This window comes from Myroides odoratus, from assembly GCF_965118575.1.
GTDB classification, from domain to species: domain Bacteria; phylum Bacteroidota; class Bacteroidia; order Flavobacteriales; family Flavobacteriaceae; genus Flavobacterium; species Flavobacterium odoratum_B.
Map to the genome: position 1 here is coordinate 1 of NZ_CBCPHW010000027.1, position 46,664 is coordinate 46,664.

The window sequence follows — 46,664 nt, forward strand, 5'->3', positions numbered from 1 at the left end:
GTCTTCGGGCGAAGTAGTAGCGGTAAAGATCAATGTTTCCCCCTTCAAGACGCGAAGCGCTTGAGGACCGCCTTGCATCACAGAACCACAATGGAGCTCACTTTGATTGCTCAGTGTTAAACCTGTTACATTGGAAACATAGGTGGGGACTTCAAAATGATGCAACGCCTCTAAATCCAACAGGGGACTAAAAGGGGTGAGATCGACAAAGGCCTCAAGGGCTTGTTCTACCTCATGCTGATCGAGGGTGATAAGCTGTCCATGGGTGAATATTTGAAGGGTTCCTCCTAGGGTGCAACCCAGTTGAGCTTGATGGGTTAAGATGTCTCGTCCATCGATCAAGGGAAAATGATCGTTTTGAGGTACTTCCCAAAATCCACGGGGGAGATACGTACAGGTTTTATCATTGCCTTTTTTATAACTGCACACCACAAAGGGGGCAGGACCAACCTTAAATTGATTGTCCTCGATCGTCGCAATGAGCTTGTCTTGCGTATTGGCATAAAACTTTCGGTGGCTTGTAAGGGCTAATTCAGGAAAAACAGAGGGATTTCCCGTACAGCTACATGTGGCTCCTTGACAAACAACATAGGCTGAGCTTGACAATGGATCAGAGGCGGCAGCAGTTTGTTCTCCGCTTGTTTGTTTTTGGTCTGTTTGTTTTTGGTCTGTTTTATCTTCGGATTGTAACGATGATGAACGAAGAATATGTTCTACTTTCTTGTTTTTTTCCGTAGCATGCATTTTTGTTGTTCTATTTATAAAGCTTATTTACTTAATGAGTTCATGTTCGGCTTACTGTTAGTTGTGATGCGCAATAATTTTTTTTTGCATCCCTATAAGTTTCCTTCCACTGTAGTTGAGTGATTTCATGCGATTCATTTAACTCAGCCTGAAATTGTTCCTGATGGATGAGTTTAGAATCATCTGCTAACTGCCCTATTTTTTGAAGCTTAAGAAGGGTATCGGAAGACTTTTTACCTCTTCCTTTCAAAAAAAAATGCGGTTTAGTTTGTTGTTCTATTTTATAGGTATAGTGTACTTCTGTATCTCTATATCCATTTATTTTGAACAGCTTTTTTAGGAGGGGATGGTATTGATATTCACCACTAATTATCCGCAACCATACATGAAAAAAAAGATCTTCTTGCAATTGGTTAATCAATTTTTGTTCCTGCTTAACTAAGGTGTCTAATTGCAGTATTATCCTAGTAATACTAAGACCTTCATACGTAGATTGAAGTTGGGGTTTTAAAATTGTATGCCAATACGTTTGTATTTCTTTTAGGTTTAAGATGTGTTGAATTTTACCTTCGTTTGTAAGAGCTAATTTTAAATTAGACCACAGAGAATTACTTTGGATAAGTGCTTCTATATAGGGATAGTTGAGCGGATAAGAATGCCGTTCTAGATTTCGTTTAATGGTAAATACAGCTAGGCCCTTTGATTTTTTTGCGGCTTTTATAATTTCAATTCTATAGCTTATTTGTTGGGATTTATTTTCTTTAGTAGTTTCGATACCAAGACTAAAGGGGGTGTTTTTTTTGAAGGAGAAAATAAAAAAAGGTTGGATTTCCATGGTCAAAATAATTTTACTTTTTTGTTACTCAGCACTTCAATTTCTTTATTGGAGGCTAATTGTAAATTATCTATAGTAGTTTCAATGCGTGCGGTTTCACTACTTACGAGATACTTTTTCGAATACCAAAGTGTATCGCATACAATCTGAGCATGCGTATTACGAGCAGAGAGGCGATAATCATGGCCTGCTGTTAGATCTATGTTTTTATTTGCATGTAAAACAAGATGTTCTTCTGCTATAGCTGTAAGGTTTTCACTTGCATGAAATTGAATGTTTTTTGCGATGAGCAACAGATTTTCGGGTGCAGATAGGGTAGTTGATTTAGTTGTTGTATCGAGTAATATGTGGTTACCTACGGTATCGTATATTTCAATGGATTTTTCTTCTGTAAATTGAATGGTATGCCCACTACGGGTGATAATACTCTTGATATGATTGTCTTGACCTCCCCCTTTTGCTGTTTCTCCGTGGAATAGGCTTCCTAATACAAATGGACGATCGGGTTGATTACCTATGAAATTCACTAAAACCTGATCTCCTTCTTCGGGGATGAACACCAATCCTCGGTTCGCATCTACTTGGGCGCTGCTGCCCGCATTGTTTGTCATTACCCGAATAAATGCGGTGTTTTGATTTGTATTTTGCCAATCAAATCTCACTTGTACCCGTCCTTTTGAATGCGGGTCTTTGTTGTTGACTACCGTGGCAATTTGTTGCTCTACAACGGGCTGTTCATAGTCTATACGAGAGAGAGAGCCGAGTTGAGCATCTACTGCTTCAAACCGCCCTTCATATTTACCTAAAGCATCTAAGGTGTGGTGAATGTCTGTTATTACCAAGGTCGTAAAATGAAGAGGTGTTTTTTTATCGGGCTGAAGCATATGTAGAGCGACTAGACATCCGGGATATAGAAAAGGAACTGTAGTTATACCGGTTGTGACAAAAACATGGAGTCCCTCATTGCTAATCACGCTGTGTTGTACGTTTTGAATATCTTGATTAGTTGCCGCCTTTAGGGGGGCTTGTTGTAAAGATGGAGATGTAAATATTTTTTGAGATCGAGCATAAGCTGCTTGAGCTAAGGTTCCTTTTATTTCTGAAGGAGTCTCTTCGGTGGCACTTAATCGCTCATTGCGAAAACTATTGTAACCGTATAACTGACGATTGACATGACGGGCATGCAGGTGAATCTCTACATGATCAACATCCCGTCCATAAACTAATTGTATCGCTTTTTCTGGGTTTGGTATTTTTCCAAAATGAAGAACCTCGCCATCATAAAAAAATGGTTCTCCATACGCTTCAGCCATACGCGCTAAATAATTATAAGCAGTTTCGTTATACTGACAGCTGTACGATATCGCGGAGGTTTTAGAAAGTTGAATCCGCGATTTGTATTTGCTGTTTTGATAATAGCCTTCATCTAGAATTTGAGAAACGATAGCCTGCAAAGAAATAGCGTTATTACCTCCGAAACTTTGAATATGAGGAGCTTGATCTAGAAGAATGGTCGGACTATACCCTTTAAGAACTAAATAACCGCTATTGCCATGGGATTGCTCAAAACTAACCTGAGTAATAATACCTGAAAAAATGCGCTCAGGCTTAGCGATACTATTTTTATAACGAATGGAAACAAGTAAGCGTTTGCCTAATAAATGCTGAGCCTCTTCCATTTGATAGGTTTCCTCTGTTTGTAAACTATCGTGACTAAAAGAGGCTGTAAACGCATGATGAGTCTTGGAGCTTTGGTTTAATTCGAAGTGTTTATAATTGATTAATTCTTTGCCTTCTGCTATAAAGGTTACTTGTACTAAATGATTCACTCCGTGAATGAGGTGATGGATTAGCGCCGTAGCATTGCTGTGTATACCATCCGTTGAGATAGAATTAGTCATACTTAAAGATTCAGATTTAGCTAAAAAAATATTTTTTATACTTGCCTTTTTTCTAATTCAATTACTAAGAGAAATAAAAGCAGAATAAATACAATAAGACCTAAATAGGTTATTTCTTGTATTGCAATTTAACCTCTTTTTATGTGGTAAAATGGAGTTATTACGTATGATAATTCAGTATTTATATCAATAAATTTTAAATTATGTAATAAAAAAAAGAATATAGGTGATTTTAGGGTATTTAGGGACTATTACTTTGACCTTAATGTTTAAGGTTTTTAAGTACTTAATTCTTTAAATAAAAAGGAGTAAAGAGATACGATTATCTCCGAGTAAAAATAGATGAGAGATAAGGAAAATGTGATTTGCTCTTTTTCTAAAATCTGAAAGGAGGGAGAGGGAAGTAGTTAAAAAATAAAAGGATATCCTTTTTGAGGATATCCTTTTGTATTTGAACGATAGAATTGTATTATATAACTACTTATTTTTCAATCTCTTCTGAAGTAAATGTCAATTTTACTGTAGGGAATTTACTTTGTGTCATTTGCACTGAAAATTCACTATCTGCTAAGAAAACCAGTTGTCCTGATTTATCAAAGGCTAAAAACTTCTGTTTAATGCGTTTGAATTCCTTGAATTCTTCATTTTTAGGATCTTCAGGTCTTACCCAACAGGCCTTGTATGCCGCGAAATTCTCATAGGTACATTTTGCACCGTATTCATGCTCTAAACGATATTGAATTACCTCGTATTGCAAAGCGCCAACAGTTCCGATAACTTTTCTACCATTCATTTCTAAGGTGAATAATTGTGCAACCCCTTCATCCATTAACTGATCGATACCTTTTTCTAATTGCTTAGATTTCATTGGATCTGCATTGTTAATATATCTAAAGTGCTCTGGTGAGAAATTTGGAATTCCTTTAAAGCTCATTATTTCTCCTTCAGTAAGGGTGTCACCAATTTTAAAGTTTCCTGTATCGTGTAAGCCTACAATATCTCCTGCATAGGATATATCAACAATTTCTTTTCGCTCTGCAAAGAAGGCATTGGGACTAGAAAATTTTAATTTTTTGTTTTGTCTTACATGTAAATACGGGGTATTTCGCTCAAAAGTTCCTGAAACAATCTTGATAAAGGCCAAACGGTCTCTGTGTTTAGGATCCATATTAGCATGGATTTTAAATACAAAACCACTAAATTCTTTTTCTTTTGGCTCAACAATTCTTGTGTCTGATTCTTTTGGTCTTGGTGAAGGGGCGATTTGGATAAAACAATCCAATAATTCGCGAACACCAAAATTATTTAAAGCAGAACCAAAGAATACGGGTTGTAATTCTCCATTGATATAAGCTTCTCTGTCAAAATTAGGGTAGATTTCACGAATGATTTCTAACTCTTCTCTTAACTTTGCAGCGGCTTTATCTCCAATTAACTGATTTAATTCTTCCGACTCTAAGTCAGAAATATTGATGACATCATCGATGTTTCTTTTACTGTCATTGGTAAATAAGTTCACGTTATCTTCCCAAATATTGTAGATTCCTTTAAAATCATACCCCATTCCAATCGGATAGCTTAAAGGCGTAACTTTTAGTTGAAGTTTTTGTTCTACTTCATCCATTAAATCAAAAGCATCTCTACCTTCACGATCCAATTTGTTGATAAAAACAATCATTGGAATGTTGCGCATACGACATACTTCAACCAATTTTTCCGTTTGTTCCTCAACTCCTTTAGCTACGTCAATAACCACAATAACACTATCAACTGCGGTTAAGGTTCGGAAAGTATCTTCAGCAAAATCTTTATGCCCAGGTGTATCTAAGATGTTGATTTTTTTGTCCTTATAATTAAAAGCTAATACAGATGTAGCAACTGAGATTCCTCTTTGGCGCTCAATCTCCATAAAATCGGAGGTAGCTCCTTTTTTTATCTTATTATTTTTTACTGCACCTGCTTCTTGAATCGCTCCTCCAAAAAGTAGCAATTTCTCTGTTAAGGTTGTCTTACCAGCATCGGGGTGAGCAATGACACCAAATGTTCTCCTGCGGTCTATTTCTGTTAAAAAACTCATCTCTAAAAAAATTAGGTTGCAAAAATACTCATTATTTGCTGAAAATAATAATAATGAATAACAATCCTTGGGCAACTCATTTATTTACTAACCCCAAAAGGGCTATAAATAAAAACTAGAAATAAGGGATGAAGAACGTTATAGTACTTATTTTGGCCGAAAAAACTAAATAGAATGTTAATCCTTAAGGTAAATAAATGAGGTATTAGTAATATTGTTAATTAAGTTTTTTAACTCGCTTGTTTAAGTCTATTTTTATTAGTTTTTTTAAAAATAATCCCTTTTGCGGTTGAGAAGTGTTATTTTTGTTAGCAAAGTGAAAAAAGGTAGAAGTAATGAAGTATAGAGGAATTCAATATATAAAACACAGTGTGGTTTTACTGGCCATACTTTTGGGCTATACTAGTTGCGATAAGCAAAAAAAACTAGATGGAGATAAGTATATCGCTAGGGTAGATGATACCTATTTAGAACGATCTTCTTTACAAAATCTCGTTCCTCCTCAAAGTACCGCAAAAGACAGCTTAGCTATGGTTGAACTATTTATCAATAAATGGGCAACGAAACAATTGCTAATGGATGCTGCTGAGTTTAATCTGTCCGATGAGAAGAAAAAGGAAATTGATGAATTAGTTGCCAATTTCAAAACAGAACTCTTGATTAAAGGGTATTTGGAAAAATTAGTTCAACAATCGGTTGATACGGTTGTTAGAACCAGTGACCTCAAAGAATACTACGATAAAATTAAAACCGGTTTTAGAGTAGATGATATGTTAGTCAAACTTTCCTATGTTAATATATTAAATACAAATACCCATTTTAATAAGATAAAGAATGGATTTAATGGCGGGAAAGCGATCAAGTATGAATTGCTAGATCAATTGTCCTTACAAATGAAATCCTATGTATTAAACGACTCTCTTTGGGTTAATGTATCTCAAATCTATGAGAAATTACCCTTTGTTAATGCAGAAAATAGAGACCAATATTTAAAAAATAATACCTATTTCGAGGTTAAGGATGAAAATAGTACGTACTTTGTGCGCATCAATCGGGTATTGCTAAAAGGTGATACTGTACCTTATTCTTATTTAGAACCCTCTTTGCGATTAATGGTTTTAAATAACCGAAAAATGGAATTATTAAAACAGATTGAAGAAGATATTTTAAAAGATGCAAAAAAAGATAAAAATTATGAAATTTATCAGTAAGAAGGTGATGTTTGCACTAGGGCTATCATGTATTATGATAGGAGGTTTGCAAGCACAAAATCCAGCGGGAAAAAGAAAGATTGATGGTGTTGTTGGCGTAGTTGGAGATTATGTAATCTTAGAATCAGAGATTGATAAAACGTTATTAGAGCTAAAGGCTCAACGTGTTCCTATTGAAAATTTATCAAAGTGCGATTTATTTGAACGTTTGTTAGAAGATAAGTTATATGCCCATCAAGCAGTTCAAGATAGTATTGAGGTTAGTGATACTGAAGTAACGGGATATATGAATGACCAAATTAATAGAATGGTCGAGGAAGTAGGAGGAATTGACCGTATTTTAGGTTTTTACAATAAAAAAACAGAAGAAGAATTTAGAGATTACTTTTTTGATATTGTAAAACAAAATAAACTGACTCAAGCGATGCAAAGACACATTGTAGAGAAGGTAACAATTACCCCTGAGGAGGTAAGACAATTTTTTAAATCTATTCCTGAAGATGAAAGACCAACCGTAGGGGATGAGGTAGAAATTGCAGAAATTGTGGTAAAACCAGAAATATCTAAAGAACAAAAACAAAAAGTAATTGATCGACTCAATGAAATGCGTAATGATGTTTTAAATAATGGGGCTAGTTTTTTCAGTAAAGCAGTACTTTTTACGGATGACAAAGGATCTGCGGCTAATGGAGGTTTTTATTCTATTACAAAGAAAGATCCCTTTGCTAAAGAGTTTAAAGAAATCGCTTTTAGTTTAGCAGAAGGAGAAATATCAGCGCCATTTGAAACGGAATTTGGATTTCATATTATCTATTTAGAGAAAATTAGAGGACAACATTTAGATGTTCGCCATATCTTATTAACACCAAAACCAACTGAGCAAGCGCTAGCAGAAGCAAAGAAAAAGCTAGAGGGAATTCGCGAAAAAATTATCAATCGCGAAATTACTTTTGCTGAGGCAGCAGCAGCTTCATCGGATGATAAAGACACCAAACAAAATGGTGGTGTTTTAAGAGATCCTGCAACAATGGATCCTCGTTTTGATTTAAATAAAATGGAAGATAGAGAATTGTACTTTTTAGTTAATTCACTTACGGAACATGAAATCTCTGGAGTTTCCTTAAAAACAGATTATAGAGAACAAAAAAGTTATCGTATTGTAACGATTAACAAAAAAATACCAGCACATAAAATTGACTTTGTAGACGATTATACGAAGGTTAAGAACATGGCTTTGAACAAAAAACAGGAAGAAGAGTTACAAAAATGGATTGTAAAGAAGATAAAAGACGCCTATATTAACATTCAAGGGGAATATAGAGACTGCAAATTCCATAATAATTGGCTTAAAAACTAAGAAAATAATAATCTAAAGGATTGAAAACGACATTTTAGCAATAGACTAGAATGTCGTTTTTTTATTAAATAAGATTGAATGTTTGGAATATTTTAATATTATAGATAAAAAAATAATTAATTTCAGATTTATTGATAATAAATACTAAAAGTATAGTAGTTTACTCAGTAAAGTAGAATGTTTATAAATAATAATTTTTGGATTTGAGGGAAATATTAAAAATTTTTGAAAATTAATTAGATTGATTAAATTTGCGAGGACAAAAAATAAAATACAAGTCAAATCCTCTTTTTGAACAACGGGTATTCGATTTAAAATTGTTTTTTTTTAGCCAACTAGTAGGTGTCTTTTTATTTTATGAGAACGGTGCACCAAGTAGTAAAAAAGAAAGAAACAATTTCAAAGAGATTCCTATCGGACTAGAAGAAGTTGAAGAAGAAAAATAACTAATACAAAATAATCGGTTATAGGGAAGGGGGGGCCTTTGCTTTTCAACTACCTGTAAATAATAGATATGAATTATGAGCTTTTATAAGGATTACATCAACGAGATTGAAGAAAGAAAAAATCAAGGACTTAACCCTAAGCCAATTGATGGTGCTGAGCTATTAAGTGAAATTATAGCACAGATAAAAGATACAGAGAATGAGCATCGCGCTGAATCTCTTAAACTTTTTATTTATAATGTTTTACCTGGTACAACAAGTGCTGCTGGGGTTAAAGCGAAATTTTTTAAAGAGATTATCTTAGGTGAAGTAGTGGTTAAGGAAATTACACCAACCTTTGCTTTGGAATTGTTATCACACATGAAGGGTGGACCTTCTATCGAAGTGCTATTAGATTTAGCTTTAGGTAATGATGTAGCAATTGCTCAAGAAGCGGCAAAAGTACTTAAAACACAAGTGTATTTGTATGATGCAGATACTGATCGTTTAAAAGAGGCCTTTGTAAGTGGAAATGCTATTGCAAAAGAGGTCTTAGAAAGTTATGCTAAAGCGGAGTTCTTTACTAAACTTCCTGAAATTGATGAAACAATTGATGTAGTTACTTTTATTGCAGGTGAAGGAGATATTTCTACGGACTTATTATCGCCAGGTAATCAAGCACACTCGCGTGCAGATCGTGAACTTCATGGCTTGTGTATGATTAGCCCAGAAGCTCAACAGCAAATCAAAGCCTTACAAGAGTTACATCCAGGTAAAAAAGTAATGTTAATTGCTGAAAAAGGGACAATGGGAGTTGGATCTTCTAGAATGTCAGGGGTAAATAACGTGGCACTTTGGACAGGTAAGCAAGCAAGTCCTTATGTTCCATTTGTGAATATTGCGCCAATCGTTGCAGGTACAAATGGAATCTCTCCAATTTTCTTAACAACTGTAGATGTCACGGGGGGTATTGGAATTGACCTTAAGAACTGGGTAAAAAAGACAGATGCAAACGGAGAAGTAGTTCGCAATGAAAAAGGAGAACCTATCTTAGAAGAGGTTTATTCTGTAGCTACTGGTACGGTATTGACAATTAATACAAAAACGAAAAAATTATACAAGGGTGAGCAAGAGTTAATCGATATTTCGAAAGCCCTTACGCCTCAAAAAAGAGAATTTATCAAAGCAGGTGGATCTTATGCTATCGTATTTGGTAAAAAAATCCAAACTTTTGCTGCTAACTTATTGGGGATTGAAACTCCAGAAGTATTTGCACCTTCAAAAGAAATATCGATTGACGGTCAAGGATTGACTGCAGTTGAAAAAATCTTCAATAGAAATGCGGTAGGTGTAACTAAGGGGAAAGTATTACACGCAGGTTCTGATGTTCGTGTAGAAGTTAATATCGTTGGATCTCAGGATACAACAGGATTAATGACTGCTCAAGAATTAGAAGCAATGGCGGCAACTGTTATTTCTCCTATCGTGGATGGAGCATACCAATCTGGATGTCATACAGCATCAGTTTGGGATAAAAAAGCGCAAGCAAATATTCCTAAATTAATGAAGTTTATGAATGACTTTGGTTTAATTACAGCGCGTGATCCTAAAGGAGAGTATCATGCAATGACTGACGTTATCCACAAAGTATTAAACGATATCACAATTGACGAATGGGCCATTATTATCGGTGGAGATTCTCATACAAGAATGTCTAAAGGGGTTGCTTTTGGTGCTGACTCAGGAACTGTAGCTTTAGCTTTAGCAACGGGAGAAGCTTCTATGCCAATTCCAGAATCTGTAAAAGTTACTTTCAAAGGAGATATGAAAGAGCACATGGATTTCCGTGATGTGGTTCACGCTACTCAATCTCAAATGTTGAAACAATTTGGTGGAGAAAATGTATTCCAAGGAAGAATTATCGAAGTTCATATCGGTACACTTTTAGCGGATCAAGCGTTTACTTTCACAGATTGGACCGCTGAAATGAAAGCGAAAGCATCGATTTGTATTTCTCAAGATGACACTTTAATTGAATCTTTAGAAATCGCTAAGAGCCGTATCCAAATCATGATTGATAAAGGTATGGATAATAGAAACCATGTACTTCAAGGTTTAATTAATAAAGCAAACAAACGCATTGAAGAGATAAAAACAGGAGATAAACCAGCTTTAACTCCGGATGCAAATGCTAAATATTACGCAGAGGTAGTGGTAGATCTTGATATCATTGTAGAACCAATGATTGCCGATCCAGATGTAAATAACGATGACGTTTCTAAACGTTATACGCACGATACAATTAGAGAACTTTCTTACTACGGGGGAGACAAAAAAGTTGATCTTGGTTTCGTAGGATCTTGTATGGTTCACAAAGACGACTTGAAAATTGTTTCTCAAATGCTTAAAAATATTGAAAAACAAATGGGTTCGGTGAAATTTAATGCACCTCTAGTAGTAGCAGCACCAACGTACAATATCATTGATGAGTTGAAAGCTGAAGGAGATTGGGAATATTTACAAAAATATTCTGGTTTTGAATTTAGTGACCTTTTACCTAAAAATAATGCACGTACAGAATATGAAAATATTATGTATTTAGAGCGTCCAGGTTGTAACTTATGTATGGGTAACCAAGAAAAAGCAGCTAAAGGAGATACCGTAATGGCAACATCAACGCGTTTATTCCAAGGACGCGTGGTTGAAGATACGGAACGCAAAAAAGGGGAATCCCTTTTGGCTTCTACACCAGTAGTTGTTCTTTCTGCTATTTTGGGTAGAGTTCCTACAATGGAAGAATACAAAGCTTCTGTAGAAGGGATTAACTTAACAAAGTTTAAACCACTTTCTACAAAGTAATTTGACTAAAAATACAGCAATAAAATTAGACCTTCTTTTTTAAGAGGGTCTTTTTTTTTGATGATAAGTTAGAGTCCTTACTTCTTGCTCTTAATACCATTTTTAAACAATAATTCTATAGCGATTAATAGTTGACCTGAATAAAAAAAGCCTTTTAATTACTGTATACAAAATGAAACTAAGTGGAAGAATTTCATCCTGCATATTCATCCAGTACTTCTACTATACATTACTTCACACTTGAGAAAAAATAGTAGGATTCTACGCGTAATTTTAAAAGTATAAACAGAAGTGAATAGACTAAATCAGAGTTCAAGTATATATTTACCCGATGCTATGTAGATTTAAGGTCGTATAAATGATTTATTTTAACACTTTTAATACTTTGTAGTTGGTCTACTAAGTTATTTCATCTATTTTCAAAGCTAGACGTTTTATTGCTATAATTTGTTCGTAAACGCTACAAGAAAAAAAATAATGCTTGTAGCTCTCTTCTGCGTATTGAGTTAGTACAGAGATGACAATCGACGGGTCTCATTCATTTAGATTTAGAAAAACCTTTTAGTACTACACCAAAAAGTTTCGATTTGTATATTTTGTTTTTCTTTAGCCATTTTTTAGTCCATTATTTTTTAAAAAAAGTGCTTTTTCACTCTTACATAAAGAAGTGATTAATTGTTTATTTTTGTTAATTTCTATTTTTAATATGCTGTAATTCAGTGTATTATTTTTTTTAAAAAGTAAATGAAACAGTGATTTACAAGAAGGAAAAAGGTATATCCAAATTTACTTTGCTCTTTTTACACTTTGGTGATTTTTTTTTGGGGAGTGGTGATTTCTTTGTCGTATAAAATTAATACAACAAAAAGATGAAAAGAATAATCTTTATAGCGTACTGCTTATTAATAAGTTCTGCTAAGGCACAAGTTGGCGTAAATACTGTTGATCCTACCAGTTCATTAACGGTGAATGGTTCTTTTGGGGGAAAAGTCACGGATGTTTACGAAAGAGCATACAAAATCAAAGAGGATGACTTCTATATTACGTATAAAAACGCAGGTGATGGTGGAAGTATTGTTTTACCAAATTTGAAAGAAAAAAAAATAGAAGGTCGTGTTTATCATATTAAAAATTCGATGGGTACGGGCGCGGTTACCTTGCATACAGGAGGAAATGGAAAAATAGTATTTGGGGATTCTCAAATCGCTTATGAAGCTGTTTCACACCCATTACCTTCAGGTAATGCAATTACTCTTGTAGCAGGGAAATTTGATACTTGGGAAGTTTATAATGAAAGGATTGCCTATCCACTTCCGAATCAAGCTAGAAGTATCATAAAGTATATGGAATATGATCGTCCTGGATCTAGTATATCAAAAAAGGAGCTTACATATGAAAATCTAAAAATTAGACTGGTTGATATGGGGAATAATGATATTTCTATGCAGTTTGCCCTATTAAAAAATAGTAGTTATACGATTCTTTGGTACGCAAAGGAAGGAACTATTGTTCCTTATAACGAAAATTTCGCAAAAAAGCATTATACACCACGAACAAATCAATGGTATTTTTTGGACGATTCATCGCAAAGTACAAAGAAAGATCGAGCATCTCTTAGTACTTTTTTTAAGATGGTTTGCTATATCTCTTTAGAAGATTTGAATGAAATCTATAAAATTACTACCTATCCACATATGAATAAAAGCACAGAATTAATTATTGAAAGAATATAAACAAAAACAGAAATTTTAAACATGAAGAAAATTGTATTTTTTGCCTTTTTACTAGGTGCAGGTTTTGTAGCAAAGGCGCAGGTAGGAATTGGTACACCAACACCCATTGATTCAGCGATGCTGGATATTGAAGCCAATGATAAAGGTATTTTGATACCAAGAGTAAGTTTAACGAGTGCAACTGTTTTTTCTCCTATTGATGGTACTGAAATAGAGAGTTTGCTCGTATTTAATGCAGGAACGGTACTTAAAAAAGGATTCTATTTTTGGAAAGACAGCAAATGGAATCAAATCATTGATGAAATTGGCCTAAAGGATGCTATTTCAGACGCGTTAGGGGGAGAAAATTTGGATCTAGGTGAAATTAAAAAAATAGTAGATTTCTTGGTACCTACTAATCCTCAAAGTAGTGATAAATCAGTAAGTCAGGCAGCACTTATCATTGACCCCGTTGACAATAAAATTTACAGTGTAAATTACAATGAAACAACAGCAACTTATGAAAGAAAACCAGTTGATTTACAAGAAGGTGTGAAAGAGGCGGAAACGCGTACGTTCTTTAAAAAAGCACTAATCACAGAAGATGGACAAGCTCCTGCATTTGAATTGACCAATGCTGAGCCTAACTTTACAGCAAGTAAAAAAGGAGAAATCTACTATCAATATTTAGGAGAAGATAACCGCATCGATTACTTAAATCTATCTGCCGATGTAACCAATATTATCGAAAACAACGAAAGTATCAAACAGGAAATAACAAATATCTTGAACCAAGGTGGAAATGTTTATTTCACGCAAGTAGCTATTGATAATATACCTGCCAATAGTGTTTATTTCGTTGACACAGAGACCAATGAAAAAAAACAAATTGATCTAACACCTAGTATCATTAACTCGATTACAGAAAATACAGAAATTAAAGAAATAATTAAAAACGAAGCTGGAAACAAAATTACTACAGATACAGTTATAAAAACGGGAAATCAAATCGATGGTGATGCGGTTTATATCTATAAAACAACAACAAAAATAAAAGGAGCAAAAGCAAACAAAGTACAGCTTGATGGGAAATTACATGAGGGAGCCCGACATATTGATCGCATTCTTAACCTACAAGTATTTAAAGGAAAGCAATTAATTACCAATGCAGTAACCGATGTTGTTATTGATGTTACCCAAACACGATTCGATTTTAACCTTGGAAACGGAAAAATGTATGTGCCCGTAGTAGAAGGGGATTATGAAATTATTGTTGAGTTTACAGCAAAGTAAGCCTTTATTCAGGTGGGTTTTCTCACCTGAATAATTTTCAATTTTTGAACCTTAATTTTAGATTTGAAAAGATAGAGTAAAGCGCAATGCTAGGTGGAGACAAAAGAAAAAAAGTTGTTTTCTACCAGAAAATCCTCAAATTAAGTTTGCCCAATTAGCCTTGACTAAATTAAAAAAGGAAGAAATGTAAAATAGACAGAAACGGCTTATTTTATCCCAAGTATCCAATAAACGAATTAAAAAAAGTGATTTTAATACCCGAATGGGTGACATCAATGTTAGTTTGGAATATTATTTGCATAGAGAAGGGAAATATACAAAATTCAAACAAATCTATGCCCCAAAAGAATTTGTTTGACGCTAATAATTCAATTATAAGCGTATTAGGATGACTAATTTAGTTTATTGATTTCATACTACGAGTTGATTTTAAATGATATAGAGGAAGAAAAGAATAGAAGATTTTACTAGTAGCCTTAGCATTTTTAAGTTGCGAAATGAATCGATATTAATTGCGAATAGCCCTTCAAATGAGAATAAAAAAAAATAGAATATTAAATACAAAAATCAATGTACTACAGATTTGCCTTGCTATCATTGAAAAGGTGAGAAATAGTAGGATAGGTTTATAGTAGAATAAAATCAATGCGCTTTACGCAATAGTACGCAATTAAGAACGAGAAAAAGAAAAGCAATGGAGCTACTCAAGTACATTTTAATTTCCATCCCTATGATTTCATCTTTAACCTGTGGAATTATTTTAATGGTTGTTTTTTACAAAAATCTTTCTGTAACTGAAATACCAATTTTGAGAACACTAGGGGGATACTATTTTGCCTTATTTTTATTGTGGATTACAACTAATTTAACCTACAATTTAGCGGAGTTAAGACTCTTTCTACTCCCTCTGTTTTCATTGTTAATCACCTTATCTCAAGTGTGTTTCTACCATTTTATATGCTATATCATACCTGCAAAAAAGAAATTTGACTTTTTCCAGTATAAGATGATCTTTATTTTATTCGTGCTATCCTATGCTTTTGTTTATGCTTTGTCTGCAACTAAAGGCAGTAAACAATTGGATTTTGATGTTTTTTGCTCCAAATACTTAAGGGTTTACATCACATTGAATATCGTATACTACACAGTTTTGTGTTGGATAAGAATTTATTGCTATCACAAGGAAAAGTTAAAGCGGAAAACTAAAATTAAACGAATGAATTGGGTACATGTAGTTTTATTGATAAAAACGGTATTTACACTCTCGTTTTACTTTAATAATTATAGTGTTATTATGCAGAGTATATCCGTATTAGTGCTTTCTGCTCAGCATGTAATACTGACATTTAATATGTTATTAGAGAAAAATAGATTAAAAATTCCTGTAGCTTACAAAACGAATATCATGTTGTCATCGGGACAAATTGTTTGTGTGGATCAGACGGGAACACTAACCAATGATGTACTAGAATCAACATTTATTAATTCGCATACACAAGCTGAAAATCTCCTGACACAACAAGATATTGTAACCTATTTTACAAACGATAAGCCTTATACGAACAAAGATTTTCGATTAGATAAACTGGTGAGTCACTTTGGTGTAAATAGAACGTATGTGTCAAAATTTATCAATGTTACTTACAATTGCAATGTAAGTCAATTTATTAATTGCTGGCGCTTAAAAGAAGTCGAACGATTACAAAGACGACACAAAGAAAATAGGATTGAAGATTTAGTTTTACAAGCAGGATTTTCTGACTATAGACATTATTTACGGGCGGCTCATAGCGCTGAAAAGCGACAACAATATTAATATTTACTTATGGATTACGAAAATCTTTTCTTAGGGGTCTCTTTTTCATCTTCAATCTTCTCGGCGCTCTTTTGTTTAACCCTACTGGGGCTTAAATTAGTCGAAAGAACAACAGATCAAAATGTTAAAAGAGTTTCTGTTGTTTTAATTTTGTTTTTTATTGTATGTGTCTTTTTTTATAGTACAACTTTTTTTGATGTATTTCAAGTATGGCAGCTACGTTGTTTCAAAGGGGTGAACTTTGCAACAGCCCTATTAATGCCTACTTTGTTTTATCATCTCATTTTTATTCTTACTCGGCTACAAAAAGTAGAGCGATTTAAATACTTTAATTATATTATCTGTTTAACTATAGGACTTGTTTTTTGTCTCTATCACATTACAGGATTAGAAGGAATAGTAGAAGAACGTTATTTTGAGAAAAATATCCCTTCCTTTTTGCTGTCAAATGAAGATACGATTATGGCAACCTTGTATAATATCTTTTATCTAGTATTGTCTTTGTATCGTTTAATTCGCTACCGAAAAAATATAGCCAATTATTCTTCGGATGAAGAAAGAGATTCCTTATTGTGGTTGTATCCCGTTTTTGTAATAGGGTTTTTACTCTTTCCTGGGTCAATACTTCTTTACCTGATGCTATTTGCTCAAACCAACCTAATCTTTGGCCAGCTAATCTCTAATTTCTTATTTATGTTCTTTAATATTAGCCTTTGTTACAATGTGTTTTGCGAAAATTTTGCTCATATAACAGAAGATATTTTAGAAGAAGAAAAAAAGATTGACAGAGAAGAAAATAAAAAGCTAAAAGAATTAACTATTGACAAAATAATTTTTGAAAAGTATATGTTGGAAAAGAAACCTTTTTTAAATCCTCAACTGAAAATTACGGATTTAATTAGGGACTTAATGACAAATAGAAGTTATTTATCTCAATTTATTAACACAACCTACAAGATGAACTTTTCTCAATATATTAATCAATGCCGATATAAAGAATATATTGAAATTAAATCGGTTGTTAATCAAGGAGATGAAATCGATGAAGACCTTATTTTAGCGAGTGGATTTAGAAGTTACGAGAGTTTTAAAAGAACCGAAGATGCTTTTTGTAAGGCCTAAAAATAAGCGGTATACAACGATTTTCGCCAACCTGTTATATCTTAATAGAGCTTCATTCCAATTAGAACAAAATTTACAATTTACCCGATTTCTTGTTTACTTGATATAGAATAAACAGGATGAAAAAGACTAGCACATAATGAAAAAAAAATACTTATATCGCTTTATACTTACTCTAACTGTTTTAGTACCAAGTTTAAGCACAGCTCAAAAAACTTTTTTTTACAACAAGGGAATATTTCAAGTTAAAAGTAAAACTTTGATAAGTTCATTCTCAGATTTTACAAACCTTAGCCAAGGTAAAGTAAGGAACGATGGAATAATCTATTATTATGGAAATTTTTCCAATGAAGGGTATTTCGACTTTACTAAATCACTAGCTACAGGAGAAGTATTTTTTATCAATAATAAACGAGAGAATACAAGAATTGAAGGAACAGAAGTTGTTAACCTCAATAAAGTTACCTTTGATAGTAAGAGAGCTTTTACCTATTTTGACCTTAAAGCAAATCTAGATATATGGGGAGAAGTGGATTTTAAAATGGGGATTATAAAAGTGGATTCCTTGTTTAATACAACTACAAAATTGCCCTATGGTTTAGTTAGTTTTATGCCTAAATCTAAACACAAAAATAGCAATGCACTTAGTTTTATTGATGGACAAGTTGAAAAAGTAGGAGCGGAAGCATTTGTTTTTCCAGTAGGAAATAAAGCACACTACAGACCAGCCGCTATATCTGCTCCTCCGAGTAATAAAGAAGTGATATGGGGGAAGTATATTTGGAATGATTCCGCTTTTTTCGCTAAACATCAAACACATGTAAAAGAGATTAAACAAATCAATACAACAGAATATTGGAAAATTGAAAAGGCAACAAACAGTACGGCAAGCATCATTTTGACTTTAAGTTGGGATGAAGAAACCACACTTGCTGAAGTGTTGAGTAACGTTGAAAGCGAATTGCATATTGTGTATTGGAATCCCACTAAATTACGATGGGAGGATGTAGGAGGAGTGGTGGATATAGCAAATAAGTCGATTTCCACTCCAACTAATATCACAGATTTCGGTTATTTTACATTAGCGACAGTGACAGAGCCTGACACGAATAAGGATGGCCTTATCATTTACAATTTTGTCAATGCAAATGGCGGAGACGAAAATGATTATTTTAGAATAGAAAACATTACTAAGTATCCCAAAAATACGGTTCAAATATACAACCGCTGGGGAGCAAAAGTGTATGAAACAAAAAACTATAATCACGAGGGTAATGTTTTTAAAGGCTATCAAAGTAAAGGGGGGAAACTACCGGCTGGAACGTATTATTACCTCATCACTTATGAAACAGAAACAAAAAACAGAAGCTATACCATAAAAAAATCGGGATATCTACATTTGGATACAAAATAAAGGAAGAAGTATATAGTTAAATTAATTCAGCTCCTTACTAAAGTGAAAAATAGGCGTCCCTAAAAGACGCCTATTTTGAGTATACGCAGTTATTTGCAAATTTCAACTTCAACTAAGTCCATACAAGAAGAAATAACGTCAAATTAGAAAAAGTCAAACAAAAGAAATTCCAATTGAGTCGTTCTTTGGATTGGGAGTAGATAGACTTTACCTATATAGAAATAAGTTATTTCTTTTGAAAAGTGCTTTGAATCGCTGGGAAAAAAGGTATTTTTGTTTTACAATTCTTAAAAAGATATAATATGTCAACGATAGAAAAAACAAAGTGCTTAATTATTGGTTCGGGACCAGCAGGTTATACAGCTGCTATTTATGCTGCAAGAGCAAATATGGCTCCAATTTTGTACCAAGGATTACAACCAGGAGGACAATTAACAACAACAAATGAGGTAGAAAACTTTCCTGGATATCCTGATGGTGTAACCGGACCTGAAATGATGTTGCAGTTGGAAGCTCAGGCTAAGCGCTTTGGAACGGAAGTAAGAGATGGATGGGTGACTAAGGTTGATTTAAGTCAAGAAGTAAAAAAAGTCTGGATAAACGAAACAACAGAAGTACACGCAGATACCGTAATTATTTCTACAGGAGCAACGGCTAAATATTTAGGATTACCGTCAGAACAACATTACCTAAGTTTGGGCGGTGGAGTTTCTGCTTGTGCTGTATGCGATGGTTTTTTCTATAGAAATCAAGAGGTTGTGATTGTAGGTGCAGGAGATTCGGCTTGTGAAGAAGCTCATTATCTGTCTAAGCTTTGCAAAAAAGTAACCATGCTTGTACGCAGTGATAAATTTAGAGCTTCTAAAATTATGGAGGATCGTGTTCGCAATACAGCTAATATTGAAATTTTAATGGATACAAGTACAGTTGAAGTCTTAGGAGATGGAAACGTAGTAACTGGAATTAAAGCAAAGAATAATGCAACAGGGGTAGAGATTGACATCCCAGCAACTGGATTTTTCGTGGCAATCGGTCATAAACCCAATACAGATATCTTCCAAGGACAATTGACCATGGATGAAACAGGGTATCTACTAACAGAAGGAAAAACAACCAAAACGAATCTGCCAGGGGTTTTTGCTTGTGGAGACGTTCAGGATAAAGACTACAGACAAGCTGTTACAGCTGCTGGTTCCGGATGTATTGCTGCTTTAGATGCAGAACGTTATTTAGCTTCCAAAGACTAAATAAGAGGTGTTTCTTACTTCTTACTAATCTATAATGAATTAGGGATAAGGTAATTATGCTTTGTCCCTTTTTTTATCCATTTATTTTTCCTCGTTTATCTGTTTTTAGTACAGTGCATCACTAAGATATTTTTATCTTTGTACTTTAAAATCTCAACATGCTTTTAGTAAAAAATATATCGTTTAGTTATACCGCCAATTATACCGTTATAGACGCCATAGATTTAGTGATTGAAAAAGGAAAACACGTTGCTTTATTAGGAGAAAGCGGATGTGGAAAAAGCACTCTTTTAAAATTGATCTACGGTTTGTACGATTTAAATCAAGGTGAAATCTTTTGGGATGACAAGCAAGTACTAGGTCCTGCCTATAATTTAGTGCCAGGTATGGAAAATATGCATTATCTAGCACAGGATTTTGATTTAATGCCCCATACAACGGTAGCTGAAAATATTGGAAAGTTTCTATCTAACTTTAATTTAGAAAAAAAGAAAGCAAAAATAGCCGAATTGTTGGAGTTAATCGAGATGACAGACTTTGCAGATGTAAAAGTTAAAGCATTGAGTGGCGGACAGCAACAAAGAGTAGCAATTGCTAGAGTTTTAGCCGTTGATCCTGAAGTATTATTGTTGGATGAACCTTTTAGCCATATTGATTATTCACGTAGAAGTGTTTTACGTCGAAAGATTTTTTCCTATTTAAAAGAAAAAAACATTACCTGTTTGGTCGCTACACACGACAGTATGGATGTATTGAGTTTTGCAGATGAAACCATCGTCTTAAAAGAGGGAAAGGTAGTTGATTATGGCGATACCCAAGATTTGTATGAATACCCTTCTGATAAATACGTGGCAACCCTATTTGGGGAAGTTAATGAATTGTATATCTCTGATTTTACACCAGAAACCCTAGAGGACGAAGTGCTATTAATCTACCCACATCAATTGATGATATCCAAGCTAAAAGGAATATTAGAAGTGGAAATACAACACGTTTATTTCAATGGTGATGGTTATTTAATTTGTGCGCGTTTTAAAAATAATAGAGACTTGTATTTTAATCATCCTGCATCCGTGCAAATAGGAACAAAGGTTAAATTAGCTTTGAAAAAATACCAATAAGAGGAAACGTAATCGAATAGCGCCCCCCATTGTTGATTGATTCTATTTCTGTATTAAATCCAGTATTTTAATTCCTAAAACAACACCATGACGCATTTGTCGATTGGAGGATGAAGTAATATAGTCAATTCTAAAAGGTCTGAATTTGCCAAACCCAAAGTTATTTAAGCCAATGCTAAATTCCTTGTAGGTTGGTCTATCAGGGGTATGAAGCAGGTGAAACCCAATAATAAAGGAATACCTTGTTTTGTTTAAAAGAGGAATTTTATTAATTAGATATCCTCTAAAATCGTGTTCTAAGTGAAATTCAACATAAGATTTATTTGTACTGTATTCATAATACGGAAGCAAATTGAATTGCTTATTGTAAATAGCTGTTGAACCAATAAACGTTTGATTTCCATTAAAGTGTTTGTAATCTGTAAAAGGAATCTGATTTTGTTCAAAGAATTGACCTATAGATATTCCCGTATATAAGGCTCCGATATTGCCAATATTATTTTGATATTTGGTTGCAATAGAACCAAAAGTATAACTAAAATGACGATCGGTTGTATTAAGTGCTTTTTCTAAGTGCACTTCTAAAATCGGGTATTTGGATTGTTGTATATATTGCTTTTTATCGGGATAACTAATCGTTTTTTGATCAAAAACAACCTGTACATTCACTTGCAGTTTCACAACGCCATTGTCTTTAAAAGAAGGGGTAACAAAGTCAGAAGGATCCAAAGGATTATTAGAGGTGAAATCCAAAGTAGGTACAAAAGGTGGATTTTGGATTGTATTGTATAAATTTTGTCGATGAGCATATTCTAAACGCCCTTCAAATTTAAAATTTGTGAAGGCGTATTGACTGTAATCTAAAGCAATGTATTTCTTTTGAAAATACTTGGCATAATTCTTACCAAACCAAGCAGAAGCAAAAGAGTTAATTGGTTTTTTTATTGGATCATCTTGATTGAATTGCTCAATAGATTCCCCTGCTTCTAATCGAATTGTGCGGTAGTTATTTTGATTAAATACATGGGAAGCATAACCAGAAAATCGAAACTTATCTTCACTAAACCCGTAACTCACGTTGACCCCATAAGAGGTAGCCGCATTGTTGGCTCTCAATTTGGTGTAGTCAATGCCAGATGTAATATTAAATCCTTGTACTGCATTGAATGCAAAAGTAGACAGTAATCCATGGTAACTATAGGTACTGTTCTTATACGAATTGACATATTTATAGCCCTTGATTAACTTGAAAATAGTGAAATTGTTAGTTCTTTTATCAATTGAATCAAGGATTGCTTTTGTGTTATCTGTTAGGAAAATGGCTTTTTGATTGAAATATTTTTTTTCACCTGCGGTCAGGCTAAATGGACGGATAGCACCTAGCTTTTCCTCTTCATTGCTATTGTAGTTTTTAGCAAAAGTCAAATATTCATTGGTTCGATTCTTCATTAAATCAGCTGGTTTTTCGGTGTAATTAGAAAAACTACTTTCAAATTTTCCAATAAAATCAAAAACAAAGAATTTCCCATCAAAAACGAGAGTCTGTGCAATTTTTACATTCGCTTCCAAAGAAGGAGAAGGCACATACGTTTGTTTGATTTGTAAGTTGTGAATGTTTTTTAAGTTGACATTATTACCTCGCATTTTAGCATAAAAAGACAAGACCTGCCAGTTTTTACTCGTAAATTCAATATACCCCTCCATAATTGGTTCTCGATCTCGCTTAGGCGAAAAATAGATGCGATAGATGGTGTCTTCTCCTTCTTTTTCTTCAGATATAATATCAAAATTATAATACGAATTAGCATAAGGTAAAAGCGGAGAGACCACATTAATTTGTTTAGATACCTCCTGGTCAAAAATATTAAAATCATTATCCGTTCCAGTTAAGAATAGAATCTCTTTCGAATTTCCTCTTTGTTGTAAAGCATGTACGGTTTCTTTACTGATGATTTTATTTTGATAATCTAAATCGGAATGTATTTCACTGAGGTAAATGAAATTCCCAGCTTGCTCACTGTCAATGTCTAAAGCTGGATCTAAATCTTTGCGTTTCTGTCCTAAATAAGAAGAACGTTGTGTATTAAGCTGAAGATCTCCTTTGGCGTAATAGGAAACCTGGTAATTTGATTTTTGTTGTTTAAACTGCTTATACAGAAGCGAAATCAGATAAGAAGCATAATCGCTTTGTTGCGCTGTATAAAGTAAACTGCCTTTATCTAAGGGGGTTAATTCAATTTCAAGGGAATTTGTTTGCTCTTTATACTTAATCTTTTCATGTTCAAACCCCTCTTTTTGAATAAAAATAGGTAGCTTAGAATGCCAATCTATGGTGAAAGAACCGTGAGCGTCTGTGCGGGTATGATTAAAAGTACCTGGGATAAAAATCAAACAACCTTCAATGGGAATGTTAGCTGAAGTAGTGATTTTTCCCTGAATCGTTTGGGCATAGCCTAAACTTCCTGATAGAAAAACTAAGAGGACAAATAGAAATAAAGTAATTTTCAGCAAAAGATTGTACATTAATCTAGAAAAGAGCTAAGCGCTAACTCATAGCTTTTTAAACCAAAACCTAGAATAACACCTTTACAAGAAGCTGCTAATTTAGATGTTTTACGAAAATCTTCGCGGGCATGTGTATTGGATATATGTACCTCAATTACAGGAGTACTAATTGCTGCAATAGCATCACCTAAGGCAATAGAAGTGTGTGTATAACCCCCAGCATTAAAAATAATGCCATCATAACTAAAACCAACTTCGTGTAATTTATCAATTAAAACCCCTTCTATATTCGACTGAAAATACACAAGCTCACAAGTAGAAAATGTAACTTTTAGCTGCTCAAAGTAGGTTTCAAAACAGGTATTCCCATATATAGTAGGTTCTCTTTTTCCTAATAAATTAAGATTGGGACCATTGAGTATCAGAATTTTCATTTTTCATTTTTAGTGGTACATGAAAACAAAGATATTTAATATTAAGCTTGGATAGACAAAAGGAATAGCTAATATTTAGAAAGACCTCAATTTAGTTTCCCTTGATTTTGAATGTTTTAAGTTTTACGCTGTTTGAAAAAGAATTATTTTATTGAAATTAACTAAATGTTAACTATTTGTGCTAACGTAATAACTAATTGATTTACAATATCATGTTAATTTTTTAATTATATAAGGTTTCTTTAATGTTATATTTTTATTAAATAAACGTCTTGTTGGTGTGATAAGCCGTACTTTCGTTTTAGTTAATAGTAATAAAATTAATGTATATGAAAAAATTAGTACTATCATTAGTAGCAGTAGCTGCTTTAGGTTTCACTGCTAACGCACAAGAAAAAGAAAAACCAACTTTTGGATTCCAAGAGGGAAACATCATGCTTGAAGGGAGTTTCAATATCTCTGATAAAGTGGATAAAAATTCTAACTCAGGTAATAAAGTAAAAACGACTACGTATAAAGTAAATCCTAAGGTAGGATACTTCTTATCGGATAAAGTAGTAGTAGGAGCTTCTATGGCATTTGGTAAAGGAGAACAAGAGTTTTTTAATGATGCAGTAGCTACAAACTTGTATGCTGGCGCATTTGCTCGTTATTATTTCTTAGAATTGGGTAACCGTTTCAAAACATATGCTGAAGTTGGTGTAGGTTATGATCAAAAAGAGGTTTCTGCAGTAAAAGAAAAAATAACAGGTATTCAAGCGGGTCTTGATTTAGGATTTAATTATTTTCTAACTGAAAATTTAGCAGTTGCTTTCACTTTAGGTAATGTATTTTCTTATGGAAATCACGACCATAAAAAGGATGGAAACAAACTAGGAACTGTTTCAGAAACAGAAGCTAATGTGAATGTTTTCAATAATTTCTTTGATAACGCAACATTTGGATTAGTTTATAAATTCTAAACTAAGTACAGTAATTAATAGAATAGGAAAAGAGCTTCAGTTTTGAAGCTCTTTTTTTTATCTTTGAAGGGAACCAACTAAAAAAATAAAAATGACAAAAACGTGGCAGAACACAATTAAATCCTATATCCATTACTTGAAATTAGAACGAGGTTTGGCCGAAAATTCAATTGAAAGCTATGAGTTGGATTTAATTAAATTTGTCAATTTTTTGGGAAGTAACGAGATAGAAACGCAACCAAAGCAAGTAACACCAGAACTTATCAATGAGTTCATTTATCAGGTCTCTACCGTATTAGCACCTACCTCTCAAGCTCGAATAATTTCGGGTTTAAAGAGTTTTTTTACGTTCTTACTCTTAGAAGGTCAAATCGAAAAGGCACCTACGGATTTATTGGAAATACCTAAATTAGGACGAAAATTACCGGAAGTATTAGCTATGGAGGAAATTGATGCTATGCTTGCTACGTTAGATCTTTCAACCAATGAAGGCTATCGCAATAAGGTAATGCTTGAAATGCTTTATAGTTGTGGACTACGTGTCAGCGAGTTGATTAACCTGAGATTGAGTGATCTATTTTTTGAAGAAGGATTTATTCGCGTAGTAGGGAAGGGAAGTAAACATCGATTTGTTCCTATCGATCCCACTACAATCCAATTGGTAAATTCCTATCGAAATACCATTCGCAATCACATGCAAGTAAAGAAAGAAGATTCGGATATTGTCTTTTTAAATCGTAGAGGCGGACGATTGACGAGGGCGATGTTATTTACAATTGTAAAAAACGCTGCCAAAGCAGCTGCTATTCAAAAGAATATAAGTCCCCATAGTTTCAGACACTCATTTGCTACTTATTTATTAGAAAATGGCGCAGATATACGAATGATTCAATTAATGTTGGGGCATGAATCTATTTTAACTACAGAGATCTATACGCATATTAGTCGGGAGAAATTAAAAGGAGTTATGGATACCTATCATCCTCGAAGTATAAAAAAAGCATAAAAAAAGCGTTCTAAATTTAGAACGCTTTTTTTGTGTTTTTGCTTATTTTTATTTAGCTATGTTGATAGCTCTTGTTTCTCTGATTACGGTAATTTTTACTTGACCTGGGTAAGTCATTTCGGTTTGTATTTTTTGTGAGATATCAAAAGATAAAGTAGCAGCCATTTCATCCGATACTTTTTCACTTTCAACGATTACACGCAACTCTCTACCTGCTTGAATAGCATAGGAGTTTTTAACGCCACTGAATTCATTAGCAATCCCTTCTAAGTCTTTTAGACGTTGGATATAAGAATCCAAAATTTGTCTTCTTGCTCCTGGTCTTGCTCCCGAAATAGCATCACAAACTTGAATAATTGGCGCAATTAAGGTATTCATCTCAATCTCATCATGGTGAGCTCCAATAGCATTGCAAACTTCTGGTTTTTCTCCGTATTTTTCAGCCCATTGCATACCTAAGATAGCGTGTGGTAATTCACTTTCTGTTTCAGGTACTTTACCAATATCGTGTAGCAATCCAGCGCGTTTAGCCAATTTTACATTCAAGCCTAATTCTGCAGCCATTAAACCACATAATTTTGCTACTTCACGCGAGTGTTGTAATAAGTTTTGACCGTAAGACGATCTATATTTCATACGACCAACGATTTTAATTAATTCAGGGTGTAAGCCGTGAACTCCTAAATCGATAACCGTTCTTTTTCCAATTTCAATGATTTCTTCCTCAATTTGTTTGGTCGTTTTAGCAACAACTTCTTCAATTCGAGCTGGGTGAATACGTCCATCTGTAACCAAACGGTGTAAAGACAACCTTGCAATCTCACGTCTTACCGGATCAAAACAAGACAAGATAATAGCTTCAGGTGTATCATCAACAATGATTTCAACTCCTGTTGCAGCTTCGATTGCTCTAATGTTTCGTCCTTCACGACCAATAATTCTACCTTTTACATCATCAGATTCAATATTGAATACAGATACACAGTTTTCAACAGCTTCTTCTGTACCTATTCTTTGAATCGTATTAATGATAATCTTTTTTGCTTCTTGTTGAGCCGTTAATTTAGCCTCTTCAATCGTGTCTTGAATGTAAGACATTGCATTAGCTTTGGCTTCTGTTTTTAAACTTTCAACAATTTGGTTTTTTGCTTCATCAGCAGTTAAACCAGAAATAATCTCTAATTGTTCTACTTGTGTACGGTGTAAGCGATCAACTTCTTCTTGTTTTTTCTCTATATGCTCAACCTTAACATCGTAATCTTTAATTATTTTTTCGCTTTCTTCAGCTGCTTTTTTTGCCTTTGATAATTCATTAGAAATCTGAGATTCTTTATCTCTCGTTCTCTTTTCTGCTTCAGCTATTTTCTTATCTCTAGCTAAAATTACTTGCTCATGCTCCGTTTTTAACTCAAGAAACTTCTCTTTGGCTTGAAGTATTTTTTCTTTTTTAAGTGACTCTCCTTCTGTTTTCGCGTCGCGTATAAGTGTCTTAGCTTCATTATTAGCGTTTTGTAAAACAGATGAAGCATGGTTTTTTTCTAAGTATTTTGCAATTGCAAAACCTATGCTTGCGCCTACTAAAACTCCTCCAACAATAAATAGTATATCCATATGTGTTTTATAATTATATAAAAAAAGCCCACATCAGTAGAGTTGCATAAACTCTGATTTAAACAAGTTTTGGGTTAGCTTGCTTTTCAAGGATCTGCATAAATGCAGCATGCTTTAGTAGCAACGATTCACCCATTTTAATTTGTTAGTGTTGAGTTTATCAAAACGGTTTACTAATGTGAGCAGTATCTTTTTAGTTATTTCTTAAATAAGAACGTGTTATTACTTGGAAAGAATGCGATCCAAAGCCTCATCTAGTCGAACTAAACGATCAACAGCCTTGTTGTAATTCTCTGATGTGTCAATTGTCTTTTGCTCTGTTTGTGATGCAAATTGCAAAGCACACATAGCCAAAACATCTTGCTTATCTCGTACAGCATAGTTATCCTCAAACTGACTAATCATAATATCAATCTTCTTAGATGCAGAACGCAAAGCTTCTTCTTGTGAGTAAGTTACCGTTAACGGGTAAACTCGATCTGCAATAGATATCTTAATTTTTAGTTGTTCATTTTGACTCATAACTGCCTTTATTTACTGAGTTGAGCAATACAATTGTCTATCTCTCTTATCAATGAATTTATCTTGAGTTTTGTATCTTTTCTTCCTTCGTCACTGCCCAATAGTGAATTGGCTAATTGAAGCGATTCATATTTTTTATAAATATCATCTAATTGCATCTCATTTTGCTGAATCTCTTGTTGTGTATCGATTAAATGTTGCTTGAGTTTGTTGTTCTCCGCTTCCAAATTATCTAGCCTTTGTACAAGTCGCGCAAACTTTACTTCCAATGCATTAATTATGTCTGTTAGTTCGCTCATTTCACAAAATAAATATTCACTATTCTTTTACAAAGTTACAATTAGTATTTAGATTTTAAAATATTTTCTGCTAAAAGTTCGCGTGAATAGCTAGAAATTTGATTAATAACTAGCTCATATAATTAGAATATGCTTTTATACAAGTGTTTTTAGGTATAAAGGAGGTATTTGAATGATTATTTGATAGCATTTGGGCCATTTATTTATTTTTAAATAAAATTGTTTTTTTTGAAGGTATGAAGGTGTATAATGACTTATAGGCATGTGTGAATATGTACTTATATGAAAGGATTTATAGAAAAGGATTCTCGCATTTTAGATTATTCGTTATTTTAGCAAGAAATTAAAAAAAATGAAAAAGAGCTTCACTGGAATTTTTGCTTTGTTTAGCCTATTGACGTTTGGACAAATACAATCTCTGGAATTTGCAAATCCACTAAATATTCCCATTAATGCTTCTGGTAATTTTGGAGAACTAAGAGGAAGTCACTTTCATGCAGGTTTGGATATTAAAACCCAACAACGAATTGGCTTACCCGTTTATGCACCAGCAGATGGGTATGTTTCTCGTATAAAAGTATCAACATGGGGCTACGGAAAAGCCTTGTATATAGATCATCCTAATGGAATGACCACCGTTTATGGCCATTTAAATGGGTATGAGGGAGCAATTGGAAAGAGCGTGTTTGAGGCACACTATAAACAACAGCTATTTGAAATAGAAATCTTTCCTAAACGCGATGAAATTAAGGTCAAAAAAGGCGAAATTATTGCTTATACTGGTAATACTGGTGGGTCTGGTGGTCCGCATTTGCATTATGAATTTCGCGATACCAAAACTCAGGCGATTGTAAATCCTCTTAGTTGGGGAATGAAAGCGATGTTAGTCGATACGGAACCTCCTACAATTAATGCTATTTATGCTTATCCAATTTCTGAAAATGCCGCAATTAACAAAAATGTCAATCCCATACAATTGCCTTATAAAACCATCGATGGAATTTTAACGGTTGATCCCATTACTGCTAAAGGAAAAATAAGCTTTGGTATTGATATGTATGATACGGCAAACAATAATTCCAATAAAAATGGGGTTTATAAAGTAGAGACTTTTATCAACGGAAAAGCAAGTTTTAGCTATCAGTTTGATACATTCGCTTTTAGTGAATCTGGATTTGTTAATGCTTTAGTAGATTACGGACGTGTCACTCGAACCAAAGCAAAGGTTCAAAAAATGTTTGTTGAAAAACCATATCCCCTGTCTGTGCTGAAAGTAGATAAAGAAAATAATGGAATCCTCGAGGTAAAACCCGGTGAAAGCTATACATATAGAATTGTGACCGCTGATTTTCACGGAAACCAAACAACCATTGAAATTCCAATAACTTATGCTGATTATAGCTTTGATTTAGTAGAAAGTATCGATGTTTCTGGAGCAGATAGTTACAATATAGTATCTACAAGAGAATTTATTTTAGAAAAGAATTTTGCAACCTTGAGTATTCCTGCTAATGTATTTTATCAAGATTTTACTTTTCTATTTAATGCAAAAAACAAAGTAGTTACTTTACATAAAGATGTGGTAGCCGGTTTTAAAAATATGACCTTAACGCTTGATATGAGTACATTTGGATTGAGTGACAAAGAACTCGAAAAAACCTATCTGGCTCGCATTTCAAAGAATGGAAGTAAAGAATACTTTAAAACGTATAAAAAGGGAAAGCTATTTACCATTTATACCAAAAAACTTGGAGATTATTCGTACGGAATAGATACGACTCCGCCTAAAATCTATCAGCCTAGTTTTAAAGAAGGCGATTGGCTGAGCAATGTTAATGAGATTTATTTTTTAATACAAGATGCAGATTCTGGAATTAATAAAATAGAAGGAAGTATCAATGGAAAATGGATTTTGCTGGATTATGATTATAAAACGAAAAAAATAGTACATTTATTCAGTGATGGAATAGTAAGCTCAGGGAAAAATGAGGTGGTTATAAAGGTAACTGACAATATGGAAAATGAAACTACTTTTTCAACCCACTTTTTTAGAAAATAAAACATGATAAAACGATTAGGGATCACTGTATGGATGTTTATGATGTGTATAGGTAGTTATGCGCAAAGTAAGGCTATTGTACAAGGAAAAGTCATTGAAAAGCAAAGTCGAAAAGAAATTTCCAAGGTTCAAGTGTTACTTCAGAATGGGACAGCAAAAACGATAACGAATACAAAAGGAGAGTTTACGTTAGAAGTCCCCGCAGATGAGCCTATTCATATTCGAATTGTAGGGTATGTTTGCGATATGAATCAAAAGATTAAGTTGAAATCGAATGAAATTCATAAGATTATTTTTGTATGTGAAGAGAATACTGAAATCCATCCGTATTTGGTAGCGGATGAATTTAGAGGTGATACATTGCAAAGTAAACTCATGCCAACGGTTGAAATATTGAATTATAGAGGTGCTTTTGATCGCGATTTATCTAGTGTTAGTTTAACAGGAATAACGGATGCAGTAGGGAATACGAATCGCTTAGAAACGATATTAACTACTTTACCAGGTGTCAATTCTAACAATGAGATGAGTAGTCAGTTCAATGTCAGAGGAGGGAGTTTTGATGAAAATTTGATTTATGTAAATGGAATTGAAATGTACCGCCCGTTCCTAATCCGATCTGGAAAACAAGAAGGACTTAGTTTTATTAACCCAACCTTAGTTCAGGATATTAATTTTTCTGCAGGGGGATTTAAAGCGAGATATGGCGATAAATTATCGTCTGTTTTAGCCATTACCTATCGAAAACCAACCGAGAATAAAGCCTATTTACAAGCGAGTTTTTTGGGAGCTGGAGCCACCGTGGATTTAGTTTCTAAAGACCAAGCTTTAACTGCTATTATTGGAATGCGTTATCACAACAATAGATTATTGATGAATCGAAAAGATGACGATGGCTATTATAAGCCTTCGTTTATGGATGCACAAACGGTAGTGAACTATAAATTTAATGACCAATGGGATTTTAGTTTTATAGGAAACATAACTGGTAATCAATATAAATATGAACCCAATCGCGCTGACGTTGCTTTTGGAGGGTACAATAATGTATCGAATGTCACTATCTTATATGACGGTAAAGAAGAAGATAAGTACAGTTCTTTATTTGGTGCAATTGTATCGACGTATGAAAAGAGGAGAACTAAAATTGAAGGTATTGTTTCCGCTTATCATACCCAAGAAAAAGAATATTATGATATAGAAGCTTCTTATTTAGTTATGGATAGCCAAGAAAGCGATTCAGACCCTCTTTTTGGAAATGATATAGAAAATCCACTACCTAGTAGAAAAGGAATAGCTTCTCAGTATACACATGCTAGAAATAATTACGATGCGCTATCTGTTAGTGCTGAAGTAAAAGGAACCCATTATTTAGAGGATGGGAATACATCTTTACGATGGGGTTTGAAATATGTAAGAGAAAATATAAAAGATCGCTTATTAGAGTGGGAATTGATGGATTCTTTGGGCTATATTTTACCTAATAAACAGGAGTATTCAGCTCTTCATACTAAACATACAGTCGATATCAATCGCTTTATGGGCTATGGAGAATGGAATAAAGTAATTGATATAAATACGTTGGTTCTAACGCTGAATGCTGGAGCTAGAATGCAAGCATGGAAAATGCCTAAGGGTGGGTCAACACAATTTGTTGTTAGTCCAAGGGCGCAAGTAGCTCTTGAACCAAGTGCTTGGGAGAAAGATATGTTATTTAGTTTTGCTTTCGGATTGTATCAGCAGCCGCCATCGTATAGAGAGTATAGAGGTCTTGATGGTGAATTAAATCCAGATTTAAAAGCACAAAAAGCGTATGTCTTTGTTTTAGGGCACAATTATCGATTTAAAATGTGGGATAGAAATTTCCGCATGCAATCTGAACTCTATTACAAGGATATCCAAAATGTAAATGTCTATACGTTAGATAATGTACGGGTTCGTTATGTTGCCAATAATGAGGCTAAAGCTTATGTATATGGGGCGGATGTTCGACTATATGGCGAATTTATAGCTGGAACTGAATCTTGGGTGAGTGTTGGTTTTATGAAAACAGAAGAAAATTACCAAGGCAAGGGGTATATTGCTAGGCCTACTGATCAACGGTTGAAGTTTGGTTTGCTGTTTCAAGACTATGTTCCCTCCATTCCCAATTTAAGATTGTATTTAAATGCAGTGTATAATACCGGATTACCTGGAGGATCTCCTTCTTATGTAGATCCTTATCTATATCAAGGAAGATTACGCGATTATAAACGAGCAGATATTGGATTCAATTATGTATTTAAAGATGATACGGTAGGACAAAGTAGCAATTGGTTACAAGGTATTGATCACTTGCAAATCGGCATAGAAGTGTACAACGTATTTAATATTGCAAATGCAATTACCAATACATGGATTCGCGATTTAAGTACGAATAATGAGTATGCAATTCCCAATTTTATGACCAATAGAACGTTTAATCTCAAAGTAGCTTTAGCGTTTTAATTTTTTAGTACTGCATATATAAAAAACGTATCTTTGAATCATCAATAGTGAAGAGAATGAAAATAAAAGTAGCACTAGTAGCAAGTGTTTTTTCCATTATGTTGTTTTTTTCTTGTAAAGAACAGGGGGAAAAACCAAAAGTCATTTATAAAGATGAGATGGAATCACTGGATCAACAAGAAACAGTGAAAGAAAAAACAGAAGATATTCGAATAGCTGATTTACCTTTGGTTGTTGGTAGTTCTTCTTATTTAATTCATCCTGTTGGAGAAGTAAGAGTGTATGCAAGTCCAAGTAAATACGGAACGAGTAAAGTCAGCCAGTTTTCTTATACGGTTTCGAACTATGTTCCTTTTGAGATTACAGGATATTTAGAGAACCTTATGTTTCAACATAAAGATTCTTTAGAAATTAAACCTTTGACGGCTAAAAAAATTCAAATCCAATCTGTGGTATATTTGAATACAATTGCTGAAAAACTCAAAAAACATTGTTTAGTATATAGCGTATTTGATGCGGATACAAATCGCGATGGAAAGATTGATTCTAATGATATAAAAACGCTTTATATCAGTAAAGGAAGTGGAGTTAACTTTAAAAAATTAAGTCCTTATTTGCAAGAATTATTAGATTGGACAGTAATTGATGTACAAAATAGATTATACTTTAGAACGATAGAAGATATCAATAAGAACGGTGCTTTTGATAAAAATGACAATGTTAACTACTTCTATATTGATTTAACTGACCCAACTTGGGAAGTTAAAAATTATGATCCTTTACAGGTGCTGAGTAGTGAAGTAAATACCGAAGCAACCTCTTCTACAGAAGTTCAGTAATAAGAAAAATAAAAGCGCATATAGAAGCCCTCAAATGAATTAGCATTTGAGGGCTTTTTTTGTTTGTATTTAGTTAATGGGTAAGATTGAATGGTAAGATTGAATGGTAAGATTGAATGGTAAGAGTGAATGGTAAGATTGAATGGTAAGAGTGAATGGTAAGAGTGAATGGTAAGAGTGAGAATAAATGGCTAGATAAGTAAGAATGTAAAAGTCGCATTTTGTGCATATTATTATATTTACTAAAAATAAACATCAAAAATCTCTTTATGTCATTGTGATTTAGTTAAAATAAAAATATTTTTATTTTATTATTTTAACTAATTGACTGGCTAAATATGTTTTATTTTGGCTTTTTAAATTGTTTATGCTTTGTAAGTGGTTGTGTTTTTTATATATATTATAGGTGAATTTCGTGTATTTATGAGAAAATATAAGTTTTTTTGTGACCTTTTTAAGGGGTAATGGTCTAATAGCTATACGAAATGAGATTATTATATAATATGAATATTATCTATTGATTTTGAGTTTTGAATGTATCAATACTAACAACTATAAACGCTGTAGGTAGAGGTAAATAAAACAACAAATAGGATAATCGCTTGTGTTTATTGTATTAAATGGATATAAATTAATATGATAATATTTGTTATTTGCTAAATATGTTTAATAATTTTAAGCGTTTTGCCTTGTGTATTTAAGTATAATAGAGGGTAAAAAGCGATTAAGTGAATAATGTGTAAATCTCACTTTGTAGTGTTAAATAATATGTTAATTTGAAAAAAAACGATAATTTTGTCACGCTTTAAACGAAAATAAAAAAGTAGTATATAGGCGAACATCTATTAGCTTAAGTCCCCACTTAATAGAGAATCGTGATGTATTGCTATGCAGTAATGTCACGGCGCAATATGTGAGGGTAGAAGTATTAATATTAATACATCACCACTAACATTATGAAACTAATTAAAACATTCGATGGTTTTTTAAAAGACCATTTTAATTTCGAGAGTATCGTTAAAAGTATTTTAGCAATCTCTCTTATCCAGCTAGCTGTGATTTACCTAGGTGTAAATCTCAACTTTAGTCATTTGGCAATTCCTTTGTTGTATTTCTTTACAAGGAAAACCGCAGGAAAAGAGGAACCTTCTACAGGTGAATTTGCCTTACATTATGGTATTGCAATAGTCGTTATTTTAATGCCTAATTTATTTCCTTTTAAATATATTGAATCACTGGTCTTTGCGTATGTATTGACGTATTTAATGTTATTGTACAAGGAAATGAAAACCATACAACCTTCTTCTTCAAATCAAAGTATTTTGGGCTTTATTGGGTTTTTCTGCAATTATTTAATTGCATTTCTGATGGCTAGAAGCATTTTCTTTGTTGTAAGTTATATCTTTTCAGATTTTGGAGTTGAATATGTATTTTTTCAAATCGGATTAATCGTTTTATTATTATTATTTAGTTTATTGAATTTGATTAATATTCAAGGTAGAAATAGAACCTTACTTAATCAAGTCCCTAATTTTATAATAAGCAAAGCTGATATTCGATCTTTTAATGCTGTACTAGAAAATAAAGAAAGAATTATTGTTGATTTCTTTGAAACAAGTGATGAGTTTCTTGCTACGTCTTTTTCATTAGAAGATTTGGCAGATGCGGTTGGGTTAACTAAACAAGAAGTATCTACTGTGATTAATCATCAATTAAATTCTTCTTTTTATCATATGATGGCACAGTACAGAATTCTTCATGCCAAAGAACTTTTACAAGAGCGAAATAATTTGACAATAGAAGCTATTGTGGAAGAATGTGGTTTTAGCTCGAAATCTACCTTTAATAAATACTTTAAGCTTTTTGTTGGAAAAACACCTTCTGTATATCGTAGTCAAATAGCTTAGTATTGCGTGTATATGGAATTTTATTTCAACTTAATTACCTTAACGGTAACTATTATTTTGGGTAGTATATCTTTTATTATAAATAATAAACTAACTACCACCACCAGTACACAAAAAACACTGAATGCTTTTTTGTTGTTTTTTGTTTTACACATTAGTATTGTATTAATATTTAGGGTTTTATTTGTTGATTGTAAGTTTTTGTATTTGGGATTACCTCTTAATACCGCTTACTCCCCAACCTTTTATTGTTGCTTAGTCTTATTGTCTGAGGAAGTGAAAAAGGAAGAAAAAGCCAAAAAGAATTATTTCTTTGTATTGCATTTTGTTCCAACTTTTATTCTACTTGCCCTCTATGGCTATTTTGTAAGTCAACAAGTTGAAATTGATGCAACAGAGACCTATCGTTATTTAATCGTGTTGTATTCGATTGAGGTTTTGCAATATGTAGGCTATGCTTTTACAGGTTATTTTAAAGTTAATAAGCTGATGTTGAATAATTCAATTCGGTTGTTGATTCTTAGAGTAATGTGGATTATGATTTTTATGGCTTTGGTTTCTTTGGGAATTATCTTTTATGATAATATATTATACTATGATCTTTCCATAACCTATCTTGCTTTATTGTGCTTTTCTATGGTTGTATTTAATTATTATATGACCCGATTGAAGTACATCAAAGTAGTGTCTATTTCAGAAACACTACCAGAGATAGACGCTGAAGATCAAGCGCTGTTAAAATATGAGAAATCAAAATTAGCGCAAGACGTATTAGTTGCTTACAAAGTTAAAATTGAACATATTTTAAATGAAAAGAAATCTTTCTTGAAAATCAATTTTACACTGGATGATTTAGAGCGAGAAAGTAAAATTGCAAAGCATCATTTGTCACAGTTTTTTTCGACTATTTACGGCATGAATTTTAATGCTTACATTAATAAATTACGCGTTGAATATGCAAAAGAACTGCTAGAAAAAAAAGACTTTGATATATCTGTTTCCGAATTGGGAGACGAATGTGGATTTAATTCTCGGACCTCTTTTTTTAGAGCTTTCAAAAAATATGAAGGCATATCCCCTTCAGAATATATCACAAACGTCCTTCAGAATCGAGATGCCTAAAAAAATAATAGCCCTACAGAATAAGGCTTATCTAGCATTATTACTCCGTATGGATCTATTAGTAAGGGTTTTATAACCCTGTACTGTACTGCTTATTTTTACAAAATGCAATTGAAGAGGTGAATTTCATTTGCATATAAAAAGAGTTGTTTATATTTGTATTAGTATTGAAGATTTCAATGCACCATACACAATAAACGTACAAGCGTAGTAAAGTAAAAAAAATAAATAATGATTATACAACCTAGAACTCGTGGATTTATCTGCTTAACCTCTCATCCTGAAGGATGTGCGGAAAATGTTAAGCAACAAATAGCTTATGTAAAATCTAAAGGCAAAATAGCGAATGGACCCAAAAAAGTACTTGTAATAGGTGCTTCTACAGGTTTTGGATTGGCTTCACGTATTTCTGCAGCTTTTGGTTCTGATGCAGCAACAATTGGTGTGTTTTTTGAAAAACCAGCTACCGAAGGTCGTCCAGCAACTGCAGGGTGGTATAATTCAGCAGCATTTGAAAAAGAAGCAGCTCAAGCGGGCTTATATGCAAAAAGCATAAATGGAGATGCGTATTCAGATGAAATTAAAAAACAAACCATTGATTTAATTAAACAAGATTTAGGTCAGATTGATTTAATCGTTTATAGTTTAGCCTCACCAAGACGTACACATCCAAAAACAGGTGTAGCTTATGCTTCAGTTTTAAAACCGATTAATGAACCTTTCTCAAATAAAACGGTTGATTTTCACACAGGTGTAGTGTCTAATATTACTATTGATCCTGTAAAAGAGCAAAGTGATATTGACAATACAATTGCTGTAATGGGAGGTGAAGATTGGAAGTTTTGGATTGAAGATCTAAAAGCAGCGGGTGTTTTAGCTGAGGGCGTAAAAACAGTTGCTTATTCTTATATAGGGCCTGAATTAACGTATCCAATCTATAGAAATGGTACCATTGGAATGGCTAAGAACGATTTAGAAGGAACTGTTCCAACCATTAATGAATTAGTAGCAGATTTACATGGAATATCTTATGTTTCTGTAAATAAAGCATTAGTAACACAATCAAGTTCTGCAATTCCTGTTGTGCCTTTATATATCTCTTTATTGTATAAAGTAATGAAAGAGAAAAATATTCATGAGGGATGTATAGAACAAATGTACAGATTGTTTAATGATCGCCTATATGCAAATCAACCAATCACTTTAGATGCTGAAGGCAGAATTAGAGTTGATGATTGGGAAATGAGAGCAGATGTTCAATCAGAAGTAGCTAAATTATGGGAACAAATTAATTCAGAAAATATTAATGAGATTTCGGATTTAGAAGGATATAAAAAAGACTTTTTTAATCTATTTGGATTTGAATTTGATGCGATTGATTATGAGGTTGAAACAAATGAATTAGTAGATATTTCGAGTATTAAATAAGAAATTATAAAATTTAAAAAAGGTTCTTGGGTATTCCAAGAACCTTTTTTTATTGCAATAAATACGCTATTTCTAGATCTTTTGGTTGCTATTAGCTAGGATAAATAATTTTGTTGTAAATCATCTAGAACCTCTTGAATTTGCTGTGATAGGGTATGGATATAAGGAATAAGCTCCTCTTTGGTTTGAAAATGAACGGTTTTATCTTCTAATTTTTCTAAAGTGGGAACAATATGATAGATGTGAAGTTGCTTAAACATAGGAAGCATTTTATGTGCTAGGTTACTGATGGTTTCACAATCAAAATCGTCTTTAGCGTAGTGTATATCCAATAGATTCTCCTTTGTACTCTCTACAAAAATAACGACAAATTTGCGCAATGCACTGCTGTCTTCTCCAATGAATTGCTTAATCTGATCAATGTCATACAATTGTTCTGGTTTTTGATTCGAAAGGAGAGTGTCTGTTGAGACTGGCTCCAATTCAAGTTCGTGCGTTGGATGTAAGAGTTGGGTAATTAAAATCAATAATTCTTGTAATTGAATCGGCTTTTGATGCGCAGCTGTAAAACCCGCATTCATAAAATCCTCTATCGAAAGATCTCGCTTGCCAGATAAGGCAATTATAGGAATTTCACTGTATGCAGTACTATTTCTTATCAATTGAATCATTTCAAAACCATCCATTTTAGGCATTTGAATGTCACTTAAGATAATATCGTAATTGAATTCTTCTAAAAAAATTTCAATTTCAGAAGAATCATTAAGCACAGTAACGTGCTTAAAAATAGGAGAAAGTAATTCCTCCATTAATTGCAGTTGAATCTTATCATCATCTACAACGAGAATGTTATTTTGAGCTAAAACAGTAAATTGTTCTTTATATTGCTCTGCTGTAGCATAACTATTTGTTTGTACATCGGCTTCTTCCAAAGGTAGAGTCAGGGTAAAGATAGAGCCTTCTCCTAAAATGCTTTCTACTTTTATTTCTCCATGGAGTAAATTGATTAATCGCTTGGATATATTTAAACCGAGTCCCGTACCTCCAAAGCGCTTCTCAATTCCCTCATTCGCTTGACTAAATTCTTTGAAAATGTTTTCAATCTGACTTTGTTCTATCCCAATTCCTGTATCTATTACTTTGATTTCTAATTGATTACTTAGTTTAGTTGCTTCAATGAAAACACCTCCTTTTTGTGTAAACTTAAGGGCATTTGTAATTAAGTTCGTAACAATTTGTTTAAGGCGATAGGGGTCAGAGATATAAGTGCTATTTAAGGCCTGATCCACCGTCCATTTTAGCTTGATTTTTTTATTCTCTGCATTAGGAACTAAAGGAGCACAAATACTTTCAACCAATTCCTTGGGATTAAAAGCTTTTTCTTGAATACTGATTTTGTTGTTCTCTAATTTTGAGAAATCAGTTAGATCATTAATTAAGTTGGCAATATACTGCGTTGAACTTTGTATGTTGGTGAGGTATTGCTTTTGTTTACCAGTAAGTTCCGTATTTTCCAATAGATTAGAAAACCCTATCAAACTTCCTAGCGGAGTTTGTAAATCATGAGTTACTGTTGCAAATAACATCGTTTTACTACGCAATAGCACTTCTCTTTCTTGGTTGAGTTGTTCTAATTCTAATCTGTATTTTTGAGTTTGGTTGATATCCTTGATGATAATCCATCCTAAAATAATAATGACAATTAGGGCAGATCCTCCAATATACGCAATATTAGTGGAGGCAGTACTGATACGTGCCTTTGATTCATTTATGTTTTGATAAGAAAGCGAAAGAAGATTTTGTTCGATACTCTCTAGGATTTTGCGAAGTTCATTCGTAATGTTTCGGTTTTCGATAACTAATTTCTGTTCTTCCCTCAATAAATTTGCTTGTTGTAAATTTACTTTTTGTTGCGCACTAAGTATAATACTCTCCATCGCGTTAATTAGAGAGTCTGTGATACTTGGATAATTGATGGTTGTTGTAATGGTATCTGTATGATCCCCTTTGAATAATCGAGCCCAACCACTGCGTTTTTCCTTTTCCTTCGATTGAATCACAATAGGCTGGATCTTTTTTTCAATTTCATCACGTATGTCATAAATTTTATCAATCGCTTCACTGTAATTTCTTTCTTCACTAATTTCTTTTCTCGCTTTGATAATATTGTTGAAACTTACTTTCTTCTTTTTTAATAAATCTTGAACTAAATCAATCTTTTGATGTATGGCTTGATCTGTAGTTGTTAGCTTGATTTGTTCAATCTGATTTACTAAGGTATCTAAATGGGAATAATAACTTTTAATGTCTTTATTATTACCCGTTACAATTGCATTTCGACTATAGATCTCTGAAGAGTACAAGTTGTTTAAAGTACTACTAACAAGAAAAATTTTGTTGTTTTCTTTCACTACTTGCTCTTCAGGTAAAGTGAATTTTTTTGCTTCTTTGTAGATGTAAAAACCCGAATAAAGGACTGCTCCTAACAGAATAATATACAAGAATATTATTTTTAATTTAATCGATTTTGAGGGTTTCATTTTCCTTTTTCGTTAGAGTTGAATTGCGAAGGTACGAAATGTTGTACTTCTTTTTTTAATTTATCTCATCCTGTGTATTTAGTAGTAAGTGTTAATTTTTTTATTAAGTGCAATTATTGTATGTTGTGTGTTTGGGTGTTTATTTTGTTTAGTATATATAATTTAGTTGTTTTTGTTTGTATATTAATTATAAATGATTACTTTTAGTATAAACAATTAAATAATGGTTTTGTTAAAAGTGTAAATCGCTAGATGTTTTAGCGATTTTTAGGTTTAATCAGTAAAAACAGTTCGTTATGGCAAAAAATGATTTATTTAAGAAAGATTGGTTAGATGTTGTATTTGCAGGTAGAAATAAACAATATGGCGCCTACAAATTGCGTCTTGAAAGCCCAAGAACAACCCTTTTGGCTTTAGGAAGTGGGTTGTGTCTGTTTGCCTTGGTATTTGTTGCACCAACGGCTATTTCTTCTTTGTTTGACGATAAACCTGAATTAGCTAATGGGGTAATCGAATACAAAGACCCTTTTGATGAAGTGATTGAACTAACCGATATAGTTGTTCCCAATAAAGTTGAAGAGGAAAAGCCTATTGTTGAAGAATCTATAGCAGAAGAGAGTAGTGCGCCTGCGTCTCGTTTAGATGTAGAAAGATTCGTTGATGTTGAAATCACAGAGGCATCTGCAGTTACAGAAGAATTGGCAAAACAAGAGAGTTTGGTTGATGTTTTAGTTGGCAGTGAAACACTAAAAGGCAAGGAGGAAGGAACTATTTTGATCAAGGAGAAGCCTGGTACAAAATTAGGTGGAAATGAAAATGAAAATGGAAAAGGTACTGGAGATATGGAAAATGAAATCTATAAATTCACAACAGAAAATGCCTTACCTGTAGAGGGATTAGCTACTTTTAGCAAAAACTTTGTTTCAAAATTTCGTGAATTACACGTGCCAAATAGTGTGAGTAAAGTTCAGGTTATTCTGACTTTTGTAGTTGAAAAAGATGGTAGCATTACAGATATAAAAGTCATGCGAGACCCCGGGTACGGCGCTGGAAAAGAAGCAGTCCGCGTATTGCAAACCATGCCTAAATGGAAACCCGCTCGTCAAGACAATAAAGCAGTAAGATCTCAATTCACTTTACCAATAACAATTCAAGTACAATAAAGTGAGGAGATAGAATTGATGGTTTATAAAAGATAAAAGCGATCCTAGGATCGCTTTTATTGTATAAAAAAATTGAAAGTTTTAGTCTTTGGATATTCCTCTAGAAATTACCATTTTTTGAATTTCAGAAGTTCCCTCGTAGATTTGGGTGATCTTAGCATCACGCATCATACGTTCTACATGATATTCTCTTACATACCCATTTCCACCGTGAATTTGAACCGCTTCCACCGTTGTGTCCATCGCTGTTTGTGAAGCAAATAATTTAGCCATCGCACCAGAGATTGATATATCTTGACCAGCATCTTTTTCAACAGCTGCTTTTAAACAAAGCATTCTAGCAGCTGAAATATGCGTTGCCATATCTGCTAGTTTGAAAGCAATAGCTTGGTGGTTGATGATTTCTGTTCCAAAAGCTTTGCGCTCTTTGGCATATTTTAAGGATAATTCATAAGCTCCTTGTGCAATTCCCAAAGCTTGTGAAGCAATACCGATACGACCACCATTTAAAACATTCATAGCAAATGCAAAGCCAAACCCATCATCCCCAATTCTATTTTCTTTAGGTACTTTTACATCCGTGAACATTAACGAATGGGTATCAGAACCGCGGATTCCCATTTTTTGCTCTTTAGCACCAATTTGAAACCCAGGCCATCCTTTTTCAATGATAAAGGCATTGATTCCCTTGTGTTTTTTTTCTGGATTTGTCTGAGCAATAACAATATAAAAAGACGCTGTACTACCATTGGTAATCCAGTTTTTAGTCCCATTTAATAGGTAGTAATCTCCCATATCAAGGGCTGTTGTTTTCTGTGAAGTTGCATCTGATCCTGCTTCAGGCTCAGAGAGACAAAAAGCGCCAATCACCTCTCCTGAAGCAAGAGGCTTTAAATATTTTTCTTTTTGTTCTTCATTTGCATATTTTTCTAAACCTGCACAAACTAAAGAGTTATTAACAGATAAAACCACAGCCACAGAAGCATCAACTTTAGCAATCTCTTCCATCGCTAATACATAGGATACACTATCTAAACCACTTCCTCCGTATTTTGGATCAACCATCATTCCTAAAAAACCAAGTTCTCCTAATTTTTTGATTTGTTCAGTTGGGAATATTTGGTGTTCATCTCTTTCAATAACGCCCGATAATAATTCTGCTTGCGCGAAATCGCGAGCAGCTTGTTGAATCATGAGCTGTTCTTCTGTTAATTTAAAATCCATTGATTGTTTATTTTATGCTTTGTAAGCAGTACAAATTTATTGTTTTCAAATATAGCGGAATAATATCAAATATTCAATTTCTATCCTTAAATTTATACCTATGAAAAATAGTCTGTATCACGTTTTAGGAATCATGTCTGGTACTTCACTAGATGGTGTAGATTTGGTTTATGTAACTTTGTCTTATAAAGAAGAAGCTTGGTCTTTTGAAGTTCAAAAAGGCCAAACCTTGCCGTATTCTGACGCATGGAGAATGAAATTGAAAAGCGCAATTAGTCTAAATAAAACAGCTTTAGATCAGTTAGACGAGGAATATACTGTTTTTTTAGCAGAGGTTATTACCGTTTTTATTCAAGAAAATGCACTAGAAAATCTTGATTTTGTTTGTTCACATGGACATACTATTTTACATCGTCCCGATTTAGGATATACAGTACAAATAGGTAATTTACCTGTACTAGCCGATTTAATTCAACATAAAGTGGTGTGTGATTTTCGCGTACAAGATGTATTACTTGGAGGACAAGGAGCACCTTTAGTGCCTATTGGTGATCGTTTGTTGTTTGGCGCTTATGAGGCTTGTTTAAATTTGGGCGGATTTGCGAATGTCTCCTATGAAAATAAATTGAACTATCGCATTGCTTTTGATTTATGCCCTGTAAATGTGTTGCTAAATGAACAAGCAAGTAAATTGGGACTATTATATGATGCTAGTGGAAAAATAGCCCAACAAGGTACTATTTGCCTTCCTTTATTAGAAGCTCTTAATGCTTTAGAGTATTATAGTAAAACGGCTCCTAAATCTTTGGGTGTAGAATTTGTTACAAGTAATATTCAACCTTTACTCGCCTTGTATCCCAATAAACCAGAAGATTATTTGACTACTTTGGTTGAACATATTGCCCTACAGATAGCACAAGGCATCCAACTACCTGAACAAGCAAAAATTTTGGTAACAGGAGGTGGAGTCTATAATGATTATTTAATGAGTCGCATTGAATTTCACGCTTCTCATTATGAGTTTGTAATTCCAGATTCTCTTATTGTCGATTATAAAGAAGCTTTAATTTTTGCTTTATTAGGTGTGCTAAAAGTAAGGGATGAAGTCAATACGTTGGCTAGTGTTACTGGAGCACAATATGATCATAGTGCTGGAGTTATCTATGATATTTTTGATCGTGTTTGGTAAAAATAGAATCCAAAAAGAAAGAAAAAGAAAGGTCATACCGCTGTTTTAACCGTTAATCCGTTGGCATAAAACGAAGAAAACAACCTATATTTGGTTCGTTTATTCGCCGTTTGCAAGGCGAATAAAGACCGTTTTTTTAATTAATTACAAAATAGAACTTAAGTTTTATTCCTTTAGACTCATGACATATCAAGAAACCGTTTTGTGGATGTTTGATCAATTGCCTATGTATCAACAACAAGGGGCAGTTGCTTATAAAGCAGATTTATCAAATATAGAAAAGTTAGTTGCTCATTTGCATCATCCTGAAAAGGAAATTAAAACCTTGCATATCGCTGGAACCAATGGCAAAGGATCTACTTCTTCTATGTTGGCTTCTATTTTACAAGAAGCTGGCTATAAGGTAGGCTTGTACACATCTCCCCATTTGAAAGATTTTAAAGAACGCATTAAAATTAATGGCGAGGAAATTACAGAAAATTTCGTTGTTGATTTTATTGGAACTAATAAACCTTTTTTTGAAAGAGAGTCACTGAGTTTTTTTGAAATGACCGTTGGTATGGCTTTTCAATATTTTAAAGAACAACACGTAGATATAGCTGTGATAGAAGTGGGAATGGGCGGAAGATTAGATGCAACGAATATTATTACTCCACTGGTATCCGTTATTACCAATATAGGCAAAGACCATGTTGCTTTTTTAGGGAATACGTTAGAAGCCATTGCAGGGGAAAAAGCAGGAATTATAAAGGCTAATATTCCCGTTGTAATTGGTGAATATGTTGCGGAAACAAAACCTGTTTTTTTTAAAAAGGCCAAAGAAATGGAAAGCCCTATTTATTTTGCCTCCGAAACGTTTGCGTCTAATACCTTGGAGTCTGATTTAAAAGGACACTACCAACAAAAGAATATTCGAACTGTTCGTCAGGTAATTGACGTGTTGCGCAAAGATTGGGAAATTAGTATAGAAAACGAAATAAGAGGTTTAACGCATGTTGTAGCAAATACAAAACTAGAAGGGCGTTGGCAGATTCTACAAGAAAATCCAAAGGTAATTGCGGATACCGCACATAATGAACATGGAATTTCAATTGTGATGGAACAGCTCAAACAGGAGAAATACGATCATTTATATTTTGTTTTTGGTGTAGTCAATGATAAAGATTTACAAGGAGTACTTCCTTTTTTACCTAAAGAGGCCATCTATTTTTTTGCAAAGCCAATTATTTTACGAGGACTCGACGCCAATATTTTAAAAGATAAAGCAAAAGAATTTGGATTAGAAGGAGAGGTTTGTGATTCAATACCAGAAGCTTATGAAAAAGCAAAGGCTTTAGCAAAGACAGAAGACTTGATTTACATAGGAGGAAGTACCTTCGTAGTTGCAGAAATTTTGTAAAAAAAGTAGTAAAAAGCTTGCAAAGCTAAAATCCAGTCGTATATTTGCACCCGTAATCAACAAAAGATTTCACGTTCTAATAAGAAAGGGCGATTAGCTCAGCTGGTTCAGAGCACCTCGTTTACACCGAGGGGGTCGGGGGTTCGAACCCCTCATCGCCCACCATTCTTACATGTATTGAAAATATCCGAATGTATAGAAATATATTTTTGGGCGATTAGCTCAGCTGGTTCAGAGCACCTCGTTTACACCGAGGGGGTCGGGGGTTCGAACCCCTCATCGCCCACAATATTTTAAAATAGAAGTTAATTCGGGCGATTAGCTCAGCTGGTTCAGAGCACCTCGTTTACACCGAGGGGGTCGGGGGTTCGAACCCCTCATCGCCCACAATATTTTAAATTAACTCATTCGGGCGATTAGCTCAGCTGGTTCAGAGCACCTCGTTTACACCGAGGGGGTCGGGGGTTCGAACCCCTCATCGCCCACAATATTTTAAAATAGATTACGCTCGGGCGATTAGCTCAGCTGGTTCAGAGCACCTCGTTTACACCGAGGGGGTCGGGGGTTCGAACCCCTCATCGCCCACAACAAAAAAGCCTACTTTTTACAGTAGGCTTTTTTTGTTTCTATTTTTTTGAAATAACTACCCCCTTATTTAAGGTCAAGCGCAAAAGTTAGGCATGGTACAAAACAGCCTCTTTTTTTGATTCACTTGTCCAGTTCGTATGTCACCTCGACGATGGAGAGATCGCATTTGATATGTCATTACTATCTACTACTACTACTACTACTACTACTACTACTACTACTACTACTACTACTACTACTACTACT

32 protein-coding genes, 5 tRNA genes and 1 other RNA gene are annotated in these 46,664 nt (G+C 33.6%); 26 read left to right on the forward strand and 12 right to left on the reverse strand.

Annotation, left to right across the window (positions count from 1 at the left end):
- The 4 genes from ACMHJ2_RS16635 to ACMHJ2_RS16650 all read right to left on the reverse strand — a co-directional run.
- Window positions 1-744 (reverse strand): DUF4280 domain-containing protein (locus tag ACMHJ2_RS16635; protein ID WP_413513988.1); only part of this gene is annotated, 744 nt, incomplete at its 3' end.
- Between the two features lie 40 nt (window positions 745-784).
- A complete protein-coding gene (locus tag ACMHJ2_RS16640) occupies window positions 785-1,579 on the reverse strand; it encodes a hypothetical protein (protein ID WP_413513989.1) in 795 nt (264 codons plus the stop codon).
- A gap of 2 nt (window positions 1,580-1,581) precedes the next feature.
- Entirely contained in the window at window positions 1,582-3,480 is a 1,899-nt protein-coding gene (locus ACMHJ2_RS16645; protein ID WP_413513990.1) for a type VI secretion system Vgr family protein, read from the reverse strand.
- Between the two features lie 481 nt (window positions 3,481-3,961).
- Window positions 3,962-5,557: a peptide chain release factor 3 gene (locus ACMHJ2_RS16650; RefSeq protein ID WP_413513991.1), complete on the reverse strand. Its 1,596-nt coding sequence runs from the start codon at window positions 5,555-5,557 to the stop codon at window positions 3,962-3,964.
- Window positions 5,558-5,892: 335 nt separating this feature from the next.
- Here ACMHJ2_RS16650 and ACMHJ2_RS16655 point away from each other — a divergent pair, with 335 nt between their 5' ends.
- The 10 genes from ACMHJ2_RS16655 (at window position 5,893) to ACMHJ2_RS16700 (ending at window position 21,134) form a co-directional block, all read left to right on the forward strand.
- A complete protein-coding gene (locus ACMHJ2_RS16655; protein WP_413513992.1) occupies window positions 5,893-6,768 on the forward strand; it encodes a hypothetical protein in 876 nt (291 codons plus the stop codon).
- Entirely contained in the window at window positions 6,752-8,125 is a 1,374-nt protein-coding gene (locus ACMHJ2_RS16660) for a peptidylprolyl isomerase (protein ID WP_413513993.1), read from the forward strand. Before ACMHJ2_RS16655 ends, ACMHJ2_RS16660 begins: the two co-directional genes overlap by 17 nt.
- 521 nt (window positions 8,126-8,646) lie before the next feature.
- On the forward strand, window positions 8,647-11,409 hold the full coding sequence (locus ACMHJ2_RS16665) for a bifunctional aconitate hydratase 2/2-methylisocitrate dehydratase (RefSeq protein WP_413513994.1): 2,763 nt from the start codon (window positions 8,647-8,649) through the stop codon (window positions 11,407-11,409).
- 869 nt (window positions 11,410-12,278) lie between these two features.
- Complete coding sequence (locus tag ACMHJ2_RS16670) at window positions 12,279-13,142, forward strand: hypothetical protein (protein ID WP_413513995.1); 864 nt, start codon at window positions 12,279-12,281, stop codon at window positions 13,140-13,142.
- A gap of 21 nt (window positions 13,143-13,163) precedes the next feature.
- Entirely contained in the window at window positions 13,164-14,414 is a 1,251-nt protein-coding gene (locus tag ACMHJ2_RS16675; protein WP_413513996.1) for a hypothetical protein, read from the forward strand.
- 1,216 nt (window positions 14,415-15,630) lie between these two features.
- Window positions 15,631-16,230, forward strand: coding sequence for a hypothetical protein (locus tag ACMHJ2_RS16680; RefSeq protein WP_413513997.1), 600 nt, complete (start codon window positions 15,631-15,633; stop codon window positions 16,228-16,230).
- Between the two features lie 9 nt (window positions 16,231-16,239).
- Window positions 16,240-17,352, forward strand: coding sequence for a hypothetical protein (locus ACMHJ2_RS16685; protein ID WP_413513998.1), 1,113 nt, complete (start codon window positions 16,240-16,242; stop codon window positions 17,350-17,352).
- A gap of 259 nt (window positions 17,353-17,611) precedes the next feature.
- Window positions 17,612-18,766, forward strand: a complete 1,155-nt coding sequence (locus tag ACMHJ2_RS16690) for a gliding motility-associated C-terminal domain-containing protein (protein WP_413513999.1) — start codon at window positions 17,612-17,614, stop codon at window positions 18,764-18,766.
- A gap of 302 nt (window positions 18,767-19,068) precedes the next feature.
- Entirely contained in the window at window positions 19,069-20,013 is a 945-nt protein-coding gene (trxB, locus tag ACMHJ2_RS16695) for a thioredoxin-disulfide reductase (RefSeq protein WP_413514000.1), read from the forward strand.
- A gap of 158 nt (window positions 20,014-20,171) precedes the next feature.
- Window positions 20,172-21,134: an ABC transporter ATP-binding protein gene (locus ACMHJ2_RS16700; protein ID WP_413514001.1), complete on the forward strand. Its 963-nt coding sequence runs from the start codon at window positions 20,172-20,174 to the stop codon at window positions 21,132-21,134.
- 42 nt (window positions 21,135-21,176) lie between these two features.
- Here the strand turns inward: ACMHJ2_RS16700 and ACMHJ2_RS16705 are convergent, their stop codons facing one another.
- Both ACMHJ2_RS16705 and aroQ read right to left on the reverse strand, forming a co-directional pair.
- Complete coding sequence (locus ACMHJ2_RS16705) at window positions 21,177-23,645, reverse strand: DUF5686 family protein (protein ID WP_413514002.1); 2,469 nt, start codon at window positions 23,643-23,645, stop codon at window positions 21,177-21,179.
- A gap of 11 nt (window positions 23,646-23,656) precedes the next feature.
- The gene (gene aroQ, locus ACMHJ2_RS16710) at window positions 23,657-24,073 is read right to left on the reverse strand and encodes a type II 3-dehydroquinate dehydratase (protein ID WP_413514003.1); all 417 of its coding nucleotides are present in this window, start codon (window positions 24,071-24,073) and stop codon (window positions 23,657-23,659) included.
- Between the two features lie 329 nt (window positions 24,074-24,402).
- Here aroQ and ACMHJ2_RS16715 point away from each other — a divergent pair, with 329 nt between their 5' ends.
- Complete coding sequence (locus ACMHJ2_RS16715; RefSeq protein WP_413514004.1) at window positions 24,403-25,035, forward strand: outer membrane beta-barrel protein; 633 nt, start codon at window positions 24,403-24,405, stop codon at window positions 25,033-25,035.
- Between the two features lie 91 nt (window positions 25,036-25,126).
- On the forward strand, window positions 25,127-26,041 hold the full coding sequence (gene xerA / locus ACMHJ2_RS16720; protein ID WP_413514005.1) for a site-specific tyrosine recombinase/integron integrase: 915 nt from the start codon (window positions 25,127-25,129) through the stop codon (window positions 26,039-26,041).
- Window positions 26,042-26,089: 48 nt separating this feature from the next.
- Here xerA and rny read toward each other — a convergent pair whose 3' ends face one another.
- The 4 genes from rny to ACMHJ2_RS16740 all read right to left on the reverse strand — a co-directional run bounded on the left by rny (window position 26,090) and on the right by ACMHJ2_RS16740 (window position 28,473).
- A complete protein-coding gene (gene rny / locus ACMHJ2_RS16725; protein ID WP_413514006.1) occupies window positions 26,090-27,652 on the reverse strand; it encodes a ribonuclease Y in 1,563 nt (520 codons plus the stop codon).
- A 48-nt stretch (window positions 27,653-27,700) separates the two neighbouring features.
- Window positions 27,701-27,809: non-coding RNA, 6S RNA (gene ssrS, locus ACMHJ2_RS16730), on the reverse strand.
- Between the two features lie 65 nt (window positions 27,810-27,874).
- The gene (locus tag ACMHJ2_RS16735; RefSeq protein WP_413514007.1) at window positions 27,875-28,174 is read right to left on the reverse strand and encodes a cell division protein ZapA; all 300 of its coding nucleotides are present in this window, start codon (window positions 28,172-28,174) and stop codon (window positions 27,875-27,877) included.
- 8 nt (window positions 28,175-28,182) lie between these two features.
- Window positions 28,183-28,473, reverse strand: a complete 291-nt coding sequence (locus ACMHJ2_RS16740; protein ID WP_413514008.1) for a hypothetical protein — start codon at window positions 28,471-28,473, stop codon at window positions 28,183-28,185.
- A 352-nt stretch (window positions 28,474-28,825) separates the two neighbouring features.
- Here ACMHJ2_RS16740 and ACMHJ2_RS16745 point away from each other — a divergent pair, with 352 nt between their 5' ends.
- The 6 genes from ACMHJ2_RS16745 to fabV all read left to right on the forward strand — a co-directional run bounded on the left by ACMHJ2_RS16745 (window position 28,826) and on the right by fabV (window position 38,315).
- Window positions 28,826-30,532, forward strand: coding sequence for a M23 family metallopeptidase (locus ACMHJ2_RS16745; RefSeq protein ID WP_413514009.1), 1,707 nt, complete (start codon window positions 28,826-28,828; stop codon window positions 30,530-30,532).
- A 3-nt stretch (window positions 30,533-30,535) separates the two neighbouring features.
- Entirely contained in the window at window positions 30,536-33,019 is a 2,484-nt protein-coding gene (locus tag ACMHJ2_RS16750; RefSeq protein ID WP_413514010.1) for a carboxypeptidase-like regulatory domain-containing protein, read from the forward strand.
- A gap of 56 nt (window positions 33,020-33,075) precedes the next feature.
- Window positions 33,076-33,858 (forward strand): hypothetical protein, encoded by a 783-nt coding sequence (locus tag ACMHJ2_RS16755; RefSeq protein WP_413514011.1) that lies wholly within the window; start codon window positions 33,076-33,078, stop codon window positions 33,856-33,858.
- Window positions 33,859-34,814: 956 nt separating this feature from the next.
- On the forward strand, window positions 34,815-35,765 hold the full coding sequence (locus tag ACMHJ2_RS16760) for a helix-turn-helix domain-containing protein (RefSeq protein WP_413514012.1): 951 nt from the start codon (window positions 34,815-34,817) through the stop codon (window positions 35,763-35,765).
- Between the two features lie 276 nt (window positions 35,766-36,041).
- Window positions 36,042-36,887 (forward strand): helix-turn-helix domain-containing protein, encoded by an 846-nt coding sequence (locus ACMHJ2_RS16765; RefSeq protein ID WP_413514013.1) that lies wholly within the window; start codon window positions 36,042-36,044, stop codon window positions 36,885-36,887.
- Between the two features lie 231 nt (window positions 36,888-37,118).
- Window positions 37,119-38,315 (forward strand): enoyl-ACP reductase FabV, encoded by a 1,197-nt coding sequence (fabV, locus tag ACMHJ2_RS16770; RefSeq protein ID WP_413514014.1) that lies wholly within the window; start codon window positions 37,119-37,121, stop codon window positions 38,313-38,315.
- A 95-nt stretch (window positions 38,316-38,410) separates the two neighbouring features.
- On the opposite strand, the gene ACMHJ2_RS16775 is transcribed toward fabV, so the two are convergent.
- Window positions 38,411-40,855 (reverse strand): hybrid sensor histidine kinase/response regulator, encoded by a 2,445-nt coding sequence (locus ACMHJ2_RS16775; protein ID WP_413514015.1) that lies wholly within the window; start codon window positions 40,853-40,855, stop codon window positions 38,411-38,413.
- Between the two features lie 296 nt (window positions 40,856-41,151).
- Here ACMHJ2_RS16775 and ACMHJ2_RS16780 point away from each other — a divergent pair, with 296 nt between their 5' ends.
- Entirely contained in the window at window positions 41,152-42,018 is an 867-nt protein-coding gene (locus ACMHJ2_RS16780; RefSeq protein ID WP_413514016.1) for an energy transducer TonB, read from the forward strand.
- Between the two features lie 81 nt (window positions 42,019-42,099).
- Here the strand turns inward: ACMHJ2_RS16780 and ACMHJ2_RS16785 are convergent, their stop codons facing one another.
- Window positions 42,100-43,242 (reverse strand): acyl-CoA dehydrogenase family protein, encoded by a 1,143-nt coding sequence (locus ACMHJ2_RS16785; protein ID WP_413514017.1) that lies wholly within the window; start codon window positions 43,240-43,242, stop codon window positions 42,100-42,102.
- 100 nt (window positions 43,243-43,342) lie between these two features.
- Here ACMHJ2_RS16785 and ACMHJ2_RS16790 point away from each other — a divergent pair, with 100 nt between their 5' ends.
- From ACMHJ2_RS16790 to ACMHJ2_RS16820, 7 genes are all read left to right on the forward strand, one after another.
- Window positions 43,343-44,431: an anhydro-N-acetylmuramic acid kinase gene (locus tag ACMHJ2_RS16790; RefSeq protein ID WP_413514018.1), complete on the forward strand. Its 1,089-nt coding sequence runs from the start codon at window positions 43,343-43,345 to the stop codon at window positions 44,429-44,431.
- Between the two features lie 181 nt (window positions 44,432-44,612).
- Window positions 44,613-45,830, forward strand: coding sequence for a bifunctional folylpolyglutamate synthase/dihydrofolate synthase (locus ACMHJ2_RS16795; protein ID WP_413514019.1), 1,218 nt, complete (start codon window positions 44,613-44,615; stop codon window positions 45,828-45,830).
- Between the two features lie 87 nt (window positions 45,831-45,917).
- Window positions 45,918-45,995 (forward strand) — tRNA-Val (locus ACMHJ2_RS16800).
- Between the two features lie 46 nt (window positions 45,996-46,041).
- Window positions 46,042-46,116, forward strand: a tRNA-Val gene (locus ACMHJ2_RS16805).
- Between the two features lie 26 nt (window positions 46,117-46,142).
- Window positions 46,143-46,217, forward strand: a tRNA-Val gene (locus ACMHJ2_RS16810).
- Between the two features lie 23 nt (window positions 46,218-46,240).
- Window positions 46,241-46,315 (forward strand) — tRNA-Val (locus ACMHJ2_RS16815).
- A gap of 25 nt (window positions 46,316-46,340) precedes the next feature.
- A tRNA-Val gene (locus ACMHJ2_RS16820) sits at window positions 46,341-46,415 on the forward strand.
- The last annotated feature ends 249 nt before the right edge of the window (window positions 46,416-46,664 follow it).

Bases quoted from the DNA above. Each gene is read 5' to 3' on its own strand.
- ACMHJ2_RS16640 (WP_413513989.1), bottom strand. From the start codon at position 1,579: ATGGAAATCCAACCTTTTTTTATTTTCTCCTTCAAAAAAAACACCCCC.
- ACMHJ2_RS16685 (WP_413513998.1), top strand. From the start codon at position 16,240: ATGGATTACGAAAATCTTTTCTTAGGGGTCTCTTTTTCATCTTCAATC.
- ACMHJ2_RS16655 (WP_413513992.1), top strand. From the start codon at position 5,893: ATGAAGTATAGAGGAATTCAATATATAAAACACAGTGTGGTTTTACTG.
- ACMHJ2_RS16670 (WP_413513995.1), top strand. From the start codon at position 12,279: ATGAAAAGAATAATCTTTATAGCGTACTGCTTATTAATAAGTTCTGCT.
- ACMHJ2_RS16745 (WP_413514009.1), top strand. From the start codon at position 28,826: ATGAAAAAGAGCTTCACTGGAATTTTTGCTTTGTTTAGCCTATTGACG.
- ACMHJ2_RS16760 (WP_413514012.1), top strand. From the start codon at position 34,815: ATGAAACTAATTAAAACATTCGATGGTTTTTTAAAAGACCATTTTAAT.
- xerA (WP_413514005.1), top strand. From the start codon at position 25,127: ATGACAAAAACGTGGCAGAACACAATTAAATCCTATATCCATTACTTG.
- aroQ (WP_413514003.1), bottom strand. From the start codon at position 24,073: ATGAAAATTCTGATACTCAATGGTCCCAATCTTAATTTATTAGGAAAA.
- ACMHJ2_RS16665 (WP_413513994.1), top strand. From the start codon at position 8,647: ATGAGCTTTTATAAGGATTACATCAACGAGATTGAAGAAAGAAAAAAT.
- ACMHJ2_RS16780 (WP_413514016.1), top strand. From the start codon at position 41,152: ATGGCAAAAAATGATTTATTTAAGAAAGATTGGTTAGATGTTGTATTT.
- ACMHJ2_RS16645 (WP_413513990.1), bottom strand. From the start codon at position 3,480: ATGACTAATTCTATCTCAACGGATGGTATACACAGCAATGCTACGGCG.
- ACMHJ2_RS16775 (WP_413514015.1), bottom strand. From the start codon at position 40,855: ATGAAACCCTCAAAATCGATTAAATTAAAAATAATATTCTTGTATATT.
- ACMHJ2_RS16785 (WP_413514017.1), bottom strand. From the start codon at position 43,242: ATGGATTTTAAATTAACAGAAGAACAGCTCATGATTCAACAAGCTGCT.
- ACMHJ2_RS16735 (WP_413514007.1), bottom strand. From the start codon at position 28,174: ATGAGTCAAAATGAACAACTAAAAATTAAGATATCTATTGCAGATCGA.
- ACMHJ2_RS16680 (WP_413513997.1), top strand. From the start codon at position 15,631: ATGAATTGGGTACATGTAGTTTTATTGATAAAAACGGTATTTACACTC.
- ACMHJ2_RS16660 (WP_413513993.1), top strand. From the start codon at position 6,752: ATGAAATTTATCAGTAAGAAGGTGATGTTTGCACTAGGGCTATCATGT.
- ACMHJ2_RS16790 (WP_413514018.1), top strand. From the start codon at position 43,343: ATGAAAAATAGTCTGTATCACGTTTTAGGAATCATGTCTGGTACTTCA.
- ACMHJ2_RS16700 (WP_413514001.1), top strand. From the start codon at position 20,172: ATGCTTTTAGTAAAAAATATATCGTTTAGTTATACCGCCAATTATACC.
- ACMHJ2_RS16795 (WP_413514019.1), top strand. From the start codon at position 44,613: ATGACATATCAAGAAACCGTTTTGTGGATGTTTGATCAATTGCCTATG.
- ACMHJ2_RS16675 (WP_413513996.1), top strand. From the start codon at position 13,164: ATGAAGAAAATTGTATTTTTTGCCTTTTTACTAGGTGCAGGTTTTGTA.
- ACMHJ2_RS16715 (WP_413514004.1), top strand. From the start codon at position 24,403: ATGAAAAAATTAGTACTATCATTAGTAGCAGTAGCTGCTTTAGGTTTC.
- rny (WP_413514006.1), bottom strand. From the start codon at position 27,652: ATGGATATACTATTTATTGTTGGAGGAGTTTTAGTAGGCGCAAGCATA.
- ACMHJ2_RS16755 (WP_413514011.1), top strand. From the start codon at position 33,076: ATGAAAATAAAAGTAGCACTAGTAGCAAGTGTTTTTTCCATTATGTTG.
- trxB (WP_413514000.1), top strand. From the start codon at position 19,069: ATGTCAACGATAGAAAAAACAAAGTGCTTAATTATTGGTTCGGGACCA.
- ACMHJ2_RS16740 (WP_413514008.1), bottom strand. From the start codon at position 28,473: ATGAGCGAACTAACAGACATAATTAATGCATTGGAAGTAAAGTTTGCG.
- ACMHJ2_RS16650 (WP_413513991.1), bottom strand. From the start codon at position 5,557: ATGAGTTTTTTAACAGAAATAGACCGCAGGAGAACATTTGGTGTCATT.
- fabV (WP_413514014.1), top strand. From the start codon at position 37,119: ATGATTATACAACCTAGAACTCGTGGATTTATCTGCTTAACCTCTCAT.
- ACMHJ2_RS16750 (WP_413514010.1), top strand. From the start codon at position 30,536: ATGATAAAACGATTAGGGATCACTGTATGGATGTTTATGATGTGTATA.